The sequence below is a fragment of the Paraburkholderia ultramafica genome, assembly GCF_902859915.1.
In the GTDB taxonomy this organism is placed as follows: domain Bacteria; phylum Pseudomonadota; class Gammaproteobacteria; order Burkholderiales; family Burkholderiaceae; genus Paraburkholderia; species Paraburkholderia ultramafica.
In genome coordinates this window covers 57672-115342 of the sequence record NZ_CADIKK010000024.1, presented here as the reverse complement: position 1 = coordinate 115342, position 57671 = coordinate 57672, and the positions used below count along the sequence as shown (strand labels likewise).

The 57671-nt window shown below is 60.0% G+C and carries 50 protein-coding genes and 3 pseudogenes (2 of these 53 cut by a window edge); 25 read left to right on the top strand and 28 right to left on the bottom strand.

Annotated elements, in window-relative coordinates; all coding sequences use genetic code 11:
* Window positions 1-1153, bottom strand: the 5' portion of a protein-coding gene (locus HV744_RS24010; protein ID WP_175151881.1) for an ATP-grasp domain-containing protein. It extends 116 nt beyond the left edge of the window; the window shows 1153 of its 1269 coding nt (coding positions 1-1153); its start codon is at window positions 1151-1153; its stop codon lies beyond the left edge, outside the window.
* A gap of 686 nt (window positions 1154-1839) precedes the next feature.
* Window positions 1840-2787, bottom strand: coding sequence for a LysR family transcriptional regulator (locus tag HV744_RS24005; protein WP_175151880.1), 948 nt, complete (start codon window positions 2785-2787; stop codon window positions 1840-1842).
* Between the two features lie 106 nt (window positions 2788-2893).
* Here HV744_RS24005 and HV744_RS24000 point away from each other — a divergent pair, with 106 nt between their 5' ends.
* From HV744_RS24000 to HV744_RS23990, 3 genes are read left to right on the top strand one after another with little or no spacing between them, the layout of a single operon-like run.
* A complete protein-coding gene (locus HV744_RS24000) occupies window positions 2894-4405 on the top strand; it encodes a CoA-acylating methylmalonate-semialdehyde dehydrogenase (RefSeq protein ID WP_175151879.1) in 1512 nt (503 codons plus the stop codon).
* Window positions 4293-4892, top strand: coding sequence for a CidA/LrgA family protein (locus HV744_RS23995; protein ID WP_343056452.1), 600 nt, complete (start codon window positions 4293-4295; stop codon window positions 4890-4892). The genes HV744_RS24000 and HV744_RS23995 overlap by 113 nt, the downstream gene beginning before the upstream one ends.
* 17 nt (window positions 4893-4909) lie before the next feature.
* A complete protein-coding gene (locus HV744_RS23990) occupies window positions 4910-5626 on the top strand; it encodes an LrgB family protein (protein ID WP_175151877.1) in 717 nt (238 codons plus the stop codon).
* A gap of 231 nt (window positions 5627-5857) precedes the next feature.
* Here the strand turns inward: HV744_RS23990 and HV744_RS23985 are convergent, their stop codons facing one another.
* A complete protein-coding gene (locus HV744_RS23985) occupies window positions 5858-6577 on the bottom strand; it encodes a winged helix-turn-helix domain-containing protein (protein ID WP_175151876.1) in 720 nt (239 codons plus the stop codon).
* Between the two features lie 1277 nt (window positions 6578-7854).
* Here HV744_RS23985 and HV744_RS37570 point away from each other — a divergent pair.
* The gene (locus tag HV744_RS37570; RefSeq protein WP_246279170.1) at window positions 7855-8157 is read left to right on the top strand and encodes a hypothetical protein; all 303 of its coding nucleotides are present in this window, start codon (window positions 7855-7857) and stop codon (window positions 8155-8157) included.
* A gap of 155 nt (window positions 8158-8312) precedes the next feature.
* On the opposite strand, the gene HV744_RS23975 is transcribed toward HV744_RS37570, so the two are convergent.
* The gene (locus HV744_RS23975) at window positions 8313-9272 is read right to left on the bottom strand and encodes a LysR family transcriptional regulator (RefSeq protein ID WP_175151875.1); all 960 of its coding nucleotides are present in this window, start codon (window positions 9270-9272) and stop codon (window positions 8313-8315) included.
* A 150-nt stretch (window positions 9273-9422) separates the two neighbouring features.
* On the opposite strand from HV744_RS23975, the gene HV744_RS23970 reads away from it, so the two are divergent.
* The 5 genes from HV744_RS23970 to HV744_RS38300 all read left to right on the top strand — a co-directional run bounded on the left by HV744_RS23970 (window position 9423) and on the right by HV744_RS38300 (window position 12814).
* On the top strand, window positions 9423-10244 hold the full coding sequence (locus HV744_RS23970; RefSeq protein WP_175151874.1) for an aldo/keto reductase: 822 nt from the start codon (window positions 9423-9425) through the stop codon (window positions 10242-10244).
* A 379-nt stretch (window positions 10245-10623) separates the two neighbouring features.
* Window positions 10624-11112, top strand: coding sequence for a hypothetical protein (locus HV744_RS23965; RefSeq protein ID WP_175151873.1), 489 nt, complete (start codon window positions 10624-10626; stop codon window positions 11110-11112).
* Between the two features lie 526 nt (window positions 11113-11638).
* Window positions 11639-11890: a hypothetical protein gene (locus HV744_RS37565; protein ID WP_246279169.1), complete on the top strand. Its 252-nt coding sequence runs from the start codon at window positions 11639-11641 to the stop codon at window positions 11888-11890.
* A 235-nt stretch (window positions 11891-12125) separates the two neighbouring features.
* Window positions 12126-12434, top strand: coding sequence for a hypothetical protein (locus tag HV744_RS23955; RefSeq protein WP_343056450.1), 309 nt, complete (start codon window positions 12126-12128; stop codon window positions 12432-12434).
* Between the two features lie 110 nt (window positions 12435-12544).
* The gene (locus HV744_RS38300) at window positions 12545-12814 is read left to right on the top strand and encodes a hypothetical protein (protein ID WP_343056453.1); all 270 of its coding nucleotides are present in this window, start codon (window positions 12545-12547) and stop codon (window positions 12812-12814) included.
* 577 nt (window positions 12815-13391) lie between these two features.
* Here HV744_RS38300 and HV744_RS23950 read toward each other — a convergent pair.
* The 4 genes from HV744_RS23950 to hpnI form a co-directional block, all read right to left on the bottom strand.
* Entirely contained in the window at window positions 13392-14429 is a 1038-nt protein-coding gene (locus HV744_RS23950; RefSeq protein WP_281363667.1) for a lysylphosphatidylglycerol synthase domain-containing protein, read from the bottom strand.
* On the bottom strand, window positions 14426-15274 hold the full coding sequence (gene hpnK, locus HV744_RS23945) for a hopanoid biosynthesis-associated protein HpnK (RefSeq protein ID WP_175151870.1): 849 nt from the start codon (window positions 15272-15274) through the stop codon (window positions 14426-14428). The genes HV744_RS23950 and hpnK overlap by 4 nt, the downstream gene beginning before the upstream one ends.
* Before the next feature lie 2 nt (window positions 15275-15276).
* A complete protein-coding gene (hpnJ, locus tag HV744_RS23940; RefSeq protein WP_175151869.1) occupies window positions 15277-16698 on the bottom strand; it encodes a hopanoid biosynthesis associated radical SAM protein HpnJ in 1422 nt (473 codons plus the stop codon).
* Window positions 16699-16782: 84 nt separating this feature from the next.
* Window positions 16783-17979, bottom strand: coding sequence for a bacteriohopanetetrol glucosamine biosynthesis glycosyltransferase HpnI (gene hpnI, locus HV744_RS23935; protein WP_175151868.1), 1197 nt, complete (start codon window positions 17977-17979; stop codon window positions 16783-16785).
* A gap of 418 nt (window positions 17980-18397) precedes the next feature.
* On the opposite strand from hpnI, the pseudogene HV744_RS23930 reads away from it, so the two are divergent.
* The 3 genes and pseudogenes from HV744_RS23930 to HV744_RS23920 form a co-directional block, all read left to right on the top strand.
* A pseudogene (locus tag HV744_RS23930) lies at window positions 18398-18695 on the top strand (hypothetical protein); the annotation flags it as partial.
* Between the two features lie 588 nt (window positions 18696-19283).
* Entirely contained in the window at window positions 19284-21065 is a 1782-nt protein-coding gene (locus HV744_RS23925) for a Rieske (2Fe-2S) protein (protein WP_217469152.1), read from the top strand.
* 355 nt (window positions 21066-21420) lie between these two features.
* Window positions 21421-24174: an MGH1-like glycoside hydrolase domain-containing protein gene (locus tag HV744_RS23920; RefSeq protein ID WP_175151866.1), complete on the top strand. Its 2754-nt coding sequence runs from the start codon at window positions 21421-21423 to the stop codon at window positions 24172-24174.
* 112 nt (window positions 24175-24286) lie between these two features.
* Here the strand turns inward: HV744_RS23920 and HV744_RS23915 are convergent, their stop codons facing one another.
* The 3 genes from HV744_RS23915 to HV744_RS23905 all read right to left on the bottom strand — a co-directional run bounded on the left by HV744_RS23915 (window position 24287) and on the right by HV744_RS23905 (window position 28848).
* On the bottom strand, window positions 24287-25714 hold the full coding sequence (locus tag HV744_RS23915; RefSeq protein WP_175151865.1) for an ATP-binding protein: 1428 nt from the start codon (window positions 25712-25714) through the stop codon (window positions 24287-24289).
* A 75-nt stretch (window positions 25715-25789) separates the two neighbouring features.
* Window positions 25790-27190 carry an ATP-binding protein gene (locus HV744_RS23910; RefSeq protein WP_175151864.1) on the bottom strand — a complete coding sequence of 467 codons (1401 nt, stop codon included), beginning with the start codon at window positions 27188-27190 and terminating at the stop codon, window positions 25790-25792.
* Window positions 27187-28848, bottom strand: a complete 1662-nt coding sequence (locus HV744_RS23905; protein WP_175151863.1) for an NAD(P)/FAD-dependent oxidoreductase — start codon at window positions 28846-28848, stop codon at window positions 27187-27189. Before HV744_RS23905 ends, HV744_RS23910 begins: the two co-directional genes overlap by 4 nt.
* Before the next feature lie 1938 nt (window positions 28849-30786).
* Between HV744_RS23905 and HV744_RS23900 the strand changes: the two genes are divergently transcribed.
* Entirely contained in the window at window positions 30787-30978 is a 192-nt protein-coding gene (locus tag HV744_RS23900) for a hypothetical protein (RefSeq protein ID WP_175151862.1), read from the top strand.
* A gap of 373 nt (window positions 30979-31351) precedes the next feature.
* Here HV744_RS23900 and HV744_RS23895 read toward each other — a convergent pair whose 3' ends face one another.
* Window positions 31352-32320: an AraC family transcriptional regulator gene (locus tag HV744_RS23895; RefSeq protein ID WP_175151861.1), complete on the bottom strand. Its 969-nt coding sequence runs from the start codon at window positions 32318-32320 to the stop codon at window positions 31352-31354.
* 237 nt (window positions 32321-32557) lie between these two features.
* Between HV744_RS23895 and HV744_RS23890 the strand changes: the two genes are divergently transcribed.
* A complete protein-coding gene (locus HV744_RS23890) occupies window positions 32558-32797 on the top strand; it encodes a hypothetical protein (RefSeq protein ID WP_175151860.1) in 240 nt (79 codons plus the stop codon).
* An 82-nt stretch (window positions 32798-32879) separates the two neighbouring features.
* Here the strand turns inward: HV744_RS23890 and HV744_RS23885 are convergent, their stop codons facing one another.
* The 12 genes and pseudogenes from HV744_RS23885 to HV744_RS23840 all read right to left on the bottom strand — a co-directional run bounded on the left by HV744_RS23885 (window position 32880) and on the right by HV744_RS23840 (window position 43905).
* The gene (locus HV744_RS23885; protein ID WP_175151859.1) at window positions 32880-33416 is read right to left on the bottom strand and encodes a carboxymuconolactone decarboxylase family protein; all 537 of its coding nucleotides are present in this window, start codon (window positions 33414-33416) and stop codon (window positions 32880-32882) included.
* A 196-nt stretch (window positions 33417-33612) separates the two neighbouring features.
* Window positions 33613-33855 (bottom strand): annotated as a pseudogene (locus HV744_RS37560) (HlyD family secretion protein); the annotation flags it as partial.
* 274 nt (window positions 33856-34129) lie between these two features.
* Entirely contained in the window at window positions 34130-35443 is a 1314-nt protein-coding gene (locus HV744_RS23880; RefSeq protein WP_175151858.1) for an Nramp family divalent metal transporter, read from the bottom strand.
* Window positions 35444-35716: 273 nt separating this feature from the next.
* Window positions 35717-35941, bottom strand: a complete 225-nt coding sequence (locus HV744_RS23875; protein ID WP_175151857.1) for a LysR family transcriptional regulator — start codon at window positions 35939-35941, stop codon at window positions 35717-35719.
* Between the two features lie 355 nt (window positions 35942-36296).
* Complete coding sequence (locus HV744_RS23870) at window positions 36297-37475, bottom strand: thiolase family protein (RefSeq protein WP_175151856.1); 1179 nt, start codon at window positions 37473-37475, stop codon at window positions 36297-36299.
* 397 nt (window positions 37476-37872) lie between these two features.
* The gene (locus HV744_RS23865) at window positions 37873-39228 is read right to left on the bottom strand and encodes an epoxide hydrolase family protein (protein ID WP_175151889.1); all 1356 of its coding nucleotides are present in this window, start codon (window positions 39226-39228) and stop codon (window positions 37873-37875) included.
* A gap of 90 nt (window positions 39229-39318) precedes the next feature.
* A complete protein-coding gene (locus tag HV744_RS23860) occupies window positions 39319-40323 on the bottom strand; it encodes an NmrA family NAD(P)-binding protein (protein WP_246279168.1) in 1005 nt (334 codons plus the stop codon).
* Window positions 40324-40504: 181 nt separating this feature from the next.
* A complete protein-coding gene (locus tag HV744_RS23855) occupies window positions 40505-41497 on the bottom strand; it encodes a carbon-nitrogen hydrolase family protein (protein WP_175151855.1) in 993 nt (330 codons plus the stop codon).
* A 78-nt stretch (window positions 41498-41575) separates the two neighbouring features.
* Window positions 41576-42004 carry a MarR family winged helix-turn-helix transcriptional regulator gene (locus tag HV744_RS23850; protein WP_246279167.1) on the bottom strand — a complete coding sequence of 143 codons (429 nt, stop codon included), beginning with the start codon at window positions 42002-42004 and terminating at the stop codon, window positions 41576-41578.
* 405 nt (window positions 42005-42409) lie between these two features.
* Window positions 42410-42493: pseudogene (locus tag HV744_RS37555) on the bottom strand (IS6 family transposase); the annotation flags it as partial.
* Window positions 42494-42596: 103 nt separating this feature from the next.
* The gene (locus tag HV744_RS23845) at window positions 42597-43334 is read right to left on the bottom strand and encodes a BON domain-containing protein (protein WP_175151854.1); all 738 of its coding nucleotides are present in this window, start codon (window positions 43332-43334) and stop codon (window positions 42597-42599) included.
* A gap of 82 nt (window positions 43335-43416) precedes the next feature.
* Window positions 43417-43905, bottom strand: coding sequence for an aminoacyl-tRNA deacylase (locus HV744_RS23840; protein ID WP_175151853.1), 489 nt, complete (start codon window positions 43903-43905; stop codon window positions 43417-43419).
* 222 nt (window positions 43906-44127) lie between these two features.
* Here HV744_RS23840 and fusA point away from each other — a divergent pair, with 222 nt between their 5' ends.
* Together fusA and HV744_RS23830 are read left to right on the top strand one after the other, a co-directional pair.
* Window positions 44128-46179, top strand: coding sequence for an elongation factor G (fusA, locus tag HV744_RS23835; RefSeq protein WP_175151852.1), 2052 nt, complete (start codon window positions 44128-44130; stop codon window positions 46177-46179).
* Between the two features lie 78 nt (window positions 46180-46257).
* Window positions 46258-46509, top strand: a complete 252-nt coding sequence (locus HV744_RS23830; protein WP_175151851.1) for a hypothetical protein — start codon at window positions 46258-46260, stop codon at window positions 46507-46509.
* Window positions 46510-46686: 177 nt separating this feature from the next.
* On the opposite strand, the gene HV744_RS38535 is transcribed toward HV744_RS23830, so the two are convergent.
* Window positions 46687-46818 (bottom strand): hypothetical protein, encoded by a 132-nt coding sequence (locus HV744_RS38535; RefSeq protein WP_425497815.1) that lies wholly within the window; start codon window positions 46816-46818, stop codon window positions 46687-46689.
* An 897-nt stretch (window positions 46819-47715) separates the two neighbouring features.
* Here HV744_RS38535 and HV744_RS23825 point away from each other — a divergent pair.
* Genes HV744_RS23825 through HV744_RS23810 form a run of 4 tightly spaced genes read left to right on the top strand, consistent with a single transcriptional unit; the run spans window position 47716 to window position 50751 of the window.
* Window positions 47716-48561, top strand: coding sequence for an ABC transporter substrate-binding protein (locus HV744_RS23825; protein WP_175151850.1), 846 nt, complete (start codon window positions 47716-47718; stop codon window positions 48559-48561).
* A gap of 46 nt (window positions 48562-48607) precedes the next feature.
* A complete protein-coding gene (locus tag HV744_RS23820) occupies window positions 48608-49303 on the top strand; it encodes an amino acid ABC transporter permease (RefSeq protein WP_175151849.1) in 696 nt (231 codons plus the stop codon).
* A 2-nt stretch (window positions 49304-49305) separates the two neighbouring features.
* On the top strand, window positions 49306-49998 hold the full coding sequence (locus HV744_RS23815; RefSeq protein ID WP_175151848.1) for an amino acid ABC transporter permease: 693 nt from the start codon (window positions 49306-49308) through the stop codon (window positions 49996-49998).
* A gap of 3 nt (window positions 49999-50001) precedes the next feature.
* Window positions 50002-50751: an amino acid ABC transporter ATP-binding protein gene (locus tag HV744_RS23810; RefSeq protein ID WP_175151847.1), complete on the top strand. Its 750-nt coding sequence runs from the start codon at window positions 50002-50004 to the stop codon at window positions 50749-50751.
* A gap of 86 nt (window positions 50752-50837) precedes the next feature.
* Here HV744_RS23810 and catC read toward each other — a convergent pair whose 3' ends face one another.
* From catC to HV744_RS23795, 3 genes are all read right to left on the bottom strand, one after another.
* Window positions 50838-51116 (bottom strand): muconolactone Delta-isomerase, encoded by a 279-nt coding sequence (gene catC, locus HV744_RS23805; RefSeq protein WP_074769480.1) that lies wholly within the window; start codon window positions 51114-51116, stop codon window positions 50838-50840.
* An 86-nt stretch (window positions 51117-51202) separates the two neighbouring features.
* Complete coding sequence (locus HV744_RS23800) at window positions 51203-52330, bottom strand: muconate/chloromuconate family cycloisomerase (RefSeq protein WP_175151846.1); 1128 nt, start codon at window positions 52328-52330, stop codon at window positions 51203-51205.
* Window positions 52331-52435: 105 nt separating this feature from the next.
* Window positions 52436-53359, bottom strand: a complete 924-nt coding sequence (locus HV744_RS23795; RefSeq protein ID WP_175151845.1) for a LysR family transcriptional regulator — start codon at window positions 53357-53359, stop codon at window positions 52436-52438.
* Between the two features lie 177 nt (window positions 53360-53536).
* Between HV744_RS23795 and catA the strand changes: the two genes are divergently transcribed.
* From catA to benD, 5 genes are all read left to right on the top strand, one after another.
* Window positions 53537-54472 (top strand): catechol 1,2-dioxygenase, encoded by a 936-nt coding sequence (gene catA, locus HV744_RS23790; RefSeq protein ID WP_175151844.1) that lies wholly within the window; start codon window positions 53537-53539, stop codon window positions 54470-54472.
* Window positions 54473-54585: 113 nt separating this feature from the next.
* Entirely contained in the window at window positions 54586-55944 is a 1359-nt protein-coding gene (locus HV744_RS23785; RefSeq protein WP_175151843.1) for a Rieske 2Fe-2S domain-containing protein, read from the top strand.
* Window positions 55941-56429, top strand: coding sequence for a benzoate 1,2-dioxygenase small subunit (gene benB / locus HV744_RS23780; protein ID WP_175151842.1), 489 nt, complete (start codon window positions 55941-55943; stop codon window positions 56427-56429). The genes HV744_RS23785 and benB overlap by 4 nt, the downstream gene beginning before the upstream one ends.
* A gap of 39 nt (window positions 56430-56468) precedes the next feature.
* A complete protein-coding gene (gene benC / locus HV744_RS23775; RefSeq protein ID WP_175151841.1) occupies window positions 56469-57491 on the top strand; it encodes a benzoate 1,2-dioxygenase electron transfer component BenC in 1023 nt (340 codons plus the stop codon).
* Window positions 57488-57671, top strand: partial view of a benzoate diol dehydrogenase BenD gene (benD, locus tag HV744_RS23770; RefSeq protein ID WP_175151840.1) — the start only. Its footprint extends 593 nt past the window's final position; only the first 184 of its 777 coding nucleotides appear in the window; the start codon lies at window positions 57488-57490; its stop codon lies off the right edge, out of view. The genes benC and benD overlap by 4 nt, the downstream gene beginning before the upstream one ends.

Genomic DNA, 57671 nt, shown 5'->3' with positions numbered 1-57671 from the left:
TCTGGTCGTCCATGTCATGCACAACCATGCCCGTCGCGATCTCGAATATGAGCAGCCGGCCGTCGCTCGTTTCAGCACAATCGAATCCGACGTAATCGAGGCCGGTCAATTCCGCGACGTGGCGAAACGCCTCGCGGTGACGCACAGCAAAATCGGTGTCAAAGCTCGCCATCAGTTGCGCTTCTTCCTCTCGCCGGTCAGGATGCGTCGTCATTTCCACGTAAGGGTAGTGAACCATCCATTCCTTCGAGATGCCCATATGGCATACGAATGGCGTTCCCTCGATCATCACGATCCGGTATTTGCGAAACAGACCGTCGGCGCTGCTGTAGTCGATAAAAGGCGCCATGTAGTATTCCATGGCGTCAGACTCAGCCAGGTAGCGCGCGAGTTCCTGAGCGTCAGACGCTTTTGCCAGACCTTGTCCGGCGTGCGATCCTGTCGGCCGTATGATGACTGGATAGTTTGCGCCGACTACCTCGGACAACTGCAGCGCTCCCGAAGCCACTTCGTTGACCCGCTCACGGGACAGGCGCACCGTGTGGGCCATACAGATACCGGGGGCAGCGCCCAACAGAGCATAGGCGGTGTCACGCATTGTCTTCGTAACGTGTTCGGACCGGTTTAGTACGCGGCAACCCGTCCCGCTGGTCAGCGACGCGATCCGGGTAAGAACGTCCGCGGTTTCATCCGACGCGCAGGCCGCAACGAAGATAACGTCGTGCTCGGGCAACTCGGCATCCCCCAGCGGCCGCGCGTCGACATACAGGACCTCTATCTGCAGGTCGGCGTCCTCAAGCAGGCACTCAAAAGGCGTATTGGCCATCAGATCGCCCGGAGCCTTGAGCGCCAGCACCTTCAAAGGAGCCTGGATCGTCTGGGCGCTCTTTAACCGGTAATGTCTGGTCATTTGAAGCGCCTGCTGCTGGACGGCGAGAGCGGCCGCCTTCTGGTATTTCATTTGCAACACGAGCGACAAATCGAGCAGAGCGTACGGGTCGTCATGGTGCTTTACATGCTCGAGCAGGCTTGCCCCCAGCGGCGTCAGATCGCTCCCGGCCGTTGCCGCCCGCAGCAAGGTAGCCAGTCCCAGTGGCTGATGCATTGATGGAGGGCCGGCATCACCCGTTAATTCAGTTCGAACAGTATTCATGAATGGCGCGTTTCGGTGGAGCTATACCCGGGGGCGAAAGAATGCGCTCGCCGGCATTACTTCTTGCGTGAAGTGCACTCAGGTCATTGACGGTGGGTGTCAGTCGGAATGCGGGTGCACGCCGGCATGTCGCCGATGTAGCCGATTTCTTCGTCGAACCATCGTTGTGGCATCGACCCGGCTGTGGTTGCTTCACATCCCGCAGGCATCGCGACAGCACTCGACGCTATGAGGGACAACCTGGACGAGCTCGCGCGTTGCTTTGCAATTGGCATGTATCTCTTCCTTCGATAGAAATTGACAGGATTTTGTAACCCACAACGTGTCCGACCTACTGCATTAACCAGAACGTGCAGCCCATGATACGAGCCGGGGGCTGAACCAAACGAGGGAAAAGAGGGGCGATTGACCACCTATTCAGAGGACGTTGAGGCGACGACTGGTCAACCCTTCCACAACAACGCTGTCAAGTGCGGTCGTGATCGGACGGTTACGAAAAGCATCCGCCTGGCGACGCGGAAATTCTTCGCTGGCGACCGCGTCGCTCAAGGCCCCGAACCGCTTCGGAAGCTTTTCCCGTCACTGATTTCAGTTGCTTCTTCGAACGCAGAGGCTCGAAGAATTCAAACAGATAACCGGGCGTGCCGCGTGCGCCACGAATGCCGAGCTTGTGAGCTTCGAGGCCATCAGCGCAACGGAAACCCTTTCACGAATGAGTCGCGCAGATGCGCTACGAAGAGGCCAATGGCTCGCGGAACCTGCGAAGCATAAGGTCTCACCACGAAAAGCTGGTCAGCGAACGCGCCAGTGGGCCGCCAGTCTTCAAGCAATACCTCTAGCCGTCCGTCCAACACCGCTGCCTGTGCGGTGAAATCAGGAAGCAGCGCAATTCCAAGTCCGTCCAGCGCAGCGTCGCGAAGCGACTCGCTGTTGTTCGCCGCAAAGGGGCCGTCCACGGTAACTACCTGGGTCGGCTCGGGCACCCGCTTTTCAGCGTTCGACCGGAAGGTCCATTCAGCTGCGCCACGCGCCCGGGGATAAAACAGACAGTCGTGGCGCGTCAGGTCGGACGGCTGCCCGGGGCGCCCGCGCTCCTCCAGATATCGTCGGGTCGCGACAATCACCGACCTCGTGTCGCACAGCTTCACTGCGACGTGTGTCTCTGGCACTTGCGCGCTGTGCCGGATTGCCAGGTCAAATCCCTCAGTTGAGATTGCGCTTAACCGGTCTGAGACCTCGAGTTCGACTTTGACCTCTCGATTCGCTCGCAAGAACTGATGCATCCTGGGCACCAGTTGCTGACGGGCAAATGCGACAGGCGCCGTGACCCTCACCAGTCCGCGCGCTACGCCGGCCATTTCACGGACGTTCAGGAAGCTGGAAGCAATCTCCTCGAACTGCGCGCGTGTGCTTTCTACCAACCTCTCCCCCGCGTCGGTGAACCGCACGCTGCGTGTCGTCCGCTGCACAAGTGCGATGCCGGCGGTTCGTTCCAACTCGGTAATCTTCTGGCTCATGGCGGCCTTGCTGACATTCAACCGGGCCGCAGCCTTCGTGTACGAACCCTGTTCTGCCAACACGATAAGCCAGTGCAGATGAACCCACAGGCCTTCCACGCTCTGAATATCCGACATTCGATTGTTCACCCAAAAAAACAATAAGTTTCGTTTCGATCGCTTTCCGAGCCCATTTCTCGCCCCTAAACTGCGAACACTAAACAATCAAGTCGGAGAGTATCAAATGCAGACTTACCAGGATACGGCAGACGTTGTGCATTTCATTGGGGGCGCCGATGCGCGCGGTGTCAGCACGCGCACGCAGCCAGTCTTCAACCCCGCGACGGGCAAGTCGCAGCGCCAACTCCTGCTTGGCGAGACTGCCGACGTCGACACCGCGGTCGCGGCCGCGAAGGCTGCTTTTCCGAAGTGGGCCAACATTCCGCCTATCCGTCGTGCTCGCGTCATGCTCAGATTCCTCGAGTTGATGAACCGTCACAAAAACGAGCTCGCAGCTATCATCACGGCTGAACACGGCAAAGTGTTCTCCGATGCGCTAGGCGAAGTCGCCCGCGGCATCGATATCATCGAATTCGCTTGCGGCATCCCTCAGCTCCTCAAGGGCGACTACACCGAGCAGGTGTCGACCGGCATGGACAACTGGACGGTTCGCCAACCCCTCGGCGTCGTCGCGGGTATCACGCCGTTCAACTTTCCCTGCATGGTCCCGTGCTGGATGTATCCGGTGGCAATCGCCGCTGGCAACACCTTCATCCTGAAGCCGAGCGAGCGCGACCCCTCCGCTGCAATCTTCATGGCTCGTCTGCTGAAAGAAGCTGGTCTGCCCGACGGTGTTTTTAACGTTGTACAGGGTGACAAGACAGTGGTCGATGCGTTGCTTCACCATCCGGACGTCTGCGCAGTGAGCTTTGTCGGCTCTACGCCGATTGCAAACTACATTTACGAAACTGGCGCGAAGCACGGCAAGCGCGTTCAGGCCTTGGGGGGTGCCAAGAACCACATGGTAGTCATGCCCGATGCGGACCTGGAGCAGGCTGTCGACGCCTTGATTGGCGCGGGGTATGGCTCGGCCGGTGAGCGATGCATGGCAATCTCTGTCGCGGTCCTGGTCGGCGACATCGCAGACAAAATCATTCCGCGACTTGCAGAACGTGCTCGCAGCCTCGTGGTTAAAGACGGCATGGAGCCCGACGCGGAAATGGGCCCCATCGTCACGAGGCAAGCATTGGAGCGCATCGAAAACTACATCGGGGTCGGTGTCGAGGAAGGTGCCCAGCTCGTAGTCGACGGCCGCGGGCTGAAGGTAACGGGACGTGAAGAAGGCTTCTTTACGGGTGGCACGCTGTTCGACCACGTAACGCCCGAAATGCGAATCTACAAAGAAGAAATCTTTGGACCGGTCCTCGCATGCGTACGTGTCAAGAATTTCGCCGAAGCGGTTGAACTCGTCAACAACCACGAATTTGGTAACGGTGTCGCGTGCTACACACGTGACGGGAATGTTGCTCGCGAGTTCGGCCGCCAGATTCAGGTGGGCATGGTCGGCATCAACGTGCCCATTCCGGTTCCGATGGCATGGCACGGATTTGGCGGCTGGAAGCGCAGCCTGTTCGGCGACACGCATGCATACGGCGAGGAAGGCGTACGGTTTTACACAAAGCAGAAGTCGATCATGCAGCGCTGGCCTGAAAGCATCGACAAGGGTGCCGAATTCGCGATGCCTGTTTCGAAGTAGTTGGGAGCACAGGCGTGCCGTTCCTTCCAGCACGGCACGCGCGTCAACCGTATCATACGTTTTTCCCCTGAAAAGTAATCCCATAACTGACATGCCGTTCGCAATAGTTACCCTGATTGGCGCACAACTAATTGGAGAGGTGCTCCGCCGACTTCTCCACCTGCCGCTGCCCGGACCGGTCGTTGGCATGTTCGTTCTGGCTCTCGCGCTCATCGGGCCAGCCAGGAGTTGGCTCGCGCATACCCCGACAGGCCCGTCAATGTTAGAGAAGAGCGCCTCGACGCTGATTTCGAACATGGGGTTGCTCTTTGTGCCTGCTGGCGTTGGAATCATTGCGGAGCTGAGCGTGCTGCGGCGCGCGTGGCTGCCAATCGTCGCTGGCGTCTTTGTTTCAACGATTCTCGGTCTCATCGTGACCGGCGTGGTCATGCATCGAGTGATGCGACGCGCCGAGCGCTCTTCCTCGGGTACACCATTCACTCGCTAGAGACAGGAACCGTAACCATGTTCACGACAATCTGGACACCTCTTGCTCCGACCCCGCTGCTGTGGCTTACGCTAACCGTCGCGGCATTTGCCGCCGGACAGGTTGTGCAGCGTCTGTGTCGTCAATCACCCATTGCCAATCCTGTGCTCATCGCGATTGTGCTCATGGTCGTGGTATTACGGATAACGGGCACACCGTACAGCGAATACTTCGCTGGAGCGCAGTTCATCAACTTCCTTCTCGGACCTGCGACAGTAGCGCTCGCCGTACCTCTCGCCCTCAATGTCGAGCACATTCGCAGGAGCTTGCACGGACTCGGCCTAGCCCTTCTAGCTGGTTCTGTCACGGCGACAGTAAGTGGCGTCGCGGTTGTGTGGCTGCTGGATGGCGGTCGAGATGTCGCCTTGTCGATGGCACCAAAAGCGGTAACAACCCCAATCGCGATGGCTGTTTCACAGGAGGTTGGTGGTATTCCGGCGTTGACAGCGGCGCTGGCAATCGCCGGTGGCATTGTCGCAGCCGTAGTTGGACAAACGGTTCTTCGTTGGTTACGCATTGACGACTGGCGCTCACACGGGCTCGCGGCCGGCGTAGCCGGAAGCGGTATCGCCGCAGCGCAAGTCGCACCGCTTAATGGTCTCGCCGCGGCGTTTGCTGCGATTGGCATTGGTCTCAATGGGCTCATAACTGCCCTGGTCGTCCCTCTAATCGCTTTTCTGTGGCCGGCACTTTAAAGTCGGCTAAGCGGGACGCTGCTCCTTGCCCCCGCTCTTGCGTGAACCTGCTCAACTCATGACACCGGTCCTGGTTCACAGCCTTTGACCGTATGCTCAAAGCGCTTCTGCACAGAGCGCCATCTCCTCCTTTGCACCATCATATTGGCTTCGTCAAGCTCAATCTCGTTAGTGAAGAGAGCGTGGACGCTAGACGGATGTAACGTGACTCCAGCGTCGACCAGGTCGCGGCTAGCTATCTTCAATGCAAGTTATCCGATTCGAACCCGGTGGAGCCAGTGCATCGGCACTCGGTTCCGCGAGCGCCAGCCGGTAACCTGTACCATGCCGCGTCTCGATGAACTCGTTTCCGAGCTTCTTTCGCAGGTTGTATATGTGCACCTGGATAGTATTACTCTGCACCTCGTCACCCCATCCGTACACCTTCGCTTCCAGTTCAGCCGCTGAAAAAAAGTGTGTCGGCTCCGAGAGCATGATACGCACCAACGCGTACTCCTTCGCAGCCAACGTGACGAGTTCGCCGTCATACCACGCACGGCAGGAAGCGTCGTCGAGTGTGAGTGCGCCGTGCAACGCGACGGAACTCAGTCGTCCGGCACGCCGCCTCAGGAGCGCACGAACTCTTGCCTGGAATTCGTCCACATCAACGGGCTTTGCCATGCAATCGTCGGCGCCAGCTTCAAGCGCCGCGGTCCGTTCAGCAACGGAGTCTCGCGAGCTTATAGCCACGACGGTCGCTCTGTGGCCGGCGGCGCGATACGACTTGAGGATAGAAAGGCTGTCTTGCTGTCCCTCAATGCCAAGGATGATGAGGTCGTAAACCCCCGTGTTGAGCGAGAACTCCGCATGCCGCCCGCTGCACACGCAGTCGACCGCGTAATTCCTCGAGCGCAAGGCTTGTCGAAGGACTTCCAAAAGCGCTTCGTCACATTCATATATCAGAACACGCATTCCTTAACCTGTGTACGGGTCTCGATGGCCGTGTCAGGTCCTGCCGGTAATCTCGCAGCAGGGCGTAACAGCATGGAATCAGAGCCGTCGGAGCACGGACAGTGTAATCAAATCCGACCACGCGAGCAGGGAACCGGGCAGTGCCTCTTGCGTCCGAACAGCCGTGCTTGTCCTGCGTGTAGAAATTCCACCTCCGAAGTAGCAGTCCCACTCGACTCGGGCAGCCGGCTCGACCACCTCCCCGCAAGTACTCGCTCCGGCTCATACCGATTGCCCATCTCCCGAGGCCCGTGTGGCGAAACGACGCACGGGCTTTCGTCCTCATCTCCGAGTGGACGGACAGATTCGTCCTTTCATGTACGCGCCAACGAGTTCGATGAACCAACCGCCAATGCGTTCCAGTGTCCGCCCAATGCCGTATGCCCTGACTGCTTCCAGAAACGCTTCTTGAGCTTCTGCAACGCGGTGCCCGTCACATAGTTGCTCTTGGCAAGAAAGGAACACACCCCCAGTGAACTTAAGCACACCAGCATGTGGCGTGTCGCAAATGATCCTGGGAGTTCAACGGTTCCCGAGTCTCGCAGCCTATAAGCCGATTCCGGCTGTATATGCTATACAGCCTTTTCAAGAACTCTTGCGTGTGTCACATCGTGAGCCTATCTTTTCTAAAGCACTGGCTGAGTAATCCGGCTAGCGTGGGCGCTCTCGCCCCCTCTTCGCGATATCTCGCAGACGCGATGGCCGAAGACGTGAGGTCCTTCGACGCAATAGTGGAAGTCGGAGCAGGAACGGGCGCCATTACTGAAGTCCTGGTGCGGAAGCACCCCCAGGCCAGGCTTGTTTTGTTCGAGCTCGCCGAAGGTTTGGCAGCGGAACTTGCCCGACGCTACCCTCGGGCTGAAGTTATCGCGGGACCGTTCCATGAAAACGCAAAGGTGCTGGAAGGGCTTCCCGAGCGGACAATCTTTGTATCAGCGCTCCCGTTCCGGTCATTGCCGGCAAGTGTTATTGCCTTGACGGTTGACACGCTTGCCCAATCGTTGCGAGTAGCGCCCGTTCGCAAGCTGGTCCAGTTTACGTACCAGCCACGCGCACCTTTTACTCCACCCGCCGGCTTCCTCTGGCATCGCTGCAGGACCATTTGGCGCAATGCGCCGCCAGCTAGTGTGTGGCAGCTCATCCAGGTCTGATTTAGGCCACAAGGTCTCACTAGATATACGCTGGTATAAGTTCGCAATGCCAATGCACTATCAGCACGATATGTTGGAAGAATGGATTTGCCGACCCGCCGCGTGTATCGTTATTTCATGTCGGACGCGCTCCCGCTGTGCACTTGCGATGCAGGGTTCGCGCATCCGCTCGCCCTGCAGGACAACGACATGTTCTATTCGACCATGTACCGGCACGCGGGGACACAGGAGATTGCCATGTTCATCTATTCGATACGTTATCGCGATGTCTGCGGCCGTTGGTCGGTTGCCTTCATACAGGCCGCTTCACAGTCCGACGCTGAAGCGATTGCAACACGCCGTTATGGGGCTTTCCATTCCGCCAGCCGTACCGGCTCACAGGCAGCGTGAACAAGGCGGCGCAGATGCTGGACTGTCAGGCGCAGATAGCGCCCGCAGCAGCAACACTTTCGTGCACCCTTTTTAGCGACCGCGCCGTCGGATACGCCCCGAGCTTTCATACGCGGTTTTAATATAAATCGTCACGATCGCTATGACGTGCGCGCCTACACTTTTTTCGCTGCCGACGTCCCCCGGAGGCGTATCTGACGGTGCGCAACAGGTGCCGCCGACAATGATTCGAGGCAGAAATGAATGAACGCCTCAACTTTGGCAGCTCGATGGCGCCGGGACGGAAAGAGCGCATACAGCGGAAACCTTTCGTCCGACCAGTCCGGGAAAAGGTCCACGAGCAAGCCGTCGCGCATGATCTGCCCGACGCCAATCTCCATCACCTGGGCAATACCAGCGCCGGCGATACACGCGACGAGCATGGTTTCCACATCCGACACGAGGAGCCGCCCCTCAGCAGGTATCTCCGTGACCTTCTTACCCCGATGGAACTCCCACTCGAAGGGCTTGGCCGTAACCGGGTTATAAAACATGATTCGTTGATGTTTGCTCACCTCCTCCGGATTTCCTGGCTGCCCGTGCTCAGCCACATACCGTGGAGATGCGACCGTAATGATGCGCGTCTCGAGTAGCTTGCGCGCAACCAATGTTCCCATCGGCGGAGGGCCAAAGCGCACCGCGAGGTCAAATCCATCTGCCACGAGGTCGCCAACGTCGTCGCGCATGATGAGTTCGAGCGAAAGGTCAGGATGGTGTGCCAAAAACTCCGGCAATCTTGACGCGAGCACCGTCCTTGAAAAGAACGGGTCGACGTTAACACGAAGCTTTCCCTGCACAACGTTCGCTGAACCCGACGCCGCCGAAGCTGCCTCTTCGATGCCTGTCAGATGCGGGCCAACCGCTTCATATAGACGCCTCCCTTCGTCGGTCAGCGTCTGCGAGCGCGTCGTACGGTCAAGCAGCCGCACGCCTACCCGCTTCTCGAGGCGTGAAACTGCACGGCTAACGCCCGATGGTGACAATCCGAGAGCATCTGCTGCGCGCACGAAACTGCCACTCTCTGCGACTGCGGCGAGCACAGTGATTCCGGAAAACAGCCGGCCATCAAACGTCATACCTTCTCCAAGGCTCATGTCATTCCGACATTTTAATCACAAGTAATTTGAGCAACGGGTACTTTATTCAACAATTACAAGGTGAGAAATTGTCCGCCTGACGCCGCGGCGACTTGCGCTGCAGACCCGAACCAGCTTGAGGGAGCATCAATGGAAGCTTTGAAGACGCAGGGGATTGAACTGCCACGCCTCGGATTTGGCACATACCGCATGCCGGGTGGTGGCTGCCAGTCGGTAGTCGAGAGTGCACTCGAACTTGGATATCGACACATCGACACCGCCGAGATGTATCAGAACGAGGAAGCCGTAGGCGCCGCGATTGCCGCCTCGGGTCTCGCACGGAAGCAACTGCATCTGACGACCAAGGTATGGCACGAGAACCTCGAGCCGGAGTCCCTCCGTCGCGCGCTGGGCGCCAGCCTCGCAAAGCTTGGCGTCGACTACATTGACCTGTACATGGTGCATTGGCCGTCGCGTGACATGGACCTCGGCGCCGTCATGGAGACCATGCAAGGCTTTCTGCAGAACGGCACGGTTCGCTCAATCGGTGTGTGCAATTTCAACGTGACGATGCTGCGAAAAACTATTGAAGAAATCGGCGCACCCATCGCCTGCCATCAGATTGAATATCACGTGTTTCTAGACCAGTCGAAAATGCTGAGCTACCTGCGCGAGAAAGGCATTCCACTCGTCTCCTATGCCCCACTTGCACAAGGCAGGGCGGCGAGCGACCCCGTCCTTCAGGGAATCGCCGTCAAGCACGGCGTGAGCGCCGCTCAGGTTGCACTGGCCTGGCTTCTGGAACAGGACGGGGTGGCCGTTATTCCTAAGGCTCAACGCCGCGAGAGTCAGGAATCCAATCTCAACGCGCGCGCGGTGAAACTCGACGATGATGACCGGCAAGCTATTGCGGTGTTGCCGAAGAACCATCGTTTCGTATCTCCTCCATTCGCGCCGGAATGGGATGCGTAACCTGTGTCTTCGCGTCGAAGGCAGACCGTCCGCGAGTCATCGCCGCAGCGCTCGCGCGCAAGCGAACACATATGGCATCGCAACCACCCTATCTCGGAGCAGTCCATGTATTTCCTGTCCGCCGTCATAGTCAACCTTGCCCAAGGCACGGCCTTTCATCGCTCCATGTCGAGTGCACCAATCATGAAATCGCGCTGTCCCTGGCATTGACATCCTGTTGCCCAAAGCTTGCACTGTGCACCAGTGAAGGCTGGCGGCGCGCCGTAGCAATTCATGGCGGGAGGGGGGGACACCGAGGGCATCCATTTTTCCGAGAATGGAGTGGGTAACCTGTGCTCGGCAATCGCACGACCGCATTGCCAATGTATGAGTGCAGCGGGTGCAATCGCATACCTGGTTATTGCTTCAGCTCGTCCAGCTTATCGTAAAGTTCACCTCATCGCACCAGACCTCAATGCGCTCGCGTTTGCCGCTCAATCCCGCCCAGATTGTCAACCTCGCACTTAAACCGTACATTGCCCTTGATTGGATTGAACGGTGTGGGCTATGCGAAGAGTCGGCACTTGTCGTCCTGCAGTATCTGTTTATCGCCGAGGCTTGCTGCGCAATAGGGCACATGACTTATGGGAAAACCCTCGTTTCCGAGGCGCAAAGGCGGTTGGCGGAGTCCTTCGAAGTGGCAACTGAGACTGGCGAGGGAAGACTGGATGACGAGACGTATCTCGCCGTAAAGGACGGACTTTCCGTCTACACCGCACAGTTGCATGTCATCGCGGCGGCGGACGTTCCCGCCGCCGCCGCGATGATTAAAGCGTGGAGAGAGTCGTACAACACGCGGACTGCTGGAAAGCAGTTGACGGCCGCTTGAAGGACTCTGCGCCCGCCCAGCTGGGTCACCGCTACTGATGTGTCGACAGGTCGGCGACCTGCCGGGGTATCCCGTGTTCGGGCAAACAGTGTGTCGTTCAGTTGGCCTTGGCCCCAGCCTGGGTCGACATCCTGACTCACTGCCACCTCGGATTCAAGATTCTCGAGCGTCCGAACCCGGCTTGTTGCCGAATGCCAGTTTGACCGGCATGCCGAAGTTCAGCTGAGCAGTTAGATTGGGCTGCAAGTCGTTGCTGTTGCTGAAGTCTTTCTGTCATGCTTCGGCTGTCCCAGTCGTGACTCTTTAAGTCAGTCTTCCGTCGGCCGGTAATTGGCGGTTACCAATCGCGCACCCGCGTTTCACCTTCGACCGAACCGCACTCTCACTCTTACACTTCTTCCTCCCGCTGCGTCGAAAGCAATAACCCTACAATAACCCTACTTCTTCAAAGCGACGAAACGGATGGTTGAAATCGAGCAAACCGCCTCCAACTCGGGTTCGGCTCCAACAAACGGGTACAAACAACATGAAAACTGGAAACAAATTCAGCCTGGTCGCAGCGGCACTCCTGCTGGCAAGCGTCGGAACGGCAAACGCCGCTGGCTGCCTTAAGGGCGCTGTTGTCGGTGGTGTCGCCGGTCATTACGCCGGTCATCACGCTGTGGTCGGCGCGGTAGGCGGCTGCATTGTCGGTCACCATCTTGCGAAACAGCACGCGCAGGAGCAAGCGGCGCAGCGTGCGGAAGCACAGCGAGCGACTGCTCATTCTGGTGTTTAAGCCCGACTTGATCGTCGGCTGCCAGCAGCATGATTGAACAACGGCCCCCAAAACGGAGATTGAAATCGTCATGGCCAGTAAATCGCAAACCCACAAGCATGCAACTCCGGCAATGTCCCCGTCGCTACGTGCGGTGACATTTAGCCGTGCCACGCACGAGCCCGTGACTCAGGCTATGCTCCTGCAGGCGTATGCCAGTCTGGACGGGTTTCGTCGAGGATGTGGTTCACATGAGATGTTGGAGAACCTGAGTCGACAACTGCTCGTCGCCGAGGAGCTCTGTCACCTGCGGAAGCACGCTCACGGCTTGCCTGACATCGAGGCCGCGCACGCTGCAACGGCACAAATCGAGATTTCGGGAAAGACTAGCGGGACGTGGCTGATGAACGATGTTGCGTATGCGCAGTACTGTAATGCGCTTGGCATTTTCGATAGTCAGCTATCTGTTGCATCGCTCGGTGATATTGCGAGAGCTGAGGCGCGCGTAGCAAGCACGCTGACGCGACAGCAGCAAGGCGCTGTAGTCTCCATGGCAGCGGCGTGAGCAGCTTGACGAAACGTTTCTACCACAGCGGGATCCGAGAGCAACACCGCATAGCGGCGTCGACGGCGTGGTTGGCAAGTACAACAATAAGTGGAATTTGGTTGGTGATTATGTCTACGGAAGTGAAAACAAGGCGGCCTGGCGCGGCGCCAGTACCTCTTGGACTCAGATTACGCCGGATGCTGAGCGCACATGAAATTGCCACACTTCTGCTATTACTTCAGGCGCCGGTCGAGTTCATGGCAGCGACGCCAGACGTGATGGCTCTTCGCGAAGTCGGGCTGGTCCAGGGTGTTGAGTCGGAACAAGACGGAGCCACCTCTATGTTCGCACTTACTGCCGATGGACGTGCCTTGTTACGCGCGCTTGGCGCTGAATGATTTGTGGTGGTGACGCTGATGTCGCGGATGCCGGCTTGACCCGCATATATCAACATCCGAAAAATTCGTGAGCGCTGGCAGACGCATGAAAGCAGGTAGCCCGGCGAATCGCGGCACAAATGCGGCATCGAGCGGTTGCGGAAAGGTACTGCCATACAAGCTCCCTGGACAGGTTTCGACGACACCTGGAAACGGTAGCACGTTGCCCTCGCGGGTCACTCGTGTGCCGGGCTACGCCGCTTTCAGGAAACTCCTCCTGGTTATCAGGAGCAAGGGGTTACTCAAGTGCCGCGTCACGCCGTCGCGAGCTTAGTCGATGCGCTTGATGCCTTTCATCTATTGTGGCCGGGCTATCGCGCTTCGCCGCGATCGTGCAGCCACCATTACTTCCCTGACGATTCAACAGATGGACGACTATTTCACCTTTGATGCTGGCAACGTGGTGTTGCAGTCCGGCATGAACTTCCGTGGGGCCAAGCTTGCCTACCAAACTTACGGGAAGCTGAACGAGGACAAATCGAACGTCATCCTTTATATGACCTCGTTTGCCGCGCATCACTACGACATCGACTGGATTTCAGTCGCCGTCTATAACGGCCGGCGCGAGCCGCTTACGATGAGCAGCATTTGCCGGAGGTATAGCGTGCTGAATTTGGGTAGATCCGCGGATTAGCTCGACCAGTTGCCATGACGCGAGCGCGAAAACCCCGAAGACCACTTCGCGCATCCGTTTGACAAGCGCCATTGACAGCGCCGTTTCACGGTCGACCCCAAATATCTGCGCAAGCATTACGACGGCGAATTCCTGTATTCCAATTCCCGCAGGAACAAAAAACGCAGCATGGCGCAAAGCCTGAATGAGCGCCTCTATCGCCACTGAGCCACTGACGGAGACAGGGTGCCCCAGCCAGGCTAGCGCCCAGTAGACCTCAGCGGCACCCAATACATATCCACCAAGCTGGTATGAAAAGGCGCGCAAGAGCAAGCCGCTACAGCGCATCAGCGCGTCGATTTCCTGATCGAGCCGTTTGCCGTTGATTCCCTGCAGGAGCGGATGGGCGTCGCCGAGCACGCGCCCCGCCCAGCTTTCGATCACATGAAATATTCCGCCGCGCCGAACGAGCGCCACGCCAAACAGAAGCAGCGGCAGCGATAGCAGCAACGACAAGCCGATCGCGCGCCAGCCGTTCGTATCATGCGTCGTAGCGACAATCAGCACCAGTCCCAACGCAGAGAACGCATACTGAACCGTGATCGTCACCAGTACCTCAACAATCACCGACGCACTCACAAAACTCGTGTCGAGAACTCGCCAGCGTGCGAGGCGGATGCCGACAATCTCTCCGCCGATGCTGGCTACCGGCAACAGCCGGCTCACGGCCTCCCGCACCGTGGCCACCCACCAGAGAAACGGCAAGGATGCCTGCTTGCGCAATAGCAACCTCCATGCGTGGGCATCGAGCAGCAACGGTAACGCATGAAACGGCACGAGCCACAACAGGACGAACCCGGCCTGCCCAATCACGCGCATCAGATCGCCGAAGCCTTCGTGGACCACAAGCCAGATCAGGGCGGCGATGCCCACCGGCAAGCTCATCCTCTGCAGCCACTTCACGGTGTTGCCCCAATGTGCGAGAGAACATCGACAAACCCACCGCGGCGCACTCTCAACGATTCGATGGCCGCGGCCACACGTGGCGATATGAGTGCATCCAGTTCGTCTGCATGCCGATACGACCGCATGCCATGCGTCAATGGACTGTCCCCAGCCGTGGCAGGGTGAAAATAGATTTCCCCAACGCCACCTGGAAGATCTGCCAGCGCAGCGAGCAACGTTGTCTCGTCCATCTGCCCGCTGTGTGCAATGCCGAATACGTAATCGTTATGTGCGATGCCCGCGCGATCCAATCGCTTACGCACAAGAGCGATCCAGGGCTTTAGCCAGAACGGCGCGGTCGTTTCGAACGGCAGGCGCATCGCTCGCATCCCGTAGTCCCGACCGATTTCAACAATCAGTTCGAGGACGGTTGGATGCAGATGGAAATGTTTGTGAGTATTGACATGATCGAGAGGCAATCCGGTCTTCGCATAGGCCTCGAACTGCGCGCGGATCTCCAGCGCAAGCTGCCTGCGAACGCGGGGCAAACAGAAAAAGCGAACCCCATCTCGCACCATGTTCTGGCCGAACCGCCCGTGTTCGTCGACCAGCGCCGGAATTGCGCCGGGCCGCAAGCAGGCCATCCCGTCGGCAAGAACGAGGTGAAGGCCCACCCGCAACCGCGGCAGAGCGCGGGCACGCGCTACCGCATCATGTGCTGCTGGTGCACCAACCATCAGACTCGCCGAAGTCAATACCCCATGCCGATGCGCGCGTTCGACCGCCTCGTTCACGCGCGGATGCAGGCCAAAATCATCGGCTGTAATAATCAGCGACTTCTGTGTCGCACGAGGTGTGGGCACAGTCACGCTCGGTGGGCGCGCAGGAAGTGGAAGAATTCGACGCCTTCACGCAGGCGCCGCTTCATCATGTCCCAGCTTGTCAGCATCTCGCGCAGAATCTCCCAGATTTTCGACGGGCGGAAATAGAAACGCTTGTAGAAGTTCTCGAGCTGGTGGTAGATCTCGTCACGCGACAGATGCGGATAGCCAATCGCCGCGAGCTGCACGCCCGCCTTGCTGACGAGGTTGATGACCTTGTTCTCTTCGAGCCAGCCGTTCTCGACTGCCTGGTCATAGAGCTTCGTGCCGGGATACGGCGCGGCGAGCGACACCTGGATCGTATGCGGGTTGATCTCTTGCGCATAGCTGATCGTCTTCTGGATCGTGTCCTGCGTCTCGCCGGGCAGACCGAGAATGAAGGTGCCGTGAATCTTGATGCCGAGCTTGCGGCAGTCCTCGCTGAAACGACGCGCGATGTCGGTGCGCAAACCCTTCTTGATGTTCAGCAGGATCTGGTCGTCGCCGGATTCGTAGCCTACCAGCAAGAGGCGCAGGCCGTTTTCCTTCATGATCTTCAGCGTCGAGTACGGCACGTTCGCCTTCGCGTTGCAGGACCACGTCACGCCCAACTTGCCGAGGCCACGCGCGATTTCCTCGACGCGCGGCTTAAAATCGGTGAAGGTGTCGTCGTCGAACATGATCTCCTTGACTTCAGGCATGTTGTCGCGAATCCACTTCACTTCTGCCAGCACGTTTTCGACCGTGCGCGTGCGGTAGCGATGGCCGCCCACCGTTTGCGGCCACAGGCAGAAGGTGCACTTCGAGCGGCAGCCGCGGCCCGTGTAAATGGACACGTACGGATGCTTCAGATAGCCGATGAAGTAGTTGTCAATCTTCAGATCGCGCTTGTATACCGGCGCGACGAATGGCAGTTCGTCCATGTCCTCGAGGATCGGCCGTGCTTCATTGTGCTCGATCGAACCGTCCGCGCCGCGATAGCTGAGGCCCTTGATCTGCGCGAACGGTTTGCCCGCGGCGATCTCCTGGCACGTGAAGTCGAATTCTTCACGGCACACGAAGTCGATCGCATCGCTGGCGGTCAGCGAATTGTGCGGATCGACCGCGACCTTCGCACCGACCATGCCGACTAGCAGCGACGGCTTGCGCTTCTTCAGGTCTTCGGCGAACAGCGCGTCGGTGGGGAAAGACGGCGTGCTGGTGTGGATGATCACCAGCTCGTAATGTTGGGCGATGTCGAGCGTGGCTTCGACGGACAGGCCGTCGGCGGGCGCGTCGAGAACGCGGCTATCCGCGATGAGTGCGGCGGGCTGCGCGAGCCACGTCGGATACCAGAACGAGCGGATTTCACGCCTGGCCTGATAGCGCGAGCCCGCGCCCCCATCGAAGCCATCGTACGACGGCGCCTGCAAGAACAGTGTTTTCATAATACCCAAGCTAGGTGTGTTGAAGTGGCTGATTGGCCAGCACGGATTGTGCGAAGCCAACGATATTGTTCGACGCGAGGAATTTCATCGATCGTCAGAGAAATCCAGGAACGTATTGTGTGGGCGGGCGACATGATTGCCCACCGGCATCCGCGCGCCCCGCCAGACGACATGGGAGCCGAACGCCGCACTGAGCCACTGCAATGCGAGCAACGTATCGCGCAACGGGACGAGCGGCAGGTCGCGCCAAAAGGTTCGCGAGTAACGGGCGCTACGTGCATGCAAAAGCGTACGGGCCGCAGCCCCTGCGACCATACTCACGGCAAGGCAATACCCAGTGAAAGGATGCGGGCCATTGCCGGCAAGACTCAGCCAGTGTGCGAGCAACATACCGGCAAGAAGCCACGGCGAAGTAAATGTCACGCCCAGGCCAGCGAAGCCAGACGGATTCAACGACCGGATTGTCCTCAGCCAACGCATTTCACGTTGCCACAACGTCGCGAAGTCTGGCTCGATTACGTCAGTGCTAACCATCACCGACGAGAGCACAGTATTCAAACCCAACGCGCGTGCGTGCTCCGCGAGCCAGTAATCGTCGGCGAGACAGTCTCTCAGCGCTGCAAAACCGCCGATTTCGTCGAGCGTCGTACGGCGCAAGGCGAGCGTCGCGCCAAAACCGAAGCGACGTGAGCCGGTCGAATGCGCTACCCGCACCGATGGAGCGAACCACTCGTTGATGAACAACGCTCCAATCCGAGGCCAAAAACCACCTACACTCTGCGCTCGATAGAGACAAGTCACGACTCCGACGTCCGGATCAGCGAGCGGCGCGGTTACCCGTTCAAGATAGTCTGTCTCCACGGCGATATCGCTATCTGCCAACACAACAACGCCGTACCGCGCCCGTTCCGCCATGTTGATCAGATTGCTGACTTTCAGGTTGCTGCCATGCACCCTTGGGTCGATCACGAGTTCGATATCAGATCGGGGATAGTTTGACTGCAAACGCCGTACGACTGGAATTGCAGGGTCGTTCGGCGAGGAAACACCGAATATCAATTGAAAGCACGGGTGGGCCTGTTCGCAGAATGTGGCCAGGTTTTCGTACAGACGTGGTTCACTTCCGCATAGCGGCTTAAGAACGCTTATGCAGGCTCGGCCGGAGGGTTGGCGACCGGCACGCCTGTCAAAAAATGGCATTGCAAAGGTGGCGACTACAGCATATGTCATTGCCACACAGCACAGGAGAACCAGCAGGAACTGCAAGAGTGAGAGAATCATTGCTGTCAACGCATATCAGCCCAAATGGACTGCCCGCAATGTGGCAGAGCACACCTCAACTGCGCCTTTTGAGGATGAGGTTCGCCCCTGCCTCTCTGCACCGACGATTCTGGATGATGCCTTGATTTCGAATGACTCTCGGAAAGCCAAAACGGTTGCGTACGCGTCGCTCAATTGCAATACCAACGAATGAATAGGAAAGACTATCCAGGCGAAGACAATCAGAGAACTACCAACCCGGACTCTCCGCTCAGGGGCACCGTTTGTTGCGAGCGCTGCCTGCATGAAATTGTATCTGAGAGCCAGAAAAATTTCCGACTCCGGCACTAAGCTATTGATCAGTCAGGCTAAGGAGAAAGTCACCACCACCCTATACGCGGCTAACGCGGTAGGGTGTTCTATTTTCTGGAATACCATCATGCAAGACGTCATGCTGGTTGGAATCGATCTGGGCAGGCATTCGTTTCACCTTCACGACGAGGATGGGCACGGCCAGCTCTTCGCTACGTTTCGTGGACGCCGAGGGCATCTGTGACGCATCGTCGCGCCCGTCGATGCGCTTCCTCACATCGAAGACCGAATCGCAATAAACGCTGTCAGCTCCGGAACGCTTTCACTCCCATTTCAAGTACCTTACCGAACAGATTGGCGAGATCGATAAGGAGATGGTTCGTCAGCTCGCGGACGACGAACTCGGTCAGCGCCTTGCTGGGCATTAATGGCGTGGCCCGATCACCGCTAGCGTGCTGGCCTCCCAGATGTCGCGTTGCGATGCTATCGGCGCAACATGTCCTCGTTCAACGCCGGGGGATTGTGTCCATATGCTAGTCAGAAGTTGTACTGCAGGTAGAACTGGCTCCTGAGACGAAGCCTTTTTACTGGTAGCAACCAGATGGCCCTGCTTTTTTTCGACTGTCCATTCGAAACCACCATAGTAGCTTCATGTTTCCCGACCTACCGGACGAACTGAGGCTGGAAAATGCCATCCGTGCGGTGGACCTGGAGTATGGGAAAGACCTGGTACATCGACGGCGAGGAGCCTGCACCCGCGCGGATATATTTGGGGCGCGAATCAGCTCTGTGCGTCCCCTGTGTTTGCTGACGATTGCAGACGATTCGCCTTTCAAAAATGATTGGTCACGCGCAGTGCGCTGGCTCATCAAGTGGACGGACATACCGGATGTGAAGAAATGGCGTGCATCCCGCCCCGCGCATTTCACGGTTTGCTTGAGAGTATGCTTATGTTGACAGGGGGCCGGGCGTACCGACGACGTCCGTGACGGGACCAATGCGGGGGAATGCGCATGGATACGCCGAACAACGAATTCGTGCTCGTGGCCAGCCTTGAAGAGCTGAAGGCGAAGGGGCGGCTCGTTGTGCAAGGTGGTCATCGTCCAATCCTCGTGATCTACGACCGCGGACGCGTCTTCGCCCTCGACAATCGTTGCCCACACATGGGCTTCCCGCTCGAGCGCGGCACTGTCGAGGACGGCATCCTGACCTGTCATTGGCACCACGCCCGCTTCGATCTGGAAAGCGGCTGCACCTTCGACCTCTGGGCGGACGATGTACCGAACTGCGCAGTCGAGGTGCGCAATGGCGACGTCTGGATGAGGACCACGTTCGACCATCCCGATCCCGCGGCGCACTGGCATAAGCGGCTTGCGGACGGCCTCGCGCACGATCTCGATCTGGTCATCGCCAAGGCCGTGCATGGCCAGCTAGCGGCCGACGTACCGGTGACCGATATCGTGCGGCAGGTGGCGCTGTTCGGGGCGCAGAACCGTGATGGTTGGGGCGTCGGTCTCACGATACTGACGACGCTGGCCAATCTCCTCGCCCTACTGCCAGAGGACGAAGCCTATCTTGCCCTGTTCCACGGCGCGCGCCGTGTGGCGGCAGACTGCGAGGCCGAGGCGCCGCGGCGGGAACGCGCGCCGCTTGGCAGCCGGCCGGAGCCAGCCACGCTCAAGCGTTGGCTGTGCCTTTGGACAAACGTGCGCCACCGCGAAGCGGCTGAGCGCACCCTATTGACGGCGATTGCAGCGGGTGTCTCACCAGCTATGCTCGCAGATGCCCTGCTTTCGGCCGGGACCGAACGGGCGTTCGCCGATGCTGGTCATTCGCTCGACTTCATCAACAAGGCGTTTGAGTGCCTCGACCTGATCGGCTGGCAGCACGCGTCAGCTTTGCTGCCTACAATCGTCGCTCAGATGGTGGCCGCCCGTGGCGCCGAGGAATCGACCGCCTGGCGCCAACCCGTTGATCTTGTCGCGCTCTGTGACGAATCAGCCAGCCAGATCTCGCAACTTTTTGCAGCCGGGCGCAGCGTGCAAGGCTGGTCGAACCATGCGGCGCTTGCCCGGGAACTGCTCGGAGACGATCCAGTGAAGATCATTGATGCGCTGAAGGCGGCAATCCGCGCAGGCGCCGCTCCTGCTGACCTGGGACAATCCCTCGCTTACGGAGCGGCGCTGCGCGTGGCGCGCTTCGGCAATGCCAACGAGCACGCCGACTGGGAGACAGCGCACCACGTCTTTACCCATGCCAACGCGGTCCACCAGATGCTCAGGCGGATCGGGACCGCGGGCATCGACGGCGATGTCACGGCCGTGCGCGGCATCATGCACGGAGCCATGGCGCTCTACCTTGCCCGTTATCTGAACGTGCCACCGGCCCGCATCCCGGGCGAGGGCGACGATCAGCTCGACGACCTTCCTGCCGATGAGGAGACGATCCGCATCGCCTTGCTCGACGCTTTCGACCGGCAGCGACAGGTTGATCTTGCGGCAAGGCTGGTGGCGCGCCATCTCACTCTCGGCCATCCGCCACAGGCGCTGATCGCAACGCTTGCGCTTGCGGTGCTGCGCGAAGATGCGGGCTTCCATGCCTATCAGATGCTGGAGGCCGGTGTCCGGCAGTTTGCTTCGTGGGGCAACACTGGCGAGGGTCGACATGTTCTCATTGCGGTTGTCCGCTATCTTGCGGCCCATTCACCGACTGAACGCGGGACGTTGCAAACGGCCGATATCGCCCGGCGCTTGATGCAGGGCGGCGAACTACATCAGGGAGCTGCAGCGTCGTGACGGCGCGTGAGCGCTCTGTCTCGGCCATGTGACCCGATGTCAGCAGGACAAGCATGCTCTGCCCTGCTTCCATCGATCGCCATGCGCCGCCTACGCGGTCAATTCCGGTGTGACTTCCGGCACCGCGGCCGGATCCCCATTGGTTGCAGGTTTTGATCGCTCCTGTCGACCCGGAGTACGGCGGATCGCCGCTGCAGCGCGATGGCGCTTATCATTAGGGTATCGTCTGGCCCCGGTTGCATCGAGAGGATCTTGAGTCCCTGGTGCGCGTCGCGCACACGACGCTCGTGATGGAAGCGGACGGACGTTCATGCACTTGACGTGCTGGATGGTCGATTTCGGGTTGGGAGGTTCCATGCCACCGCTACGCGCTATCAATCTTATCCAGTCGAAGGAAGGTGCCCGGCTCCATGGTCCGGATCTCGACCGATGGCGCCGCTGGGGACCTTATCTGAGCGAGCGGCAATGGGGCACTGTTCGCGAAGACTACAGCGAATGCGGCACTGCATGGGACTATTTTCCACACGATCATGCGCGCAGCCGCATGTACCGCTGGGGTGAGGACGGCATTGCCGGATTCGGCAACGACCCGCTCGACTGGTGCGTATCGCTCGCGCTCTGGAACGGGCACGATTCGATCCTCAAGGAACGGCTCTTCGGATTGACGAATGCCGAAGGCAATCACGGCGAGGACGTAAAGGAGCTTTACTTCTATCTCGACGGCACGCCGACACATTCGTACATGAAGATGCTGTACAAGTATCCTCACGACGCGTACCCGTACCAGGATCTGATCGACGAAAATCTGCGGCGCGGCGCCGATCAGCCCGAATATGAAATCCTCGATACGGGCGTGTTCGACGATAACCGCTACTTCGACGTGTGCGTCGAGTATGCGAAGCACACACCCGACGATATCGTGATGCGCGTTACCGTCGAAAACCGCGCGGATCAGCGCGCGGCGCTTCATGTGTTGCCGCAATTCTGGGCGCGCAACAGATGGGCGTGGTCGGGCAAGCCCGGCAAGCCGTCGCTCACGCTGGAGCCGAAGGCAGCGGAAGGCGCGCGCGTCGTCGCGCGCAATCCCGCGCTCGGCACGATGATCGTGTCGGCGTCGGCGCAACAGCCGATCGAGTGGCTCTTCTGCGAAAACGAAACGAACGTGCGCCGCATTTTCGGCTTCGAAGGAGCGGGGCCGTTCAAGGACGGCTTCAATGACTACCTCGTCGACGGCGACGAGCAGGCAATCCGGCGCGACAGGGGCACCCGCGCCGCTGCGCATGCGTACCTGCAGTTCGCGCCTCATGAGCGCTCGGTGCTGTATCTACGCTGGCGTCCCGATCCGGCTCCGGATGCCGTGTCGCTCAACATGAACGAGCTCTTTGCGCGGCGGCAAGCGGAGGCCGACGAATTTTATGCGGCGCTTCAGCACGACATCGCCGACGCCGATGCGCGACTCGTGCAGCGTCAGGCGCTCGCCGGCATGCTGTGGACAAAGCAGTACTACCAGTTCGACGTGACGCGCTGGCACGACGGCGACCCCGGCCAACCGAAGCCACCGAGAGCCCGCAGGCACGGCCGCAACGCGGACTGGCGGCACATGTGCAACGGTGACATCGTGTCGATGCCCGACAAGTGGGAGTACCCATGGTACGCGTCGTGGGACCTCGCATTTCATGCGGCCGCGTTCGCCATGATCGATCCCGACTTCGCGAAGAAGCAATTGCTGCTGCTCGTGAAGGAGCGCTACATGCATCCGAACGGGCAATTGCCCGCCTACGAGTGGGCGTTTGGCGATGCGAACCCGCCGGTTCATGCGTGGGCGACATGGCGTGTGTATGAACTCGACCGCGAGGTGACGGGCGTTGGCGATCATGAGTTTCTCGAAGTCATGTTCCACAAGCTGCTGCTCAATTTCTCGTGGTGGGTCAACCGCAAGGACGCCGATGACCGCAACATCTTTCAGGGTGGTTTTCTCGGGCTCGACAACGTGGGTATTTTCGACCGGTCTTCGCCATTACCGACCGGCGGCCGTATCGATCAGGCCGACGGCACGGCATGGATGGCCTCCTACGCGCTCGACCTGATGCAGATTGGCCTCGAACTGGCGATGACGAACAACGCGTACGTCGAAATCGCAGTGAAGTTCTTCGAGCACTTTCTGTATATCGCGGAAGCGGTCAGTTGCAGCGAAGGCTGCAGGACTGGGTTATGGGACGGACACGACGAATTCTTCTACGACGTACTGCACCTTCCGGACGGCACCCGTGTGCCGATGCGCATTCGTTCGATCGTCGGGCTGATTCCGCTGTTCGCCGTTCACGTGCTCGAGGAGCGGGTGTACGGCCATCTGCCGGGATTGCGCGAACGGCTGGTGTGGTTTCTCGATCATCGGCCGAATCTGGCAAAGCTGGTGTCGCGCTGGACCGAACCCGGCAAGGGCAACACCACGCTGCTGTCGTTGTTGCGTGGACATCGGATGACAGCGCTGCTGCGCCGCGCGCTCGATGAAAACGAGTTTCTCTCCGGGCACGGCGTGCGGGCGCTGTCCCGTGTGCATCGTGATGCACCGTACGTCTTCGACCATGATGGCGTGAGCTTATACATCAAGTACCTGCCTGCCGAATCCGACTCGCGTGTGTTCGGTGGCAATTCGAACTGGCGCGGGCCGGTCTGGATGCCGGTCAACTACCTGCTGATCGAGTCGCTGTATGAGTTCTATCGCTACTACGGCGATGAGTTTCGCGTCGAATATCCGACGGGATCGGGCGAGCGTTTTTCGCTGAGCGAGATTGCCGACGACCTCGCGCGGCGCGTCACCACGCTCTTTCTTAAAGATGCACAAGGCGTGCGGCCCGTGATGGCGGCCTATCCGATGCTGCAAGCCGACCCGCGTTCGCAGGATCTCGTGCTGTTCCATGAGTACTTTCACGGCGACAACGGACGCGGCGTCGGCGCTTCGCATCAGACCGGCTGGAGCGGGCTTGTCGCGCTGCTGCTCCAGCCGCGCCTGATGAAGCTGTCCCATGTGGCGTCTGATGCTGCGTCTGATGCAGCGTCGGCGCCCGCGCCAGTGGCCGAAGACACCGCACCGGTCATGGCGCGGTAGCGTTTCGGCTGCTGGAAGGATAAGGCCGGCGAGGAGAGCACGTGCAGGACGATCGAAAGGATATTGCGCGGATGGCAGCGACATCATCCGCCTGGGTCGGCAGTGGACTTCATCAATTCGGGCCGATTCTTCCGGTGACCGGCGTCGTGAGCACGCCCCCGAGCGGCAGCGTCACCCGGAACGTCGTCTGTCCGGGACGCGAATCGACCTGAATCGTTCCACCGTGCCGATGGACCACGATGCGGTATGCGATGTGCAACCCCAGACCCCGCGCATGACCATTGTTCGCCGGCTTCGACGTAAAGAAAGGCTCGAACAGGTGCGGCACGGCTTCTGGAGCAATCCCGGGGCCGTTGTCGCTGATCTCGACCACCGCGCAGTCCGTGCCCCGGCGCGTGCGGATCGTGAGCTCGCCCTGACCCTTCATCGCATCGATCGCGTTCTCGACGATCCGGGTCCACACCTGATTCAGCTCGCTGCCGTACACCTGCAATCGCGGCAGGCCGCGATCGTAGTTGCGGGTGACCGTTACGCCCCGCTTCAGTTCGTGAGCCATGACGATCAGCGTGTCTTCGATGCCGTCGTGCACGTCGACTTCCTGCTGCGGCGCCTGGTCCATATACGAATAGGCCTTCGTCGCCTTCACGATTTCGGCGATGCGCGCCGAGCCGCGCATCGCCTCCTGGATCAGCGAGTGCAGTTCCAGCACCTCGACGGTCCAGCGGATGCCCGCGTCGAACTGTTCGGCGTTCAGGCTGCTGGCGAGCCGCATGAGTTCGTCGACGCCGATCCCGTGCGCGACGAGGCAGGGCGCAGCCAGCCACGGCCTCGTCACGTGATGGGCACCCAGCCAGTCACCGAGTTGCGCTTCCGCTTCACTTTGCCGGAGCGAATTCGCGCCTGTCATGCCGGTTTGCGCCCCCCTGCTGCGGGCGAGGGTCTGCAGCGCATCGAGGGCATCGCGGGGCAGCGCGCTGCGGCCGAGCGCCAGTGACGCATCCTGCAGCGCATCGAGTCCGTCGGGCATGCAGTCGAGCGCGCGAATCACGGCCGAAACCGGATTGTTCATTTCGTGCGCGAGCCCGGCCGCGAGCTTGCCCAACGCGGCCAGCTTTTCGCGATTCTGTCCCGCGGCTTCGAGCGTGGTGAGCCAGTCGGCCATCACGCGCGCGACGGCCTGGTTGAACGGCCCGCTGGACATGAACAGTTCGCGGAACGCGGGCCCGGCAAGCCGGGCGACGCCGCAATCGGTCGCGGCCCTGAGCGTCGACGGGTAGGGAATCGCCGCAACGAGGCACGGCGTGCCGAAGACTTCAGGTGCACTGTAGCGCTCGCTGGGAAGGTGCCCCTCCGCGCGTCTCGTCGACGTGAGTTCGCCGTCGAGCAGGAGCAGCAGGCTGGTGCACATTTCGCCTTCGTCGATGAGCACCTGGCCGGCCTTGACGGCGGACTCGGCGAGGTGGTCGCGCAGCCATTGCAGACGCTCCCTCGTGAGCTCCGCGAACACGGGCATCATGCCCAGCTTCTCGAGGTCGATCATGGTTGGCCCCCTCCCCGGCGAAAACGCGCACCCGGAAGACGGGCGCCGCCGTCGCCCGGCCGCCTGGCTACAGGACTATCCGCTCGCCGGCGCTCGCGGCGCAAGTGGCAGGCGAACCTGAAACGTCGTGCGGCCCGGACGCGATTCGACGCGAATTTCTCCACCATGTCTTTGCACCACGGTCTGGTACGAGAGGTCGAGACCCAGCCCCGTGCCCTGACCCAGCGGTTTGGTGGTGAAAAACGGCTCGAACAGATGCGGCATTACTTCCGGTGCAATTCCGGGTCCGTTGTCGGTGATTTCGATCACGGCATCGTTCGCGTCGCGGCTCGTGCGGATGACGATCTCACCCTTGTCCTCCATCGCGTCGATGGCGTTGTCGATCAGGTTGGTCCATACCTGGTTGAGCTCGCTGCCATGCACCACGAGGTGCGGCAGGCTGCGGTCGTATTCCCTGCGCACGGTAACACCGTGCTTGAGCCGGTGGTGCATGATGGTAAGGGTATCGTCGATGCCGTCATGGAGATCGACCGCCTGCTGGGGAGCCTGGTCCATGTACGCGTAAGACTTCATCGCCTTGACAATCTCGGAGATGCGCACCGCGCCGCGCCTTGTTTCCTCGACCAGCGAGCGCAGTTCCAGCGTCGCTGCGAGCCACCGGATGCTCGCCACAAACTGTTCGTCGCTCAGGCAGCCCGCAATCGGCTCGAGGTCCGCGGGTGTGATCCCGATTCGCGCGAGGCAGGGGGCCATCAGCCATGGCTGCTCGACTCCGCGCTTGCCTAGCCACTCATGTAGGGCGTCTTCGGCCGCGCTCAGTTGCAACGCGTTTGCGGCGATGCCGCTGCTCTGACCTTTGCGCGCGCCCAGGCTGTCGAGGGCGCTCATCGCTTCGGAGGGAATGGCGCTGTGGCCGAGCGCGACCGCCGCATCCTTCAGTATCGCGAGGGTGGCGACCGCGCAGTCCGCCGTGCGCGCCACCGCCGCGGACGGATTGTTGAGCTCATGCGCGAGGCCGGCTGCGAGCGTGCCCAATGCGGCCAGTTTCTCCCGATTGCGCACGGTCGCCTCGAGGGAGGTGAGACGATCGAGGGTGCTACGGAAAATGACCCGGCTGAAAGTCTCGGAGGCCCGCAGCAGTTCCCGGAACGCGTGTTCTGGAAGCAGGGCCAGGTGGCTGTCAGTCGCGGCGGTCAGCGTGCCCGGAGAAGGCCTGCCCGCGAGCAGCGATGCGCCCCCAAAGAAGCTTGGCGCGACGAAACGGTTAGTGGGAATCTGCCTGGCAACGGATGACGTCGTAGCCAGGCACTCTCCTTCCAGCACGAGGAAAAAGACAGGCTTCGTTTCGCCCTCGCGAACGAGGACGTCGCCCGCTTTTACATGGATTTCCGTCAGGTGTTCGGCGAGCCACCGCAAACGTTCGTCCGACAGGTCCGTGAAGAGCGGCAGCGCGCGCAGTTTGTCAAAGTCGATCATAAGGTGGCCAGGTATTGATGCACCAGATGCACCGTGGTCGAGCCTTCGCCCACGGCTGCCGCGACCCGCTTGATCGAGCCGGCGCGCACGTCGCCCGCCGCGAAGATGCCGGGCACGCTCGTCTCCAGCAGGAAGGGGTCGCGAGCCAGTGGCCAGCCCGTCGGGCGCTTGCCGTCCGTGAGCAATGCGCGGCCGGTCACCACGAAGCCGTAGTCGTCGCGCTCGACGACATTGCTGAGCCATTCTGTGCAAGGCTCGGCACCGATGCAGACGAACAGTGCGCCGGCCGGGACAACCTCGAGCGCGCCGGAGTTGACATCGCGCAGCGTAATTTCCGACAGATGACCTTGCCCGTCGACGCTGGCCACCATGGTGTGAGGGAGCACACTGACGTTCGGCGTCTCGTCGATCTCATCGATCAGGTAGCGCGAGACGCCGGCACTGAGCGAAGCGCCACGGCACACGATCACCACCTTGCGCGCATACTTGCAGAGGAACATCGCGGCCTGGCCGGCCGAATTGCTCGCGCCGACCACATAGAGATCCTGATTCGCGCAACAGACGGCTTCGGTAATCGCCGCACCATAGTAGACACCCGCTCCGGTAAGGCGCTCCACGCCGGGTGCGTCCAGCTTCCGGTACGCCACGCCGCTCGCCACCACGAGCGCATGGCAGCTCACCTGCGAGCCGTCGGACAGGGTTACGAACTTGTACGGGCCTTCCACCCGCGTGCCGACCGCCCGTTGGGTCAGGATGATCTCGGCGCCGAAACGCCTCGCCTGGGTGAGCGCACGCCGCGACAACTCCGCGCCGCTCACCCCGGACGGGAACCCGAGGTAGTTCTCGATGCGGGAGGTGGTGCCCGCCTGTCCGCCCGGCGCTTCGTGCTCGATGATGGCCGACTTCAAGCCCTCCGACGCACCGTACACGGCAGCGGCCAGCCCCGCCGGTCCGCCTCCCACGATCAGCAGGTCGTAAAAGGGTGTGGTCGAATGGGTGACGAGCCCCACTTTGTCGGCGATCTGCGCAATCGTCGGGCGGCACAGCGTCGAGCCGTCCTCGAAAATCAGCACTGGAAGCTGACTCGCGGCGGCATCGAGCGAACTCAGCAATACGTCCGCCTCGCCACCGCTCGCCACGTCCAGCCATTTGTATGGAATATGGTTGCGCGCCATAAAATCGCGCAACTGGTGGCCTTGCGGCGACCAGCGATTGTCGATCAGGCGGATCCCCTTGAAGCTTGCGCGCCACGCGGCCTGCCAGGCCTCGAGCAGATCGTCGAGCACCGGGTAGAAGCTGAGTTCAGGCGGATGCCAGGGCTTCAGCAGGTAATAGTCGAGCCTTACCTTGTTGATCGCGCGGATCGCGACATCCGTGTCGGCGTACGCCGTCAGCAGCACCCGCTTCGCTTCGGGGAACAGCGCGATCGCCTGCTCGAGGAACTCGATACCGCTCATTTGCGGCATGCGCTGGTCGACCAGGAACAACGCAACCGGGCGGTTCTGCAACCGCAGCTGATGGGCCGCTTCGAGCGCTGCCTGCCCCGACCCGGCACGCACGATCTGATAGTGCTCGCCGTACCCGAGCCGCAAGTCGCGGGCGACCGCGTCGATCACTTCAGGGTCGTCGTCGACCGCGACGATGACGGGCTTGTCCATATCGTTTGCAGACTCGATGGAGGCACCGGCCAACGGACTGGACTGACCAGAATGCGGGATCGGCCAGGAAACGGACGATCTCATGCGGCCCGCCGCAGTGCCCGTGTAACTTTACAAGCCTGGCACGTTGGTTCGGGGTTGCCAGAGCGGTCTCTGCAGGCTGCTTGATGGCCTGCTTTGCGGCCGGCGTTCCCGCCCGGCATCTGCCCGCAACGCTCCATCTGCCAGTTGCACTATGGGTTGAAAACGCTCGCCTATACGATGATCAACCTGCGGCACTCCTGCCGCACCTGAACTCGCGCTCGTATCCACGTTCTCACCGGCGCCTTGACGTCGAGAATGCCGATTGGCAGCGGTTATTTTCGCGTCCAATGCCAAATCCCCGACGCTTTTGTCAGAGCAAAATGCGTGTGCGCGGCCGCGACCCGAGCGCAACAACTCGAAGGTCATCACAATTTGCAGGCACTGCCGCAACTACTGTGCACTCCAGCCCCGTCCGTATTCATCAAGGCCTACGGTGCAACCAGTCCCGCATCGGATGGGTGTCCAGCCAACGGAGTTGGCGGCGCCTACGATGTTCACGTCTGTAGTGCTCCGCCACCAGGATCACAGCCATGATCAGAACGATCACTCCCAGCATCACTCCCGAAATTGATTCGGCCATGGCTTCCTCCTCTGTCGAGTCGCAACCATGCTTACAGTTTAGGTGCTGCGTTCGCGAGACGGGTGCTCTATCTGTTCCTTTTTGCAGGTGCACTTGCCGCCTTTCGCCCCCCGAGACCGGGATGGATACGAAACGCCTGCCATTGGCATGCGCACATTTCTGTCCCTGCTCTTGCCCTGACTGTCGTACTCGCAAACGGGTGTGCTACGAGGGGTAGCAGCTCTAGCCGAACGGAGCCGCATGGGTAGGCGGCAGCGTGCGGAAGCTGGTTCACAAGGCGGTATGAGCGTTCATCGTCGCTGCTGTGTCCTCAGACGCACCCAGCAATGCGTTTCGTTCCTTCAGGCGTGCCGGCGAGCTAGTCGGGTTTCTTTAGCCCGCTCGGATTCTCCGGCCCTCCGCGCATGGTTCCCTGCTCGCTCGGCACGCCCGCACCTCGACCGCTACGGTCTTCGACCACTCGCCCCTGGGCAGTGGATGCGGAGCGCGGGGCGCGGACTGAGCCATCGCTCCGGCTATTTTGTTGCCCGGACTCTGCCGCGTCGCTTGTGCCAGCCCTGGAGTCCGCAACTGCGTTCTGTGCGGACACGGTAGCAAACGCAGTAATCAGCGCAGTGGCCGTCAGGCAGCTAGTAAGGCAATTCATCTGCGTCTCCTTCCCAAGGATCGTCCGCAAGCGGGACAGGCCGGCGTCGTATCCGCGAACAGCGGATCGAGCCCCTCATACTCACCGCCGTGGTTCAGATCGCGCAGACAACTGAAATGCCAGCCATCTGGCACTGCCTCGACGTCGAAGCTTTCGATAATTGAACCGCGGTGACCGCAGGGGCACTGCACATGGGTGATGGTGCGCGTCTTCAGGATCGACCCACAACGATGGACCCGAGATACGTTTCTCCGCAAATCTTGCGCCTGAAACAAGCAGCGCTTGCAACCGTTCCGGCACAGGCCGACAACGAGATGACGATCGTCCGTCCGCTAATGGATTGAAGCGAGGAAGTTGATCGTGAATATGAGTGCAGCCTGTTTGACAAGATGATCGTCAAACCGACCGGCATGGATGCGCTTGCAACACGGTGCTGTCTTCCGATGGCGAGGCCCGAGGTTGCGGAGGCCCCAGTCTCTATTCGTGGAGTCTGGTTTGTGTCGTAACTATCAATACGCCGAGCAGAACGGACTCGCTACGCGCCGATCGGTAGACTGCTTGCGCGTGCTTGCCGCGACTGCCTATATGTATCAAGATCAAGTCGCCCCATCAGCAATAGGCCATTTCCATGACAGACAAACCCGATCCGGACAAACTGACAGGACCCGGTGGCTTGACGTTGCGCCAGATCCACGAACAGGTTCAGAAGAGCGTCGAGCGCGACCGCGAAGAGCAGGCAACGCGCAACGCTACCGCTGCGCAGCAGAGCAGATGGCAACGTTGGGTGCGCTACGTGTGGGGCCGCAGCGGCCGTCGTTAGCGACGGCTTGAGCAGCTGCGTGCTGAGCAACGTGCACAAGCAGCGCAACGCTGAGGAAGGCTGCGATGAGAACAGCCTGAATGGTGCATTTCATCGTGTGGCTTCCTTGAAGAGATTGTCGTCGCCGACGGTATGGCTGAACTATATATTGCGGCCCACCCGCGTTCATGGCGGGAAGTCTCATCAAGATGCTCGTTCGGCTCAATGCGTAGAGCCGCGCCTGGAATTTCCGCGCGTCACCATAACGGCTGGCGGTCTGTCAAATGAAACCGGAACGTCGTGCGGACGCAAGCGCACCCGCGAGACCTGGGGAGAACCTCGACACCGTTGCGAAGATGGGTCAAGAAGCCGAAAATCCACAGCGCGAAAGCGTCTACGAGGCAGACGTGTTGCCGCCCGTGGCGCGATAACGCGCTGGCGTCACACCGATAAGGCGCTTGAAAATACGCTGGAATGCAGCATCCGACTGATAGCCAACCATCTCGCCAATTTCGGCAACGGAAAGCCCGGATTGCAACAGGGTACGGCCAGCGAGCGTCATGCGCACTTCGGTCAGCACGTCTGTGGCGGAACGGCCAATCGCTTCCTGAAACTGGCGTACGAAGGTAGCCCGCGACATATTGCAGAGCGCCGCAAACTGATCGAGTGTCCAGTCTTTCTCGGGAGACTCGAACATCGCTGACACGGCCGCCTGCAACCGAGGGCGTCCTGCCAGCGCCAGCAGCCCGTGCGGCGCCTGCGGCCCTGCGCTTGCAAAGCGCAAAGTCAGCGCGAAGAGTGCGGCCGACAGGTGGTTCACCAGCATCTCACTTCCCGGACCCTCGTCTACTGCCTCTTCCCTCAGCAGTTCGATCAGGCGGCCGAGACGCGTGCCGGCAATGCTCGCCGCTGATTGTTCATCGTCTTTCCCGTTGCCAAGTGCGGTATTCGCACTGCGCACGACGAGGCGGTCTGGCAGGTGGTCCCGCAGCAAACGGTCAGGCACTGCTCCCACCAGGAAACGGCCGCACAGGATGTCGGCGTTGGCCCCGGAACCTTCGTTCTCGGCAACCATGAGCGACCCATTTTGCCGTGCGCTCAGCGGCATCGCCGACTCTCCGCTGCCGTCGTGAATCCGATGAGCGCCGCCAGCTGGAAAAACGATTATGTCACCCGCTATCAGCTTTTCAGGCGCGCTGTTCCCATATTCCAGCACCGCGCTTCCGGATAGGAGCACGTGATAAGGAATTTCACGAACGGCGGCAGTCTCTTTCGCGATCGCCCATGGCGCGCCGAAGTGGCAACGCACGTCCAGACGTCCGCTGACAGGAATCAGGGAAAGGACTCGACTTAGCAGATCCATATGAGCCGCTTGAGCAGGTTCTTGCGCCGGTTGAGAGTTAGCGCGGTGAGCACCTCGACATGCAGTAGTTGCAACGAGAGCAGGAAGATTCTACCCGAGCGTCCGCGATCCTGCGCGAACGTACTGCCCTCCCCGTATTGCGCATGCTTCTGTCGAGGAAGTCGTGAAAACTGTTCAAATTGATGTGGCCGTGGTGTCCATGTCGACGGCGTGGTACGGGTCAACGGACGTGAGGTCATGCGGCGGGTGAAGAGCGAGCGCGACCGGCTGATGGGCGTTGTGCTGCAGAGCGTAGATGGCATTCCGGCCGAACACAAGCTGACCGGCTACGCGCGCTTCATCGACGACGGCCTGTTGCAGGTCGGCGCTCACACCCGCGTGCGCGCACGCGGCATCGTGCTTGCACATGACCTGCACTGCGCCGTGCTTCACGCATTTGAACCGGCAAAGTACGACCCGGACGAAATCCTGCGATGAGTGGATCGCCGCAGGCGTGGCCAATACAACTCGACCACGGCGAGCAGCGTGCCCACAATGGTCGAGCTTGCCTTGGTGAAACTTACGCGACAGCCGGGAAGTCCAGCGTCGTATCGTTCACCCGGTTCACGAGGTTCGAGAAGGTGATCGATGCCACTGCGAGGCACACTTCGATCACTTGCTGTTCCGTGTAGCCGGCTTCGCGCACTGCGTTCAGTTCGGCGTAGTCAACCGTTCCGGAAGTCTTCACGAGCGTGCGGACGAAACTTACCAGCGCGTCGCGCTTGGCGTCGCCGGTTGCGGCGCCGGCGCGGACCTGCTTCATCGCTTCCTGCGACAGACCGGCGAACTTGCCCATCAGCGTATGGGCGGCCACGCAATAATCACAGCCAGAAGCTTCGCTGACAGCTAGCTTGATGACTTCGATATCGGCTTTCGGCAGGCTGCCGCTGCCGATCACGCCGTCCAGCGACAACATGACACCGAGGGCGGCCGGGCTGTGGGTGCCAATCGTCGCGTAAGCGTTCGGTACCTTGCCGGCGGCTTTCTTGATTTGCGAGAAAATTTCGGCGGTCACGCCGGTAGCGGCTTCGGGGCTAATCGTAGTAAGACGGGACATTGCTGACTCCTGGACTCTGGGTTGATTGGTTAGCCATGTCGTATGGCATGGGAGTCAGTGTAGAGAGGCAGGCGGCGCTCATGAATGCCGCCGCCGCGCAGATTTATGCTCGAACGGCTCAATGATCGGCAACCCTTTCGAGCCATGCCGCTTAAGTCCCGATACGGCGAAGGACCAGGTCGTCAGCCCGGCTCTGCGAGGGCACGACAGTCAGTAGCAAAGCCCCGATGTTGGCCAACATGCCTACCCGAGCGGTCCGGCTTCCGATGTAGCCGTCGACTGGCGAGCGGATCGTCGTGTACTCAACGTTCAATGCGGCCACTCGCTGGGCGGCCAGTGCTGTCCCGACGCGAGCCTGAGCATCCGTAATCTCGGCATTCAGCACTTCAAGTTCTCGTTTCGCAGCGAGCACGGCTGCGTCGCTGCGCTGCACGGCGGAAAAGTTCGCGACGGAGAAACTCGGCCTGTGAAGGTCCGAATTTTCGTTCGAACTCGTCTTGTACAGCGCGCCAATGCACGGTGGCCTCCTCCAGCTTCGCGCGACCGCCATCGGTGAGAACCAGCTGCAGGCGGCGCACGCCCCGCGTTTGTGTCTCGCTGGCGACCAGCCTGTTTCGCAGCAGCGGTCGGAGCGCTCGCACCAGAGTCGTACCGGTGGCGGCCACTTCTGAAACTGATTGCAAACGGCATTGACGATTTTCGTAGCGTCGCTGTCACCCGGCAGCAGGCAACCCTGGCATCCCAACACCAAACGTCTGAAGCAAAAGAATCGCGTTAAGGGCCAGAATCGTTGCGGTCCCAACAATGGCAGCGATCGATACCAGCCTCCTGGTGACAAACGGCCCCATGACGTCGCGTCTACTGGTAAGGATCACAAGGGCAATCATCGGCGCTGGCAGCGCAAAACTTAATACCACCTGGCTGTAGGCGAGCGCGTCGGTCGCGTTGACCCCGAGCATCACAACTATGAACGCAGGCACCATCGTGACAAGACGGCGCAGCCAGACAGGAATACGAAAGCCCACGAAACCTTGCATGATCATTTGCCCCGCCATTGTTCCGACCACCGAACTGGAAATACCCGAGGCTAGAAGCGAAACCAGGAAGACTCCGGCCGCGCCCGCGCCAAGCAAAGGCGTCAACGTGTGATAAGCAGTCTCGATCTCAGCTATTTCAGGATGGCCCGCGTGAAATGCGGCAGAAGCCATGACGACCATCGCCATGTTGACCAGACCGGCCAGCGTCAATGCAATGATGACCTCACGGTTCGAGAAGCGCACCAGCCGGCGACGTACAGCATTGGTGCGTGCAGGCGCGCGATTTTGCGTCAGGCCTGAGTGCAAATAGATGGCGTGCGGCATCACAGTAGCACCGAAAATGCCGACGGCCACGCGCAGCGCGCCAGAACCGGGCAGTTGCGGAACGAATGCTCCGTGCGCGGCGGCTCCCCACGAAACGTGGACAATCAGCAGTTCTATGACATAGGACAGGGCAATGGCGCCTATAAGACCGCCGATAATCAGTTCGACGGGCCGGAACCCCTGTTTCTCAGCCATCAGGATGCAATAAGTAACGAGTCCGGTCACAACCATACCGATGGGCAACGGCAGATGAAACAGCAGCGAGAGGCCAATCGCGCCGCCCAGAAACTCCGCAAGATCCGTCGCTATCGCCGCGATTTCGCTGATTCCCCACATTGCATACACGACCGGCGCCGGAAAATGCTCCCGGGACATTTCCGCGAGATTGCGGTTCGTGACGATGCCAAGGCGCGCTGACAATGCCTGGAACAACATCGCGATGATGTTGGCGGCCAGCACAACCCAAAGCAACGAATATCCGTACCGGGCACCAGCCTGGAGATTCGTGGCGAAATTGCCCGGGTCCATGTACGCGATGGATGCGACCATCGCGGGGCCGGCAAACAGCAAGGCATCGCGGAGGCCGACACCGCGCCTTGCCACGACCTCTCCAATAGCCAACGTGGTCCGTTCGGATATCCCCAGCTGTGCGGGTGGCGTACTCATCAATGAAATCCTCTTGCGTGCAACAGACTCTCGGGTGCCGTGACGCATTCGGGGTCAGGCGCTGGATTGCGCACATCAGACGGCACTCGATGCCGAAGATATCGCTCTTCGTTTGGATGATGCGTGAGGAAACCAGAAAAGAACAATTGATCATTCTCATCGCGTCGATAAAAAAACCGGGCTGATGAGCAATATCATCCGATAGCGAACGCGGCTATGCACCAGTAGTATTGACGGCGAAGCCGGTGCTGAGCCGTGGTCAATCGCTTTCAGTCATGATCTCTTGGACCACTCGATGCTGCTTCTAATGCAACCGCTTCGAAGAACGCCGCGGCGTGTTCGTCCCGACCGATCGAACGACTGCGCACCTGGCGTATCCTCAGGTTGACTGATCTGTTGCGGCAGGGTGGGCTGAGATACATGTAATACCGCGGACGCGCGAGTGACTTTGTGCTGTTCTTCAACCGCAACAAAGTACCCGATATGCGTTGGCAGCATGGCACTTGACTATTGGTAGACCCAATGAAGACATATTAAGCAGCTCGCGGACGCTATGGTCAAATCGATCGGCTTCTGTAAATTGATCGGGTTTATTTGATGGTTCGCAAAGGCGTCACAGCGCGAAGCTCGAACAGCAATATGCGTCCTCCAGTCACGCTTGCGCTTGACCGGAACCGTCAACGCAGCTGGCCGATGATCATGCTGGACAATGGAATGGCGCCGGCGGCGCGCACAACGCCCAAGGCAGGCGAAATTTATCCCTCGCGTGAAGCGTCGGTGACGTTTGTACGACCAGCGACCGTGAGTGCATCAGCGACTACGGCCGCCTGTGGCCCAGCCTGCCCGTTTGTGCTCAAACTGTCTCGAGCGCCAGTGCGATGCCCTGCCCGCCGCCAATGCAGAGGGTGACGATGCCGCGCCGTAATCCATCGCGGCGCATCGAATGGATAAGGCGTGTTGTCAGCACCGCGCCGGTCGCACCGATCGGATGACCGTGAGCGATCGCGCCGCCTTCCACGTTGACGATGTCGTCCGCCAGCCCGAGTTTTTGGATGACGGCGAGCGGCACAGCCGCGAACGCTTCGTTGATTTCGACCCGGTCGACATCGGCGAGCTTCCAGCCCGCGCGTTCAAGCGCCATGTGCACGGCCGGCACTGGGCCGAGTCCGAACATGCCCGGCTCGACCGCCGCGACACCGAACGCGACCAGCCGGGCGAATGGCTCGATGCCACGCGCTTCGGCAAAGCCACGCTCGGCGACTAGCATGGCCGCAGCGCCACTGTTCAGCCCTGGCGCGTTGCCGGCGGTGATGGATCCGTCGGACCGGAACGCCGGACGCAGTTTCGCGAGCGTTTCGATAGTCGTCTCCGGGCGCGGCGCTTCGTCTCGGGAGAAACTCACTGTACCCTTTCGTCCTTTGACTTCCACGGCTACCAGTTCCGGGTCAAACACGCCGCGTTCTTGTGCCCCGGCAAAGCGCTGTTGCGAACGTACAGCCCAGCGGTCCTGCGCTTCACGCGAAATCGCGAGCTTCGTCACAAGATCTTCCGTGTGCCATCCCGAATGCTCATTCGAGAACGCATCGACAAGCCCGTCGTGCAACATACTGTCGTAGACTTGCGAATTGCCCATTCGATAGCCCCAACGGCCGCCGTCGAGCAAATATGGAGCACGATCCATATTTTCCATGCCCCCGGCAACGGCCGCGTCACCCAGTCCAAGCCATATCTCCTGTGCAACGGAAGCGATTGCTTGCGCACCCGATCCACACACGCGATTGACCGTAAGCGCTGGCACCGCCACTGGAACGCCGCCATTAATCGCGGCTTGACGCGCCGGGTTCATCCGGTTGCCCGCCTGAACCACGTTGCCCATCACGACCGACGCAAGTTCCTTCGCATCGAGCCCGCTCCGCCGTATGGTCTCGCGCACGGCTGCCGCGCCAAGGTCTGTTGCAGGAACATCCTTTAGTGCGCCACCAAAGCCACCAATTGCGGTTCTCACCGGATTACAGATCACTACATCGCGCATGTTCGCCACCTCTCATCAGTTGAATAACGGGCACTGGCTAACGCCAGGCGCAACGTTAAGCTCGTAGATCTGCGGCACACGACGGGCGACCTACCGCAGAGCGAAGCGATTGCATTCGTCGCAGGCGATCAGTCGGTTCACGCAAATCAGTTCAAATGTGCATACACACTCTATCAGATATTTGGCGCCGTGCAAACGCATCATTTCCACGCAAATTGTGTGAGCTGGCTCGCTTTCTTCAGCTCATTGACTCGGCGCTTCTGCGAGCGGCCTCCATCGCTGCGATCACATAGTTTCCCGCTAATCAACCATTAAGCGTCGCGCGCTCAAGTAGTGCGTCCAGGTGGCCGCCCTCTTCAAGTGCTTTTAGATCATCACATCCACCTCCTCAGTTGTGTTACGTGCGCAACGGTCTCAAGCCTGCGCGAACCTCTTGTGCGAACAGGTATGGCTGTTCCCACGCCGCAAAGTGACCACCTTTGTCGGGCCTGTTGTAATAGATGAGGTTGTGATACGCCCGCTCGGTCCAACTGCGCGGGGCCTGATAGTTCTCGCGAGGAAAGACACTAATGGCAGCCGGGACGGACACATCGGCGGCGCCTGTAAAGTTGATGTGGGACTCCCAATAGAAGCGCGCTGCGGAAACCCCTGTATTCGTCAGCCAGTAGAGCGTGATGTCGTCGAGCACGTCGTCCCGGGTTAGCGCGCCGGAAGATTCTCCATTGACGTCGCGCCCGAACACAGCCGAGCTCAACGCGGCGGCCGGCTGAACATAACCGTCACCGTGATCGAGCAACCAGCTTGCCAGTGCGATCGGCGAGTCGGCCAGGCCGTAGAGCGTTTGCGGGCGTGTGCCCATCTCCAATGCGTAGGCGCGTCGCTTCCTGGCCGCGCTGCTCAGTTGGTCGTATGCGTGCTTTTCGTCGTCCGAAAGACCGGGGGGAGTCGGATCGCCGGCTTGAAGCGCCTTGGCAATTTCGGCGGGGACAGTCGCGGGGAAGTTGACGTGAATGCCCAGCAATTCCGGCGGCGCCTGCCTGGCCATCACGTTGCAGACAACCCCGCCGAGATCGCCGCCTTGCGCCGCAAATTTCGCGTATCCAAGGCGCTTCATCAGCACGACCCAGGCACGCGCGGTGCGCTCCGGGCCCCAGCCGGTTTCGGTGGGTCGGCCAGAAAAACCATAACCCGGCAATGACGGAATCACCAGATGGAAAGCGTCCGACGCGCTCGCGCCATAAGCCGTCGGATTGACCAGCGGATCGATAACCTTGAACTGCTCGATCACCGAACCAGGCCAGCCATGGGTGACGATGAGCGGCATCGCACTTTCGTGCTTAGAACGAACGTGGATGAAATGAATATCCAGTCCGTCGATCCCGGTCACGAAATTCGGCAGCGCGTTCAATTTCGCTTCGACCTTGCGCCAGTCGTAATCGGTCGACCAATGACGCGCGAGTTCCCGAATCGTCGCGAGCGGCACGCCTTGCGAATCATCGGTAACGGTCTCACGATCAGGCCATCTCGTCGCCTTGATGCGTCGCCGCAAGTCGATCAGGTGCAACTCAGGCGCATGTATGCGAAGCGGCCGAATGGCGGTCTTGTCGCCGCCGGTCGGCTGCGCAACGTCAGTGATGGTTTGATTCGTTTGCGCAAAAGCGAGCTGACTCAGAGAGCCCGTAGCGACTACCGCTGCGGCCACACTAACAAAGTGACGGCGAGACGGTGACTGGGGAAGGAAGTTGTCTGACATAAGCTTTCCGATTGGCGATGAAGCCAGGTTCTCGACCAATAGCGACGTGATCTCACGCGTCATTGGTTACGATGTAAGAACGTGATGGCGTTAAGCGGCGGCTTCGCCCCGGGTGAATTCGGCGGCGTGGAGCTTCACGAAGTCGTACATGCTCGTCGGCGCTTTGCCCGTGAGCTGGAACAGGTCGTCTGTCATGCGGTCGTATCGTCCCTGCGCATGAAGTTCGGCCATCACGGCGAGGTGACCGACGAGATGCGCTGGCACACCCGCTCCCTGGAGCTTGTCGGCCCACGCCGAAACCGGCACATCGCGATAGCGGATCGTCCGGCCGAGCGCGTCGGAAAAGGCATGCGCGTAGTGTTCGAGATCGGCCGACTCATATCCGGTCAGGTTATAGACACGGCCGATGTGCGGTGCGGGATCGTCGAGGATGACGGATACGGCGCGTGCCACGTCGACGGCTGAGATCGGCGAGGTGCGGCTGCTGCCTAACGGCAACACCAGTTCATTGAGGTCACGCACGCCTGCATCGGCGAGACGCAGAAAGAAGCCTTCGAGAAAGACTGTGGGGCGCACCGTGACGACCGGCAGCCCGGACCATGCCAACACCTGCTCGGCAAGCCAGTGCAGCTTGTGCTGCGGGCTGTCGGTGGTCTGCGTGATGCTCATTTCCGTGACTGTCATTTGCGACATGTTCACGAAGGCCTCAACACCGTGATGACGCGCCACTGCTGCGATGTTGACCGTCGCCTCCAGATAGGCCGACGAGATCGACATGCCGAAATAGATGCGCGAACAGCCTTCGATCGCGCGATGCATCGAGGCGAGGTCGGTCAGGTCGCCCACCATGACCTCGGCGCCAAGCCGGCGCAGATCTTCTGCGCGTTCATCCTCACGGCGTACCAGGGCGCGGACTTTATGCCCCTTGGCGAGAAGCATCTCAGTGACGTTGCGGCCAATGCCACCGATAGCGCCAGCGGCTCCGGTTACAAGAATCGGGGGATCTTGCGTAGCTTGAGTCGTCATTTCATTTGCCTTTTCGATGAGTTCAAATAGATAGAAATCAGGCGGCTTTCGCGGCTTCGCTTGTGTCACACGCCTGACGTCATGTTGTCAATTTATGCATATGCACACTTAAGGGCGCAATGCGTTCGGATATTCGCGGCAGCCATCCTGGCAATGACTTTCAAAGTGCATCTCCATGCATTAGAGAGTTAATTAAAAGAAGGCATCCGTGCTCAATGCGCGCAGGTGTGCCGTACCGGGTTCACTATGCTCAGGCAACCGTGGCGCGCGGATCGTCCGAGCCTTGCTCAATGCTCGACTTGGGGTGCGCAGTGCGTTCGTGAATGTTCGAAGTCGGAGTGCGATCGATCAGCAGGCTGAGCAGTTCCGGACGGTTGTAGTGGCCGGCCGAATCCATCAAGGCCTTGCGTCGGTCGATCATCGAGAAATCAAGGTCGGCGATGACTTCGCCCTCACCCGAGCGCAGCGGTTCGCCCAGCAGCATGCCGTCGGGTCTGACGATGGTGGTGAAGCAACCGCCCGAGATCGGACCGATTGCGCAGCCCGTGTCCTTCATGATTTGCGCCTGCTGGTCGGCGTCCAGCCAGGCCGTGGCGTTCACGACGAAGGCGCCGGATTCCAGCGCGTGCTGGCGGATGTTGATTTCCATCCGTTGGGCAAACCCCTCGCCGAAGGCGGAGCCCGGATACATGGCCGAATGGATCTGCTCGCCGTCGGCCATCATCGCGTAGCGCGCCAGCGGGTTGTTGTGCTCAAAGCACGCCAACTGACCAATGCGGCCGACCTTGCTGTCGACGGCGCGCAGGCCCGAGCCGTCGCCCTGGCCCCAGATCATGCGTTCGTAATGGGTGGGCGTGATCTTGCGGCGGCGCTGGATCAAGGTGCCGTCGGCATCGAAGAGCAACTGTGTGTTGTAAATCGTGCCGCCGTCACGCTCGTTGACGCCGATGGACACCACCATGCCCGCCTGCCGGGCAGCCTCGCCGATCGCGTCGGTCGCGGGCGCCGGTACCGTCACGGACTGCTCGAGCAGCCTCAGATGCTCTTTTCCAGACAGAAGCTCAATGCCCGTCTGGACAGCGGAGAAATACGGGTAGTAAGGCACCACGGTTTCCGGGAACGTAGCGAACTGCACGCCCTTCTGGCCAAGCTCGAGGATCTTCCGCACGACCTTCTCGACGGTTGCCTCACGGCTGTAGAGCACCGGGCTGATCTGGACTGCGGCGGCTTTGACGACTTTCATTGCAAACTCCTTGACTGAAAAGAACGGGCACAGAGCGCCCTGGTGGTGTTGCATATGCAACATTGACGACTAAAAAAATTAGCTCGTGCGGCGCGGCAACTCGCCCGCGATGCCCATGAGCGCGTTGGCACCGACCTCGCCGAGGAGCGTCCTGGCCTTTGTCTGTGCAGACGACCACGCCGACGCGGCGCTGCGGAGCAAGGTTTTGCCCTGTTCCGTCAGCGAAAGGGGGCGACTTCGACCATCCTCTCCGGGCAAGCCTTCGGAAACCCACCCCTGCGAGATGAGCGGTTGCAAATTCCTTGTCAACGTCGACCGATCATGATGGTTCTTGCGCCCGAGGTCTGAGCGGCTGATTGGTCCAAGCTCGATGATGAGCACGAGCAGCGTGAATTGAGGGGAGACGATGCCGAACGGCCGTAGTTCCTCGTCGTAGATCGCGGTCAAGACCCTGGAAATCTGCCGCGTACGCGTCAGCAGACACGTCTGCGCGATCTCGCTGCTCACGTCGTCTGCCGCTGTGTGTTGAACGGGTAAAGTCATGGTCGGCTCATGTTGCATGTGCAATACATTGAAGGACAAATTGCAGACTGCCAGTGATGCGTCCGGGTTAAGCGCGGGCGATCGGGGCATCTACGTTGCTGTGCGGCCTCACTGCGCGATGGACGTATTTGAGCTGGCAGACGTATCCCGCATGTGTCGAGGAACGGCGGTTTTTGTGAGCGCACGTATCAGAGCGCCGAGCAGATACATTGCGATACAAAGCGGAACCGCGTCAGCGTACGCGGTGAACCCATCCTCATCTCATGGCGGCGGCGCCGATCAGGAGTTCGGAAAAACGTAGGCGTTGACTGTCCCGAAATGGCGAATACCCGCCACGTGGGACATCGAATGGAGGAAAAACCGTAAACGGCGCAGCGCGACAAACCTCTTGTCGAGGTGCCATGTGCCGCCTGGTTTGCGTCGCGTTGCTTTCACCCGGTGAGCAAAGCGGCAGGGAAACGGTGACCGTGATAGCGCGATTTCGATTTCTTGATCGCGCCATCCCACGCAATCAATCCAGCAACCTGACAACGTCCTAAGCGGGCCTGCGGTCAGATCACGCACGCACCTGGATGCGATTGACGACGCCATCGATAGCATCCAGACACCACGCGTCCTGTTCCGCCTGCCGTTTTTCGGCTTCCGTCGCCACCCAACCTGCTAGCGTGATCCTGTGGTTTTCCACCTTGATGGTGATCTGCTCGGCGCGCACACGCAGATCGGTTTCGAGTACCAGGTGCAACGCGTCAGCGATCTCATCGTCGCCGTCCACTTCGGCGGGCGCCAACTCCAGCAGGTTCACCACGTCGCGGCAGCCGCCGACCCACCAGGCAGTCACACTCGCGAGGCGCCTGTGCGACAGACTGGCCACCTGCCCCGTCAAAGTCACCACACCGTCCTCGACCGTCACTTCGACGCCGCCGTTGCCGTCGTTGCCCGCCTGGTCCATGGTGCCGCGCAACACCTCGAGCTGGCCCTTGACGCGCGCACAGATCACGCAGTTGCGGAACTCCGCTGCCTGCGCCAGCCGTTCGCAAATATGTGTGCGTAACTCGCCATCACCAACCGGCGGGTTGGCGATGACACGCAACTGATCGACCAGACGCGTCCCCTCGCTGTGTAGTTGGGCTAACTGAAGAAGGCGTTTCTTGGATGCAATATCCGGCACCTCGCCGGACACGGTCAAGGCATCGCCGTTGAAACTCATATGAATGGGATGATGGTGCAGTTTCAGGTGTGATTCGCGTTCGAAGGCGGCCATCACCTGCTTCAAGACCGTATTGCTGCGTTGCATGATATGCCTCGCGCAAAGGTTGGGTGGCGCAGTGCCCGGTATGCCGCACTGCGCAAGTCTTGCCACACCAGGCGGGCGCCGTTCAGGAAGATGGCATCCCCTGCATGCGACGGGCAAAGCGTGCGCGCTCGGCTCGGTCCATCAGATCGAGGAATTGATCCGTGCTCATGTGGATCAGCTCTTCATGATCGCCGGCCTCGAAATAGACATCCGGCTGGCGGACGAGGCTCTCGTCAAGATAGGTTCGCATGCCGTAGGCCGTACATACGGGCGGAAGCGCTCCCACGTCGCAATCTTTGAACAGTTCCCGTATATCGACCTCTTTGGCCAGCCAGAGGTGGCGTCCGGTCAGTGCCCAAAGTGAGGACAGCCGCACGGCGTAGGTCGATGGCAACACAGCCGCCGCATAGCCGTGTTCGTCTTCGAGAAGCACTGTCTTGGCGAGACGGTCGCCGGGAATATGCGCTGCCGCCGCAGTCTCGATGCTGGAATGGCTGAACGGATGATGCACGATTTCGTACCGGGAGCCCTTGCTGCTCAGGCAGTCTTGGAGAGTGGCAGACATTGACATGACGCACCTCCTCTAGAAGGAAACAAGAGAACTTTGTGCACGACTCTTTAAGGATAGTTCGCTTTCGCCCGCGCATGGAAAACATGCGGACGGCAGCGCCGTGACTGCGCGGGCCCAACGATGGATGAGACGCAGGTGACGCACGTGACGATTACCCGGTATGGCACACCGGTCCGTTTTCGCCAATAATGGCCCCACATCCACTAATGGACGAGGGTGGCCATGCGTTATAGCCCCGACGCCATCCGCACCATTGCTCTCGTCGGGCATGCCGGTTGCGGCAAGACATCGCTGGTCGAAGCCCTGCTTCACCAGGGCGGCGTGTTACACGCACCCGGTAGCGTGGAGCGCGGCACCACGGTCTGCGATTTCGACCCGCTCGAACGCAAATATCAGCATTCGCTGAACTCCGCCGTCGTTCACCTGCACTACCGGGATACCCGCGTCTATCTGCTGGATACGCCCGGCTATCCGGACTTCTCCGGGCTGTCGATCAGTGCCCTGCCCGCGGTAGAGACTGCCGCCATCGTTATCAATGCGCAGACCGGCATCGAAATGACAACCCGGCGCATGATGGCGTGGGCGCAGGACCGCAAGCTCTGCAGAATGATCATCGTGAACGGCATCGATGGTGAAAAGGTCGACCTTCCGGCACTTCTGACGCAAATCCAGCAGACCTTCGGCAAGGCATGCCTGCCCATCAACCTGCCAGCGCAGGGCGGCCGTGAGGTCGTGGATTGCTTTTTCAATCCCGCCGGCGACGCCGATTTCCTGTCTGTTGCGGCTGCGCACAACGCGCTGGTCGATCAAGTGGTCGAGATGGACCCCGTCTTGATGGATATTTATCTGGAGCAAGGTCAGGCCATCAGCCCGGAGCAGCTGCACGAACCCTTTGAGCGGGCACTGTGCGAAGGTCATCTGGTGCCTATCTGCTTCACATCAGCGGCCAACCGCGCCGGCATCGCGGAATTGCTCGATGTGTTCGTCCGCCTCCTGCCCAATCCCATGGAAGGCAACCCGCCGCTCTTCTACCGCGATGCTGGGGACCGCCAGCAAGTCATACGCGCCGAGCCGGACGCCGACAAGCATGTATTGGCCCACGCCTTCAAGATCGTCGTGGACCCTTACATCGGCAAGATGGCCGTGTTTCGCATCCATCAGGGCACGATCAGGCGCGATAGCCAGTTGTATATCGGTGAAGGTCGCCAGCCGTTCAGGGTCACCCATCTAATGATGCTGCAGGGCAAAGAGCACGTGGATGTCCCGCAAGCCGGCCCAGGCGATATTTGCGCGACGGCCAAGGTTGACGAGATCAGCTTTGATGCCGTGCTGCATGACGCTCCCGAGGACGGCAACATCCATCTGACCCCGCTCGACTTCCCCACGCCCATTTATGGTTTGGCGATCGAACCTGCGCGCCGGGGCAACGAGCAGCGGCTTTGGGAGATTCTGCAAAAGCTGAGCGCGGAAGACCCCTGTCTGCGGATCGAACACCCGGTGGGCACCAACGAGACGGTGGTGCGAGGTCTTGGCGAGCTGCACCTGCGCCTCATGCTGGAGCGATTATCCGAGCAGTACAAGCTGGAGGTCGTGACGCGGCCACCGAAGATCGCCTATCGGGAAACCATCGGCGCCAAGGCTGAAGGGCATTATCGCCACAAGAAGCAAACCGGCGGCGCCGGGCAATTCGGTGAAGTGATGCTGCGCGTGGAGCCGCTACCGCGCGGCACGGGTTTCGAGTTCGTTGACGCCGTCAAGGGCGGCGCCATCCCCGGCCAGTTCATGCCGGCGGTGGAAAAAGGCGTCCTGCAGGTCATCGGCTGCGGGCCGCTTGCCGGCTTTCCGATGCAGGACGTGCGAGTCACCGTGTTCGACGGCAAGAGCCATTCGGTTGACTCCAAGGAAGTTGCGTTCGTCTCCGCTGGGCGCAAAGCCTTCATCGATGCGGTGCTGAAGGCCCAGCCTATCCTGCTCGAGCCCATCGCGAACATTGAGGTGATGACGCCGGAAGCGACGATGGGTGACGTGATCGGCGATCTGTCCGCCAAGCGCGGGCAGGTCCATGGCACACGCGCCGCCGCCGGCAACGCCGTGGTCGTTGCGGGGCAGGTGCCATTGTCCGAACTCAACGACTATCAATCGCGTCTGAACGCCATCGCTGGCGGGCACGGCAGCTACAGCATCCAGCTCAGCCACTACGATCCGGTGCCCCCTTCCCAGCAGGAGCAGATGGCGTCGCAGCACAAAAAACAGGGCGACGCCGCGGCGCCATGAGTGGTACACCGGTCCGAGCCCGACGGTCGATCAGGTATTGCATGCTACGATCTCGGGAAAACCGGCATGGAGGCTGCCATGTGGGACAAGATCGAGCACGAAGGCTTTGAAATCTGGGTACTTCCGGTCCTTGCCTATGGCCCGCCGGCGCCCGGCACGCTCTACCACTTCATTGGCTACATTTGCCGCCACGGTGCAAACGCACACATTGCCGGCCAGAGCGAGCGGTTCCAGGAATTCGAGGAGACATTTCAAAGCGAAGACGAGGCACGCGATGCCGGGTATCGTGCGGGGCGACGTCTTCTTGATACGGTCGTTGGGAATGGCTGATCGACGCATCTCCATTGCACCGGATCCTGCAGTCTCGGTCACTCCAACTACGCACATCGTTACGAAGGCATTGCTAATCATGTAGCGGGCCTGAGCCTCGCGACATCGAGGAGCTGCTGTTCGAGCGAAGCGTGCCGCTTAACGGGAGTCGTCCATCACATCAGAGCCACAATCCCTTCACGACGGCTGTCTTTCGAAACAAAATCCATAGCGCTGCAGATACTCGCGAAGCTGGTTACCATGCGCGTCGGCCGGCTTGACCTGGCCATTGGCAATCTGCCGGCGCTGGTCGGCCGAACCCGCCACCATCGACTGTTCCATGACGACTATGTCTGCATGACCCGGCGGCGCCATGCAAAACGCGAACACGCGAAGTAGCGAGCGCAAGCGAAAGCGGCCCGGCTTCGTAGACCACCGCCAGCGTCGCGAGCTGTCGCGAGCTAAGTGGGGCGATCGGCGCCTCGAATCGTGCCACGACAACTCGCGCTCCAGACCAGCGACAAACAGCGCTTGAGCGTGCGCTGATTGCCCAGTTCCGGATTCGAGGCAGTTCGTCTCGTGCGCTTGCTGTATCCGCAAACCGGGATTGACGAGCCACTGTGAAATCCAAGAATTTTACTGAGGGATTACCCCGAATGTGGCATAAAAATCTACAAAATTACACAAATCAAAAACCAGAATCTATCGCCGACGAAAATCCCGTGATACTTTAGACACAAATTCTCAGCGCGGCTCCGTACTATTGTTGCCACGGAACTGCGCAGCGCGGCACATAAGGCCACAAGCAGAATCATTGCTCGACATGAATACACTAGCCCGCGTTTTCGAAACTCTCCCCGGGCACGCCGGAGAGAGTTATCTGGACCCCATGATGCCGGCGCGCTCGCCGGGCACGCCGACGCTGGCGCCGCCAGTCTTGCGGCTGTTGCACGGCATGCTCTCGCTAGCTCCCGTGCGTATGGGCAACCACTACGCCATCGCGCTCGTTGAGGACATGGCGGCGCGCATGGAGTGCTGTCGCAAGAGAACCAGCATAGGTTCGCTCCATCGCAGAGTCTCGAAGCTTCGCCAGTAAGCAGTCGACCCTGATGAGTCTGACACGGATCTCGAACAGGTCGCCCATGCCGGCGTCCAGTTCAAACACCGTGCGCGGTTACGTGCGCCCACTGCATTAAATTAGTTGTACCACCAACAGGAGGAGAACCCATGGATACCATCCGCAAACTTCGTTTCGTTACCCAAGTCGCAGCGCTGTCTGTACTGGTGGCGGCGGTACTTCCGGCAAAGGCCGACCAGCTTGCCGACATCAAGCAGAAAGGCGAACTCGTATGCGGCGTACTCGGTACCGACGAGCCTTTCAGCTACATGAAAGATCCGATGAGCCGCGAGATAGTCGGCTATGACGTCGATATGTGTAACGCCGTCGCCAAGAGCCTGGGGGTGAAGCCTGTCCTCAAGCAGCTGGCGGTTGCGGCGCGCATTCCGGAGTTGCAACAAGGCCGCGTCGACCTTCTTGCCGCGTCGCTCACGCACAACAAGGAGCGGGAGTCACAGATCGATTTCTCGGTATCGACCTTCATCACCGGACAGAAGGCGATGGTGAAGAAGGACAGCGGCATCACGACACTCGCGCAACTTGATGGCAAGAAGGTCCTGACGGTCAAGGGTTCGACGATGGAGACCAACATTGCCAAGACGATCAAGAATGCGGACGTCGTATCTTTTGACAGCAGTCCGCAGGCGCTGCTCGCGCTCGAACAAGGCAAAGGGGTGGCGTATGTGAATGACGAGACCACGCTGGTCGGCAACCTGGCCAAGCTCGGCCCGGCGGCCAGGGACTACGCGCTGGTGCCGCAGAATATCTCGACCGAGCATATCGCGTTGGGCATGCGGAAGAACGAGCCTGCGTTCCGCGATCAGGTGAACACAGTGCTGCTCGGAATGGAATCGGATGGCGGGGCGCTGAAGCTGTTCGACAAGTGGTTTGGGCCCGGCACCAAGATGAACTTCCCGCCGCGCACCTTCAAGATCGCCACTGACAAGATCGATTAAATCCACGAGGCGCCGCCAGGTGTGAAGCCGGGCGGCGAGACACGTCATGCCCACCTTCAACCTGTCGATGCTGCTCTCGGGACAGTATCACCAGTGGCTCGTTAGCGGCTTCGTGATGTCGATCAAGCTGTCCGTACTCGCCTTCGTGCTGTCGCTGCCACTTGCCATCGCGGTCGCGTTGCTCCGGCTTGCTCCTTTCGCATTGATCCGCGGTCTGGGTCAGAGCTATGTCGAGAGTATTCGAAACGTACCGCTGCTGGCTCACATGCTGTTCTGGTATTTCGGCGCGCCGCAACTGTTGCCGCTCTCGGTCAAAGCCTGGCTTTACAACAGCAACTATGAAGCGGTGAGCGCATTGATCGCCTTGGTCCTGTACTCGTCGGCATACATGAGCGAAGACATTCGCAGCGGCATTCGTTCGATTCCCAAGGAGCAATTCGAGGCGAGCCGTGCGTTGGGTTTCGGTTTTCTGCGCGCGATGTGGCTCGTCGTGCTGCCGCAATCGCTGAGAGTGACGGTTCCGCCGCTCGTCAACCAGACACTGAATCTGTGGAAGAACTCGAGCATCGCCATGGTGATCGGGGTAGCCGAGCTGATGTATCAGGCACAGCAGGTTGAAAGCGCAACCTTCCGCGGCTTCGAATCGTTCGCCTTTGCGACTGCCGCATATCTGACGGTATCGATCGCGATCTCAGTGTTTTCCGCGTGGTATCAGAACCGCTTTCCGGTACGGAGCATCTAGTCATGCTCGAACTACTCCAGACTTACGGCCTCTATTACATCATCGGCCAGTATCCCAACGGACCGCTCGGCGGCCTTGCGCTCACATTGCTGCTCGCATCAGCGGGGCTCGTGCTAGCGTTGCCGGTTGGTATCGTGCTCGGCCTGTGCCGGGTGAGTCCGTTCTCCGTGCTGCGGTGGCCGGCTACCGCGCTCGTCTATGTAGTGCGGGGTACGCCGCTGCTGATGGTGATATTTTGGGCTTACTTTCTGCTGCCCACCGTGACGGGTCACCGCACGGACCAGTTCAGCACCATGCTGACCGCACTGGTGATCTTCGATGGCGCATACCTCGCCGAAATCGTCCGGGCCGGCATCCAGGCATTGCCCCGCGGGCAGATGGAGAGCGCCCGCTCGCTCGGCCTGTCGTACATCAAGGCGATGGCGCTCGTCATCCTGCCCCAGGCGCTGCGCAACATGCTGCCTTCGCTCGTCAACCAGCTGGTGTCGACCATCAAGGAGACGTCGCTCGGTTACATCATCAGTCTGCCCGAGGTGTCGTTCGTCGCCGGACAGATCAGCACGCAGGCACTGACGCAGTCCGCACAGGTTTACCTGCTGCTTGCGTTCAGCTACTTCGTGATGTGCTTCGGATTGACACGTTGCGCGTATCTGCTCGAAAGGCGGCTGACGTCGTCCTCCCCGTCGAAGGTGTGAATCATGATCAAGATCGAAAACGTCAACAAATGGTACGGCGAATATCAGGCGCTGGTGGAGGTGAACGAGACCGTCGCGAAAGGCGAGGTCGTCGTAGTGTGCGGGCCCTCTGGCTCGGGCAAGTCCACACTGATCCGTACGCTCAACCGTCTCGAACCGATCCAGAACGGCCGCATTATCGTTGACGGCCAGGATGTACACGCACGCGGCGTGAACGTGAACGCGCTGCGCAGCGGGATTGGCTTCGTGTTCCAGCAGTTCAACCTGTTCCCGCATCTGACGGTGCTGCAGAATTGCACACTTGCGCCGGTGCGGATCAAGCGGATGGCACCGCAGGACGCGCGTGACTTCGCGATGAGCCTGCTCGAGCGCGTTGGCCTGCCACACAAGGCGAACGCCTATCCCGGCCAGCTGTCGGGTGGCCAGCAACAGCGCGTCGCGATCGCTCGCGCACTGGCGATGAAGCCGCCGGTGATGCTATTTGACGAGCCGACGTCGGCGCTCGATCCCGAGATGGTCAACGAGGTGCTGCTGGTGATGAAGGATCTCGCCCACGACGGCATGACGATGGTGTGTGTGACGCATGAAATGGGGTTTGCACGCGAAGTGGCCGACCGTGTGATCTTCATGGACCAAGGTAGCGTGCTCGAACGTGCCCGACCCGAGCGGTTTTTCCAGTCTCCCGAACATCCGCGCGCGCAGCGCTTTCTGTCGGATATTCGTTCGCCGTGGACTCATGCACTGTCTGTCTAGCGTTGCGCGAACGAAGGCACGTCGGGCACTCCGCTGTCCGATGAACACCCCTTCGTTGTCGCGATGCATGGCACCCGGTTGCTGCTTCAGCGGATCGACGACGGATGACGTGCGAGCGCAGTCACCTTCATCGTCATATACGGAAACAGCGGCAGACCGGAGAGAATGGTGTGCAGTTCGTCATTCGACTCAACGTCGAAGACGCTGTAGTTCGCGTATTCACCGACCACGCGATGCAGTTGCTGCCATTTCCCTTGCCGCTGCAGCTCTTGCGAGTATGCCTTTTCGCGGGCCTTGATTTCATCGGCCTGAGCAGCGGGCATATCGTGGGGCAGGTGTACGTCCATTCTTACGAGATAAAGCATGGTTTTCCTCCAGAAAATGCGACGCTCCTGCCAGCCAGATGGCAGGAGACGATTAGATTGATTGATTTTGCGTCGAGCGCGTGCGCTCAGATTTTTTTGTCGCGACGATAGAAGGCGAGCTTCTCTTCATCGATATGGAGACCGAGTCCCGGACCTTCTGGCAGGTGAAGGTCGAAGTCCCGATATTGCGGACGCGCGGTGACGATGTCGTCTTTCAGCAGGAGCGGTCCGAACAACTCAGTACCCCAGGCAAGTTGCGCAAGCGCGCTGAATCCGTGCGCCGACGCAATCGACCCAATGCTGCCCTCGAGCATCGTGCCGCCATACAGTGACACGCCGGCCGCATCCGCGATAGCTGCGGCCCGCATCATTCCGTAAATGCCACCGGACTTTGCAATCTTCAATGCAAACACGTCGGCACACGCATCGCGCACGAGTTCGAGCGCGTCCTCCGGCCCAGTCACTGCTTCGTCGGCCATGATGGGCACGATGAAGCGCGCAGAAAGCCGGGCAAGTGCGCCGCGCTGCTCACGCGGTGTGGGTTGCTCGATGAGGTCGACGCCAGCCGCTTCGAGCGCCTGGATTCCCAGCGTTGCGTCAACTTCGTTCCATGCCTGATTGACGTCGACGGTCACTTTGGCACGATCGCCGAGTGCGGCCTTGATTTTCGACACGTGCGCCACGTCATCACGAACGCTACGCCGGCCTATCTTCAGTTTGAACGTGTTGTGGCGACGTTCTGCGAGGAGCATTTCCGCTTCCTGAATGTCTCGTTGCGTATCACCGCTCGCGAGCGTCCAAAGGACCGGAAGTGTCTTGCGGACAGCGCCGCCAAGCAGCGTCGCGACGGGGACGCCCAGGCGCTTTCCTTGCGCGTCCAGCAACGCCGTCTCGATTGCGCACTTGGCGAACCGGTTTCCTCGAGCAACCTTGTTCAGCTTGAGCATGGCACCGTTGACATTGGTGGCGTCTTGCCCAACAAGAGCGGGTGCAAGGTAGGTGTCGATGGTCAGCTTGATGCCTTCGGGACTCTCGTCGCCGTACGACAAGCCGCCAATCGTGGTGGCTTCGCCAAGACCCTCGATGCCATCGCTCGAGCGCAGACGGACAATGACCAGGGTTTGTTGCTGCATCGTCGCCATGGCTAGCTGATGCGCGCGGATGGTTGGGAGGTCAACCAGAATCGCTTCGACGGAGGTGATTTGGGCGTTCATACCTTGAGTGGCGGAGTTGATGGGTTGACGCAGTATTGCGTGCCCAACAATCGCCTGTCCAACACCATTAACGTCTAGTGCGATACCACGAAGGTATAGCAGGCATCACCGCGCCGGATCGGTATGAGGTGCGTAGGGTATTTTCTCTTCCTGGTACAGCCGATAGATGAGTTCAAGCATTTCCCGAATGTCCCGCGACTCGTCGAGCGCGCGCATGCTCATGATGATGGGGGAAACCAGAGTCGGGTCGTCCAGTGCCCTGTAGCTCACATCGTCTCGCTTCAGGCCGTACACGCTGCTCGGAACGATAGAAATGCCTTCGCCCGCTGCCACGAGGCCTAGCGCGATTTGCAACTCCCGTACTTCATAGATCCGGCGAGGCTTGAGAGCACGGTCCTGAAATGCCGCAAGGACCTGGTCGGCATAACTGGGTCGCGGCGCCTTCGGGAAAATAATCAGCGTCTCGTTGACCAGGTCGCGAAGCGCGACGACGGGCTTGGCAACCGAAAGCGGATGCCCCTCCGGGAAGGCAACAATCAACTTCTCTTCGCGAAGTATCACCCGGCGGATGTTCGCGTCTTCAAGCCGGATACGGCCAAATCCGATATCAATGTGGCCGTCCTTCAGCGCTCTGATCTGGTCCATCGTCGACATCTCGTGAAGGCTGAGTTCCACTGTCGCGTTCTCGTCGCGAAAGCGCCGGATGATTTTCGGCAGCATCCCATACAGCGTTGAACCGACGAAACCGACCGAGAGACTGCGCTCGATGTTGCCCACGCGCTTCGTCATTGATTCGAGCTCTGCTGTCTGAGACAGCAACTGCGCGGCATGGGAATAAAAGAACTTACCTGTCTCCGTCAGCTTCAGCGGGCGTGAGTTGCGCTCCAGTAGCTGCACGCCCAGAGTCTCTTCGAGTTGTTGTATCTGACGACTCAGAGGCGGTTGGGCAATGTTCAGCCGTTGCGCTGCGCGCGTGAAATTGCGTTCCTCGGCAACCGCGACGAAATAACGAAGATGCCGCAGTTCCATGTCAATACCTCCTGGATATAGCCCGATACTAAATCAGTGTTGGACGGCGCTTTCTTGTGTCCATTATCCTGCATTCACACTCTGTTTCAGCACCCGATTATACCTTCCGAACATATACCGGTCAGTGCCGAATCGAGGGTTAACCCGAACCTAAAATAGAGAGATTCAGGAGCAGACATGAGCGTTAAAGTGTTTGATACGAAGGAAGTTCAGGACCTGCTGAAGGCCGCTGCCAACCTCGCAAGCCAGGACGGCAATCCTCGCGCCAGGCAGATTGTCAATCGCCTGCTGGGCGACCTGTTCAAGGCCATCGACGACCTCGACATGACGCCCGATGAAATCTGGGCCGGGGTCCACTATTTCAACAAGCTCGGCCAGGACGGCGAAGCGGCACTGCTTGCCGCTGGTCTCGGTCTCGAGAAATATCTCGACATTCGCATGGATGCCGCGGATAAGGCGGCCGCAATCACCGGCGGCACGCCGCGCACCATCGAGGGTCCACTGTATGTCGCCGGTGCGCCGGTGCGCGATGGCGTGTCGAAGATTGACATCAATCCCGACGCGGATGCGGGCCCGCTCGTCATCCGTGGCACCGTAACCGGTCCCGACGGCAAGCCCGTTGCGGGTGCGGTGGTCGAGTGCTGGCACGCCAACTCAAAAGGCTTCTATTCGCACTTCGACCCGACGGGCGCGCAGAGCGAATTCAACCTGCGCGGCGCGGTCAGCACTGATGCCGACGGCAAGTACGAATTCCGTACGCTCATGCCGGTCGGCTACGGTTGCCCTCCGCAAGGCGCAACCCAGCAGTTGTTGGACGTGCTCGCTCGCCATGGCAACCGTCCGGCCCATGTGCACTTCTTCGTCACCACCGACAAGTACCGCAAGCTGACGACGCAAATCAACATCGAGGGCGACCCGTTGATTTGGGACGACTTTGCCTACGCGACCCGCGAGGATCTGATTCCGCATGTGGTCGACAAGACCGGCGGCACGGCGTTGGGGATGAAGGCCGACGCGTACAAGGAAATCGAGTTCAACATCGAGTTGACTCCGCTGGTTCAGGGCAAGGATAACCAGCTTGTCCATCGCCTGCGTGCGGCTGCCACCGCCTAACCGCTCCACGCGGCTGCTACGTCGTACCACCGCTGCCGCTCTATTCTCCGCAAGAATTTTTCGACACCGAAGCGCGTGCTCCATAGCCTGGAGCACGCGTTGGGAGAGCACACATGTCCGCCATTATCGACAAAGCCAGGCAGCTGGATGAACTGCTGCACACCGCCGTTCAGGATGACAAGCAGAACGGTGTATTCCGTTGCCGCCGCGACATCTTCACGAACGCCGATTTGTTCGAGCTCGAGATGAAGCACATCTTCGAGAGCAATTGGGTCTATCTCGCGCATGAAAGCCAGATTCCCGACAACAACGACTACTACACCACCTGGATTGGCCGCCAGCCCGTGGTGGTGACTCGCGACAAGAGCGGCGAACTGCACGCGGTCATTAACGCCTGTGCGCACAAAGGCGCGATGCTGTGCCGGAAGAAGCATGGCAACAAGGGCACCTTCACCTGCCCGTTCCATGGCTGGAGCTTCGCCAACACCGGCAAGCTGCTGAAAGTGAAGGACGTGAAGACGACCGAATACCCGGTGCAATTCAATACCAACGGCTCGCACGACCTGAAGAAAGTCGCTCGCTTCCAGAGCTATCGCGGCTTCCTGTTCGGCAGCCTCAACGCGGACGTGCTGCCGCTGGAGGACTACCTTGGCGAGACCAAGGTCATCATCGACCAGATCGTCGATCAGGCCGCCAACGGGCTGGAAGTGTTGCGCGGCAACTCCTCGTATATCTACGACGGCAACTGGAAGATGCAGATGGAGAACGGCTGCGACGGCTACCACGTCAGCACCGTGCACTGGAACTATGGCGCGACGATGGACCGTCGCAAGGTCGATGGCACCAAGGCGGTGGATGCGAATAGCTGGAGCAGGTCGGTAGCCGGCGTGTACGGGTTCGACCATGGCCACATCCTGCTCTGGACCAAGACGATGAACCCGGAAGTGCGGCCGGTCTATCAGTACCGCGACGAAATCAAGGACCGGGTTGGCGAAGCAAAGGCGGACTTTATCGTCAATCAGACTCGAAACCTGTGCCTCTATCCGAACGTGTTCCTGATGGACCAGTTCAGCACCCAGATTCGCGTGGTACGCCCACTCGGCGTAGACAAGACCGAAGTCAGCATCTTCTGCTTTGCGCCGAAGGGTGAAAGCGCAGCCGACCGCGCGAATCGCATCCGCCAATACGAGGATTTCTTCAACGTCTCGGGCATGGGCACCGCGGATGACCTCGAAGAGTTCCGCGCTTGCCAGGCTGGCTATGCCGGCACTACCGCGCTGTGGAACGACCTTTCGCGCGGGGCGCCGTTGTGGGTCGACGGTCCCGACGCGAATGCGAAGAGTATGGGACTCAAACCGCTCATCTCAGGCGAGCGCAGCGAAGACGAGGGCCTGTTTGTGTGCCAGCACGAATACTGGGTGCACGTGATGCGCGACGCACTCAAAAAGGAACAAGAGGAGGCGCTGGCATGAGCTTCGATTACCAGAAAATCTGTGCGGTGCTGTACCGCGAAGCGCGTCTGCTCGATGACCGTCAATGGGACGACTGGCTTGCCTGCTATGCCGAGGACGTCACCTACTGGATGCCGGCGTGGGATGACGACGACCAGCTCACCGATGACCACGAGAGTCAGATCTCGTTGATGTACTACCCGGACCGCGGCGGCCTGGAAGACCGGGTGTTCCGCATCAAGACCGAACGCAGTGGCGCTTCGATGCCGGAACCGCGTACCAGTCACAACGTCACCAATGTGGAAGTGCTGGCCGAGCGCGACAACGAAGTGGACGTGCGCTACAACTTCAACACGTTCAGCCACCGCTACAAAGACACCGACCAGTTTTTCGGCACGATGTTCGTGACGCTGAGAAAGGTCGACGATGAACTGTTGATTTCCTATAAGCGAATTGTGCTGAAGGACGACTACATCCGCCAGGTGCTCGACGTCTATCACGTTTGATGTCGAGCATCGGAGGAAACTGGAAGTACAGGAGGCAAGATGTCCAGCTACAACATTGCACTGAATTTCGAAGACGGCGTGACCCGCTTCGTCACATGCAAGGCGGGCGAGAAGGTGCTTGATGCCGCCTTTCGCGCAAAGATCAACCTGCCGATGGATTGCTCCGACGGCGTGTGCGGTACCTGCAAGTGCCGCGCCGAGAGCGGAAGTTACGACCTGGGCGATGATTACATCGAAGATGCGCTGAGCGAGGATGAGAAGGACAGTGGTCTGGTACTCACCTGCCAGATGGTACCGGAAAGCGACTGTGTGATTGCCGTGCCGGCGTCTTCCACTGCGTGCAAGACTGAGCAAAGCAAGTTCGCCGCGACCGTATCGAAAGTCGAACAGCACAACGATGCGGCCGTCGTGCTCGAATTGAATGTGGATGCGACCGCGCCGGTATTTCTGCCGGGTCAGTATGTGAACATCGACGTTCCCGGCAGCGGTCAGCATCGTTCGTATTCGTTCTCATCGGCGCCGGGTGAATCGACAGTCAGTTTTCTGATCAAGAGAATCACCGGCGGAGTGATGAGCACCTGGCTCGAATCCGCCCTGCCAGGCAACAAGGTGGAACTGACTGGGCCGCTCGGCAGTTTCTATCTGCGCGCGGTGGAGCGGCCCCTGCTCTTCCTCGCTGGTGGCACAGGCCTGGCGCCATTCCTGTCGATGCTCGAAGTTCTGGCGCGCGCCGATTCTCAGCAGAAGGTCCACCTGATTTATGGCGTGACGCGAGATCTCGACCTGGTGCAGGTCGATGCAATCGAAGCCTACGTGGCGAAGTTGCCGAATTTCAGCTACACCACGGTCGTGGCCGATGCGGATTCAAACCACCCCCGCAAGGGTTGGGTGACGCAGCACATGCCGGCCGAATCCTTGAATGATGGCGACGTCGACGTTTACCTGTGCGGGCCGCCGCCGATGGTCGATGCGGTGCGTAGGCATTTCGACGACAACGGCGTGAAGCCGAACAGCTTCCACTACGAGAAATTCACTCCCAACGCCGCACCGAGGACCACATGAACACGCAACGATTTGCTGGCAAGGTCATGATTGTCACCGGTGCTGCACAGGGCATTGGTCGCAGCGTGGCGCTGCGTGCGGCCGCCGAGGGTGCCAAGGTGCTGTTCGTCGACCGCGCCGACTTCGTTTCCGAAGTTGCCGCCGAGGCGAACGGCGCGGACACGGCAGGGTTCGTCGCCG

What these genes read in the sequence shown, in the direction of transcription:
- HV744_RS23925 (WP_217469152.1), top strand. Translation starts at nt 19,284, where the DNA reads ATGGATACGCCGAACAACGAATTCGTGCTCGTGGCCAGCCTTGAAGAG.
- HV744_RS23890 (WP_175151860.1), top strand. Translation starts at nt 32,558, where the DNA reads ATGCGGCGGGTGAAGAGCGAGCGCGACCGGCTGATGGGCGTTGTGCTG.
- HV744_RS23955 (WP_343056450.1), top strand. Translation starts at nt 12,126, where the DNA reads ATGTTGGAGAACCTGAGTCGACAACTGCTCGTCGCCGAGGAGCTCTGT.
- HV744_RS23880 (WP_175151858.1), bottom strand. Translation starts at nt 35,443, where the DNA reads ATGAGTACGCCACCCGCACAGCTGGGGATATCCGAACGGACCACGTTG.
- HV744_RS23875 (WP_175151857.1), bottom strand. Translation starts at nt 35,941, where the DNA reads ATGCTGCCAACGCATATCGGGTACTTTGTTGCGGTTGAAGAACAGCAC.
- HV744_RS23845 (WP_175151854.1), bottom strand. Translation starts at nt 43,334, where the DNA reads ATGCAACGCAGCAATACGGTCTTGAAGCAGGTGATGGCCGCCTTCGAA.
- HV744_RS38300 (WP_343056453.1), top strand. Translation starts at nt 12,545, where the DNA reads ATGTCTACGGAAGTGAAAACAAGGCGGCCTGGCGCGGCGCCAGTACCT.
- HV744_RS23915 (WP_175151865.1), bottom strand. Translation starts at nt 25,714, where the DNA reads ATGATCGACCTCGAGAAGCTGGGCATGATGCCCGTGTTCGCGGAGCTC.
- benC (WP_175151841.1), top strand. Translation starts at nt 56,469, where the DNA reads ATGTCCAGCTACAACATTGCACTGAATTTCGAAGACGGCGTGACCCGC.
- HV744_RS23895 (WP_175151861.1), bottom strand. Translation starts at nt 32,320, where the DNA reads ATGGATCTGCTAAGTCGAGTCCTTTCCCTGATTCCTGTCAGCGGACGT.
- benB (WP_175151842.1), top strand. Translation starts at nt 55,941, where the DNA reads ATGAGCTTCGATTACCAGAAAATCTGTGCGGTGCTGTACCGCGAAGCG.
- HV744_RS23800 (WP_175151846.1), bottom strand. Translation starts at nt 52,330, where the DNA reads ATGAACGCCCAAATCACCTCCGTCGAAGCGATTCTGGTTGACCTCCCA.
- HV744_RS23905 (WP_175151863.1), bottom strand. Translation starts at nt 28,848, where the DNA reads ATGGACAAGCCCGTCATCGTCGCGGTCGACGACGACCCTGAAGTGATC.
- HV744_RS23810 (WP_175151847.1), top strand. Translation starts at nt 50,002, where the DNA reads ATGATCAAGATCGAAAACGTCAACAAATGGTACGGCGAATATCAGGCG.
- HV744_RS23920 (WP_175151866.1), top strand. Translation starts at nt 21,421, where the DNA reads ATGCCACCGCTACGCGCTATCAATCTTATCCAGTCGAAGGAAGGTGCC.
- HV744_RS23990 (WP_175151877.1), top strand. Translation starts at nt 4,910, where the DNA reads ATGTTCACGACAATCTGGACACCTCTTGCTCCGACCCCGCTGCTGTGG.
- HV744_RS23855 (WP_175151855.1), bottom strand. Translation starts at nt 41,497, where the DNA reads ATGAAAGTCGTCAAAGCCGCCGCAGTCCAGATCAGCCCGGTGCTCTAC.
- HV744_RS23985 (WP_175151876.1), bottom strand. Translation starts at nt 6,577, where the DNA reads ATGCGTGTTCTGATATATGAATGTGACGAAGCGCTTTTGGAAGTCCTT.
- HV744_RS37565 (WP_246279169.1), top strand. Translation starts at nt 11,639, where the DNA reads ATGAAAACTGGAAACAAATTCAGCCTGGTCGCAGCGGCACTCCTGCTG.
- HV744_RS23870 (WP_175151856.1), bottom strand. Translation starts at nt 37,475, where the DNA reads ATGCGCGATGTAGTGATCTGTAATCCGGTGAGAACCGCAATTGGTGGC.
- HV744_RS23815 (WP_175151848.1), top strand. Translation starts at nt 49,306, where the DNA reads ATGCTCGAACTACTCCAGACTTACGGCCTCTATTACATCATCGGCCAG.
- catC (WP_074769480.1), bottom strand. Translation starts at nt 51,116, where the DNA reads ATGCTTTATCTCGTAAGAATGGACGTACACCTGCCCCACGATATGCCC.
- HV744_RS23910 (WP_175151864.1), bottom strand. Translation starts at nt 27,190, where the DNA reads ATGATCGACTTTGACAAACTGCGCGCGCTGCCGCTCTTCACGGACCTG.
- HV744_RS23865 (WP_175151889.1), bottom strand. Translation starts at nt 39,228, where the DNA reads ATGTCAGACAACTTCCTTCCCCAGTCACCGTCTCGCCGTCACTTTGTT.
- hpnI (WP_175151868.1), bottom strand. Translation starts at nt 17,979, where the DNA reads ATGATTCTCTCACTCTTGCAGTTCCTGCTGGTTCTCCTGTGCTGTGTG.
- HV744_RS23900 (WP_175151862.1), top strand. Translation starts at nt 30,787, where the DNA reads ATGACAGACAAACCCGATCCGGACAAACTGACAGGACCCGGTGGCTTG.
- HV744_RS24005 (WP_175151880.1), bottom strand. Translation starts at nt 2,787, where the DNA reads ATGTCGGATATTCAGAGCGTGGAAGGCCTGTGGGTTCATCTGCACTGG.
- hpnJ (WP_175151869.1), bottom strand. Translation starts at nt 16,698, where the DNA reads ATGAAAACACTGTTCTTGCAGGCGCCGTCGTACGATGGCTTCGATGGG.
- fusA (WP_175151852.1), top strand. Translation starts at nt 44,128, where the DNA reads ATGCGTTATAGCCCCGACGCCATCCGCACCATTGCTCTCGTCGGGCAT.
- HV744_RS23840 (WP_175151853.1), bottom strand. Translation starts at nt 43,905, where the DNA reads ATGTCAATGTCTGCCACTCTCCAAGACTGCCTGAGCAGCAAGGGCTCC.
- HV744_RS23975 (WP_175151875.1), bottom strand. Translation starts at nt 9,272, where the DNA reads ATGACGTTTGATGGCCGGCTGTTTTCCGGAATCACTGTGCTCGCCGCA.
- HV744_RS23785 (WP_175151843.1), top strand. Translation starts at nt 54,586, where the DNA reads ATGTCCGCCATTATCGACAAAGCCAGGCAGCTGGATGAACTGCTGCAC.
- HV744_RS23795 (WP_175151845.1), bottom strand. Translation starts at nt 53,359, where the DNA reads ATGGAACTGCGGCATCTTCGTTATTTCGTCGCGGTTGCCGAGGAACGC.
- HV744_RS24000 (WP_175151879.1), top strand. Translation starts at nt 2,894, where the DNA reads ATGCAGACTTACCAGGATACGGCAGACGTTGTGCATTTCATTGGGGGC.
- HV744_RS23885 (WP_175151859.1), bottom strand. Translation starts at nt 33,416, where the DNA reads ATGTCCCGTCTTACTACGATTAGCCCCGAAGCCGCTACCGGCGTGACC.
- HV744_RS23820 (WP_175151849.1), top strand. Translation starts at nt 48,608, where the DNA reads ATGCCCACCTTCAACCTGTCGATGCTGCTCTCGGGACAGTATCACCAG.
- HV744_RS23825 (WP_175151850.1), top strand. Translation starts at nt 47,716, where the DNA reads ATGGATACCATCCGCAAACTTCGTTTCGTTACCCAAGTCGCAGCGCTG.
- HV744_RS23830 (WP_175151851.1), top strand. Translation starts at nt 46,258, where the DNA reads ATGTGGGACAAGATCGAGCACGAAGGCTTTGAAATCTGGGTACTTCCG.
- HV744_RS23970 (WP_175151874.1), top strand. Translation starts at nt 9,423, where the DNA reads ATGGAAGCTTTGAAGACGCAGGGGATTGAACTGCCACGCCTCGGATTT.
- HV744_RS38535 (WP_425497815.1), bottom strand. Translation starts at nt 46,818, where the DNA reads ATGGTGGCGGGTTCGGCCGACCAGCGCCGGCAGATTGCCAATGGCCAG.
- catA (WP_175151844.1), top strand. Translation starts at nt 53,537, where the DNA reads ATGAGCGTTAAAGTGTTTGATACGAAGGAAGTTCAGGACCTGCTGAAG.
- HV744_RS23995 (WP_343056452.1), top strand. Translation starts at nt 4,293, where the DNA reads ATGCATACGGCGAGGAAGGCGTACGGTTTTACACAAAGCAGAAGTCGA.